We start from the raw sequence: 57671 nt of genomic DNA on the forward strand, positions 1-57671 counted from the left end.
ACACGGGCGCCCGACGAGGCCCTGCGCGCCTGGATGGACCGGCTCGCCGAGTTCGCCATGACCAAGGCCGGGCTGGCCGACGCGATACGAATGGTCACCGGCGCGCCGGGCGGCCCCGCCAAGCCGTCCCCCACACCGGTGGCCCACGCGGCGGAACTCCTGCTCCGCGCCAACGAGGAGGCGGGCACCATCCGGCCCGGCGTCACCGCGGACGACTTCTTCCTCGCCATAGCGGGCCTGTGGCAACTCGCCCCCCACGACGACTGGCAGCCCCGCGCCGCCCGCCTCCTCGACCTGGTCATGGACGGGTTGCGCAGCGGGGCGCCTGGGGCGTGAGGGGCGGCCGGATTCGGGGCGCGGGTGCGAGTGCCCCCGCGTCGCGCCGCTGGACTGCGGACGGGGTGCCGGGGGCTGAGGCGCCTGGATACGAGGCGATGCCAGGTTGCGGGGGCGGCGAGCCCTGCGACCCGAGCGGCAAGGCGCCGTTCCGAGGGCTCCCGGGGCGGACACGCCTCACGGGTGAGGCCCTGCGCGGGCGACGGCCCTGGTAGGGGGCGGGTGCCGGGTGCGTCATTGACGGTCGGCCGTCTGGGTGGCTCGGGTCGGCTGTTCCTGGCGGGGGCGGTCGTTGACGGTCGGCGGTCAGGGTGGTTTGGGTCGACTGTTCCTGGCGGAGCGGGTGCCGGGCGGGTCGTTGACGGTCGGCGGTCAGGGTGGTTCGGGTCGACTGTTCCTGGAGGGGCGGGTGCCGGGTGCGTCGTTGACGGTCGGCCGTCAGGGCGGCGCGTGCCGACTGTCCCTGGCAGGGCGGCCCCGCCGCGTCGCCGACGGCCCTCCGACGCGGCGGCACGTGCCGTGGCCCCCGGCAGTCAGGAGTCGCCGCTTGACGGGTGGTCCGGTAGCAGGTCCGTGTGGCTCCGGCAGGGGGATCATGACGCCCGGAGTCGGCCGCGGCAGGCGATTCGGCGCCGGATCCGCGATGGCCCGGACACCGGAAGGCCCCCGCATGACCCACCCCGACCAGCGCGCGCCCCGAGGGGAGATCCCCTGCATCCGCCCGGCAGGCGGCGGCGAGGCAGCGGTGCGGCCGCCCCGGCGGGGGCCGTGCCGACGCGTCGCCCTCAGGCCGTGGCCTCGTCGAGGAGTTCCAGGACGTGCCGGTAGGGGTGGCCCGTGGCCCGGGTCATGCCCAGCTCGCAGGTGCGGTTGCAGGAGGCGTACGCGTCGTACGTGCCCGCGTTCAGCTCGGCTGCCTGGGCGGCGACGGCGGACGCGGTGATCTCCGGGTGCAGCAGGCCCCGGTCCCCGGCGAACGCGCAGCAGCCCCAGTTGTCGGGGACGGTCACCTCGTCGCTCACCGCCGCGGCCACGGTGCGCAGGGCGGTCTCGATGCCGAGGTGCACCGTGGAGCAGGTGGGATGCAGGGCGAGGCCGGCCAGGCGCCGGGGCTCGGGCAGGGCGGGGAGCAGGTGCTCGGCGGCGAACACGACGCTGTCGACGACGCGCAGCGACGCGAAGCGGGCGCGGTCGGACTCCGGGAGGGCGTCGCGCAGTTGGTCGAGGCCGTGCGTGCAGGACGAGGCGTCGCACACCACCGGCAGCCGGCCGTGCTCGCTCGCCTCCCACAGCGCTTCCAGGGTGCGCTCGGCCATGGTGCGGTACCCGGCGGTGTACCCCTTGGACTGCCAGGGGGTGCCACAGCACAGCCCGTCCAGACCCGGGGGCACGGCGACGGGAACGCCGGCCCGCGCGCACAACCGCAGAAAGGCCGCCGCCGCGCCGGTCGCGCCGCGGGGCCTTCCCCCTCCGCCCTCCTCCGGGGCGAAGAGACTGCCGATGCACGCGGCGAAGAACACCGCGCGGGCTCCGGCCGGGTGGCCGGCTGCGGGGCGGGCGGGGCCGCCCTTGGGGATGTCGTCGGTCCAGGCCGGTACCAGCTCGCCCGCGCCGAGGCGGCGGAGCGCGCCGGTGGCGGTGCGCAGGACGGGGGAGGGGACGGCGTGGGCCGTGTTCAGGGCCACGCGTACGGCCTTCACGGTGGTCCCCCAGTGCCGGGCCACCGCGTTCCCCGCGCGCTGCGCAACCGCACCGTGCCCCTCGGCGCGCAGGCGTTTCATCACCGCCCCGGTGTCGATGGTGACCGGGCACGCGGTGACGCAGAGGCTGTCGGCCGCGCAGCTCTCGACGGCCGCGTAGCCGTAGTCCTCGGACAGCGCGCGCCGCCGCTCCTCGTCCCCCGCCGCCGTGGCCAGCGCGATCTCCCGCCGCAGGGCGATGCGCTGACGCGGTGTCGTGGTGGCGTCCGCGGTGGGGCACACCGGCTCGCAGTAGCCGCACTCGACACACGCGTCGACGGCGGGGTCGACCTGCGGGATGCTCTTGAGGTTGCGCAGGTGCGCGCTCGCGTCGTCGTCCAGGAGTACGCCCGGGTTGAGCACCCCGTGCGGGTCGCACAGCCGCTTCAGCTCGCGCATCACGTCGTACAGCTCGTCGCCGTACTGCCGGCGCACGAACGGCGCCATGGCCCGCCCGGTGCCGTGCTCGGCCTTCAGCGTGCCCCCGGCGTCCAGGACGAGGTCGACCATGGCGTCGGTGAACCGGGCGTAGCGCTCGACCTCGGAGGCGGAGTCGAAGTCCTGGGTCAGCATGAAGTGGAGGTTGCCGTCGCGGGCGTGGCCGAAGATCACCGCGTCCTGGTAGCCGTACCGGTCGAAGAGACCGGTCAGGCCCTCGCAGGTACGCGTCAGCCGGTCCATCGGCACCGCGATGTCCTCCAGCAGCGCGGTGGTGCCGGGACGGCGCGCGCCCGCGACGGCGGTGTACAGGCCCTTCCGCAGGTGCCAGAGCCGGGCCCGCGCGCGCGGGTCGCCGACGAGTTCGGTGCCGGTGACGGCGGGCAGCCGGTCCAGGGCACCCCGCGCGTCCGCCACCCGCTCCGCCAGCAGCTCGGCGTCCTCCTCGGCGAATTCCACCAGGAGGGCCGCGTGCCGCTCCACGCGCAGACCCCGCACCTCGTCGACGGGGTCGGGGGCCTGCTGCGCCACCCGCAGCGACGCCGCGTCGAGGAGCTCGGCGGTCCGGGCCCCGGCCGCCAGCAGTGCGGGCAGGGCGTCGGTGGCCTCGGCGAGCCCGGGCAGCACCAGCAGACCGGTGGCGGTGTGCGGCAGCAGGGGAACGGTGCGGAAGACGGCCTCCCCGACGAAGCCGAGGGTGCCCTCGCTGCCGATCATCAGATGGGCGAGGATGTCGGCCGGTTCGTCGTGGTCCAGGAACGAGTTGAGCCCGTAGCCCATGGTGTTCTTCATCGAGAACAGCCGCTCGACGGTGGCGCGGGACCGGGCCGAGCCGCGCACGCGGTCGCGCAACCGCAGCAGGCCCGCGTGCAGTTCGGGTTCGCGGGCGCGCAGCGCCCGGTCCGCGTCGGGGAGCGCGGTGTCGACCACGGTGCCGGAGGGCAGCACGAACTGCAGGGACTCCATGGTCCGGTAGGCGTTGTCCCGGGTGCCGCAGTTCATGCCGCTGGAGTTGTTGGCGACCAGGCCGCCGATGGTGCAGGCGGACTCGCTGGCCGGGTCGGGTCCGAGCCGGCGTCCGTACCGGGCGAGCCGCGCGTTCACCTGCCGCACGGTCAGCCCCGGCTGCACCCGGATGCGCAGGCCGTCGTCGAGGACCTCGGCGCCGCGCCACGCGCTGCGGACGTCCACCAGGATGCCGTCGCCGCCCGCCTGTCCCGCGAGACTGGTGCCCCCCGAGCGCAGCGTGAGCGGCAGCCCGGCCGCGCGGGCACCGGCCATCAGGGCACCCACCTCGGCCGCCGACACGGCACGCACCACCGCGCGCGGGGTGAACAGGTACGGAGAGGCGTCGTGGGCGGCGGCGATCCTGCGGGGGACGTCGGTCGTGACCCTGGCCGGGTCGTCGACGCACGCGGACAGCAGCTCGGCCAGGTGGTCGGGCCGGTCGACCGCGTGCGCGGTTGCGGAGGAGGCGTCGGAGGGGCTCATGGGTCCTCGGGTGGGTCAGACGATCCGCAGCAGGCGCGGCGGCCGTGCGACGGGTGCGGGCAGGCGCAGCGGCGCCAGGCCGGGGGTGATGCTGCCGAGCAGCGTGGCCCTGGTGGCGCCGGTGGCGGAGGGATGGGTGCCGGGCAGGCCGTGGACCGTGAGGAAGCCCAGGACGGCGAAGGCCAGGGCCTCCTTGGCGTCGGAGGGCAGCCCCAGGTCGTCGCTGCGGCGCACCGGAACGCCGGGCAGCTCTTCGCCGATCATGCGCATGAGCACCGGGTTGCGGGTGCCGCCGCCGGAGGCGACGAGCTGGGTGACCCCGTGCGCGCGGCAGGCGTCCGCCACGGTCACGGCGGTCAGCCGGGTCAGCGTGGCCAGTACGTCGTCGGTGGCGGGCGTGGGTACGGCGTCGAGCGCCCGCAGCAGGTACGGCAGGTGGAAGTGCTCCTTGCCGGTGGTCTTCGGGGCGGCCCGGCGGTAGTAGGGGTCCGCCAGCAGGAAGCGGAGCAGCTCGGGACTGACCTGTCCGGCGGCGGCCCGGCGTCCGTCCGCGTCGTAGGCGGTGCCGTCGCCGGTGAAGTGCCGTACGGCCGCGTCGAGCAGGGCGTTGGCGGGACCGGTGTCGAAGGCCAGCGGCTCGGCGCCGGGCGCGAGGACGGTGACGTTGGCGATGCCGCCGAGGTTCAGGGCCGCCGGGGTGCCGGGAAGGGCCCGCAGCAGCAGGGTGTCGGTCAGGCCGACCAGCGGGGCGCCCTGGCCGCCGGCGGCGACGTCCCTGCTGCGCAGGTCGGAGACGACGGGCAGCCCGGTCTCCTCGGCGATCCAGGCCGGCTGGCCGAGCTGCAGGGTGCCGCGGACGACGCCGTCCTCGACCCAGTGGTGCATGGTCTGGCCGTGCGAGACCACCAGGTCCGCCGCCCCCGCGCACAGCTCCCGCAGGGCACGCGCCGCCGCCGTGGCGAAGGCCTGCCCGATGCCGCTGTCCAGCGCGCAGACGGCCTGCGTGGTCGTGGTTGCCGGCGGCAGGGTCGCGGCGATCAGGCCGCGCAGGTCGTCCGGGTAGGGCACGGAGAGATGTCCGAGGGACCGCAGCAGCAGGGTCTCGCCGTCCAGGGTGAGGTCGGCGGCGGCCGCCTCGATCGCGTCGTACGACGTGCCGGACATCAGCCCGATCACCCGCATGGCCCCTCCTGGACCGTCCCCCGCCCGCCCGGCGGACGGAGTGCTCTGCGACTGGGACATGGTGCGTGCCTCCGGGGGAGCGTGGGTGGGAGGAAGGGGGGGCAGGTGCGGTCTTCGCTCTCCGGCGGGGGGCGACCGTGTCGGCTCGCCCCCCGCCGGGCGGGCGTCAGTCCCGCTGGACGGCTGCCGTGACCCGCCCCTCGTCCGGGCCCGGCGCGCCGTCGACGGGCCGGGCCGCCTCGGGCTCGGGGGCGCGGTGGAACAAGCTCATCAGACCGCCGACGACGAGGGTGACCACCACGCCGATCGGGACCAGCCATTGCGCGGCGATGGCCGTCGGCACGGTGGCGCCGCCCACGGTCACGTCGATCTTCACCTCGCGCACGATGTACGTCATCACCGCGATCGTCACCAGGAACGCCACCACGGAGTCGACCTCATTGGCGCGCCGGACGATCCGGCCGAGCAGGAACGCGCCGAGCAGGGCGCCGTAGGTGTAGCCGGCGATGGTCAGGCCGGTGAGGTAGACGTTCCCGGTGCTGGTGCTGAACGCGCAGGCGAAGACCGCCATCAGGGCCGCCCACACCAGCGTCATCACCCGGGCGAGCTTCAGCAGGGACGCCTCGGAGGGCGTCGTACGGAAGAAGCTGTGGATGATGTCGGCGACGGTCGAGTTCGACATGGAGTTCAGCGCCGAGGACAGCGAGCCCATGGCGGCGCCGAGGATGCCGGCCACGAGCAGGCCGGAGATCACCACGGGCAGCCCGTGCAGGATGAAGTTCGGGTACAGGTTGTCCGAGCTGTTCAGGCCCAGTTCCTTGAAGCTCTTGCCCTCGTTGTACGACCACAGCAGCGCGCCCACGAGAGAGAACGCCGCGAACTGGAAGGTGACGAAGACGCCGGAGGCGATCATGGCCTTCTGGCCGTCGCGCAGGGACCGGGTGGCCAGGATGCGCTGGACGATGAGCTGGTCGGAGCCGTGGCTGGCCATGGCGAAGATCGCGCCGCCGATGATGGCGGTGGGCAGGGCGAACGGGCTCGTCAGGATGTGCGCCAGGTCGAAGTCGGTGTCGAACAGCTTGAACTCGCCCGCGTGCAGGGCCCGCGAGAAGCCGGCGCCGCCGACGTGCCCGGACAGGACCGCGATGGCGAGGATCGCGCCGCCCAGGTAGAGGCCCATCTGGATGGCGTCGGTCCAGATGACCGCCTTGATGCCGCCGAGGTAGGTGTACACGACGGTGATCACGGTGAGCACGATGATGATGAGGCGGTAGCTCGCGTGCACGCCGAACTCGTCGAGCAGCAGCTTGATGGGGATCGCGGAGGCGAACAGCCGGACGCCCTCGGCGAGGAGCCGGGTGAAGACGAAGGTGACCGAGGCCAGCCCCTGGAGCTTCAGCCCGAATCTGGTCCCCAGGTACTGGTAGGCGCTGACGAAGCCGCCCCGCTTGTACAGGGGGATGAGGACGGTGGCGACGACGACGCGGCCGATGACGTAGCCGAGGGCCAGTTCGACGTTGCCGAAGCCCTGTCCGCTGTAGGCGCCGCCGGGCACGCTGATGACGGTGAGCACGCTGGTCTCGGTGGCGACCACGGAGAACGACACCGTCCACCACGGCATGCTGCCCTCGCCGACGAAGTAGTCCTTCGCCGTCTTCTGCCGGCCGGCCAGGCGCAGTCCGATCACGGCGATCGCCACCAGGTAGACGACGATCACCACGAGGTCGAGTTGGCGCACGCTCTCTCCTAAGCAACGGCCGGCGGGGAGACCGGCGGGGTGGGGACAGGGGGGAAGGGGGCCGTCCGCCGGACGCGGACGACATGGGGTTCGTGCGGCCTGCGGGCGTCCAGGGCCAGCAGGCGCGCGCCGTCCAGCGGGTCGCCGAGCGGGGGCCGGAGCCGCAGGGGGCGCGGGAAGCCGGCGAGCGCCGAGCGCAGCGGCCCGAGCAGCGGTTCACCGAGGCCGGTGAGCCCGCCGGTGACGGCGACGTCGAGGCCGTCGCCGCCGATCCGGCGGGCCGCGGCGAGCACGGCCTCGCCGAGCGCGGTGGCGGCGTCCCGGACGATCGCCGAGGCCGCCGGGTCACCCGCGGCGGCCGTGCGCGCGACGTCCGGTGCGAAGGACGCGGCGGTGCGGGCGGGGTTGCCGTCGCGGCCCAGGGCCAGCGGCAGCCGGTCGGGGTCACCGAAGCGCTCGGTGGCGGCGGCCAGCAGCGCGGTGTCCGGGCCGCGTCCGTCGTGGGCGCGCAGCGCGGCCCGCAGCCCGGCGGTGCCGATCCAGGCGCCGCTGCCCTCGTCGCCGAGCCAGGGACCCCAGCCGTCGACGCGGGCGAACGTGCCGTCGTCCCCGATGCCGATGGCCACCGAGCCGGTGCCGATCGCGAGCACGACGCCGGTACGGCCGCCCAGCGCGCCGGCGTGGGCGGTGACCGCGTCGCTGGTGACGGCCACCTCCTCGGCGGACAGGTCGTCCAGGAGCAGGCCGGCCAGGGCGCGGGCCGCGTCCGGTGCGGCAGCGGCACCCGCCGCGCCCACGCAGACGGCCGACGGCCGGACGGACGGCTCCCGCGCCAGGAGGGGCCGGACGGCGGCGAGCACGGCCGCACGGGCCGTCGTCACCCCGTCGTCGGTGGCGAGCCCGGGGGCGCCGGGCACCTCGTGAACGTCTCGGGCGGGGCCGGCGCCGTCCCACAGCACGGCACGGCAGCCGGTCTTGCCCAGGTCCACCGCGACTGCTGCTGTCATGCGGCACGCCTTCGTGTGTCCAGGGGATCCGTCACGTCGAACGGTCACAGGGTGGCCAGGAGGCCAGTGGCCGGCGCGGATCGCGGTGCAGCGAGTATCAGAAGGCGAACCTCCGGATGTCAATAAGTAACCTCATCGGGTGAGGTCCGTAAATTTTTGACGCACCTCGCGGGGCCTGGTTACTGTGGCGCCACCCACAAGGGCGTCCCCCCAGGAGGCAGCGGTCCATGGCCGGCCAGAAACCACCCCGCACCCCGGCCCGGCCGGCGGACGAGTCCCCCGCCGGAACCCTGGCGCGCATCCGGGCGGAACTGCCCGCCATGGCACCGTCGGAACGGCGGGTGGCCGACGTCGTCCTGGCCGATCCCGCGCAGGCGTCTGAGCTGTCCATCAGCGCGCTCGGCCGGCGGGCGGACACCTCGGTGGCCACGGTCATGCGCTTCTGCCGGACGATAGGCATCACCAACTACCCCCAGCTGCGCCTCGCCCTCGCCGCCGCCGCGGCCCGCGAACACGCCCTCGACGGCGAGCGCCCGATGCCGAGCACCGACATCAGCGCCACCGACACGCTGAGCGAGATCGTCGAGAAGATCGTCTACAACGAGGTACGGGCCCTGGAGGACTCCGGGGCCGGGCTGGACGTCGACGTCCTGGGCCGGGCGGTGGACGCCGTGGCGGGAGCGCGGCGGATCGACATCTTCGGCGTCGGCGCCAGCGCCTTCGTCGGCCAGGACCTGCACCAGAAGCTGCACCGCATCGGTCACATGGCGTTCATCTGGACCGACCGGCACGCGGCCCTCACCGCGACGGCCCTGCTCGGACCCGGCGACGTGGCCCTCGCGATATCCCACTCCGGGGAGACCGAGGACACCGTCGAGCCGCTCCAGGCCGCCGCCGCGCGCGGAGCCACCACCATCGCCCTCACCAACGTCCCCCGCTCCGCGCTGGCGCGCAGCGCGGACCTCGTGCTGACGACCTGCGCCCGGGAGACGCCCTTCCGGTCCGGCGCGACCGTCAGCCGTATCGCCCAGCTCGCCGTCGTCGACTGCCTGTTCGTCGGCGTCGCCCAGCGCGGCTTCGACGCCGCGACCGCTGCGCTGCACGAGACGTACGAGGCGGTCCGGCGCAGGACCCCACAGCCGGGACGCCGCGCGCAGACCGGTGACTGAGGACGAGCCGGCACCGAGACCCTGCCGGGGTGCTCCGCAGGAGCGTCAGCGCTCCGACCACCAGCCCGCCGACAGCCTCCGCCCCCGCCTCCGAGCCTTCGGCTCCGACCAGCAGCCCCGCCCCCGAGCCTTCGGCTCACACCCGGAGCCCCCGGCCCCGGCCAAGAACTCGAGTACCGCCCAGGAAAGGAAAAGCGCCGTGGACCTCAGCACTCTCGGCACCGAGACCCGCAACGAGCGGACCGCCGACCTCGACCGCATGCCGGTCGGCGAACTGCTGTCGGTCATGAACGACGAGGACCAGACGGTCGCCCTCGCGGTGCGCGGCGCCCTCCCGGAGATCGGCACCGCCGTCGAGGCGATCACCGCCTCCCTGCGCCGGGGCGGACGGCTGATCTACCTCGGCGCCGGCACCAGCGGCCGCATCGGCCTGCTCGACGCCGTCGAGTGCCCCCCGACCTTCGGCACCGCCCCGGAACAGGTGGTGGGCCTGCTCTCCGGCGGGCCCGGCGCGTTCGTCGTCGCGGTCGAGGGCGCCGAGGACGAACCCGAGCGGGCCGCCGCCGACCTCGACGAGATCGGCGTGAACGAGCGGGACACGGTCGTCGGGCTCGCCGCCAGCGGCCGTACCCCCTACGTCGTCGGCGGCCTGAAGCACGCCGCCGCCAAGGGCGCGACGACGGTGTCGGTCGCCTGCAACCGCGACGCGGTGATCAGCCGCTACGCGGACATCCCCATCGAGGTCCCCACCGGGCCCGAGATCCTCACCGGGTCGACCCGGCTGAAGGGCGGCACCGCCGAGAAGATGGTCTGCAACATGCTCTCGACCGCTTCCATGGTCCGCCTGGGCAAGGTCTACGGGAACCTGATGGTCGACGTCCGGGCCAGCAACGAGAAGCTGCTCGACCGCGCCCGCCGCATGGTCGTCGAGGCGACCGGCGCGGACCCCGACGCCGCCGCCGAGGCGCTGCGGGCGGCCGGCGGCCACGCCAAGACCGCCATCGTCATGCTCCTCGCGCACTGCACCGCCGAGGAGGCCGTCCGGCGCCTGGAGAAGGCCGACGGCGACACGCGGACGGCGGTGGGCCGCCCCTGAACGAAGCGGCCCCGAGGCTTACTTCAAACCTTGACTTAACATCACGGAATTGCTTGGATCCGGAGCGGTCGCGCGCCGCCGGCACCCCAGCGGCGCCGACCACCGACACCCCCGGAGCCCAGGGAGCAGGCGTGAGACGTCATCTCACCGCACTAGCGGCCGTCACGACCATGACCTTGTCCGCGCTGGTCGGCGCGGGCCCCGCCGCGCACGCCGACCGGGCCGCGGGCGGGCCGCCCGGACACGGCCGGATCGTGACCGGCACCTACTCCACCGGCGCCGCGCGGGCCTGGCTGCCGCTGCCGGCGGTCAGGACGGACACCGACCCCGGCGGCCCGGTGGCCGCCACCGTCGTCGCGGACCCGGACGCCGTCCGGCAGCAGTACGCGGGCGTGGGCTTCTCCCTGGACGAGACGAGCGTGTCCAACCTGTGGAAGCTCACCCCCGCCAAGCGCGAGGAGGCCATCCGGCTGCTCGTCGACCCCGTGCACGGCGCGGGCCTGGACCGGTTCCGGCTGACGATCGGCAGCCCCGACCTCATCGAGCACCTGCCGTTCTGGTCGGAGGACGACCTGCCCGCCGGCGTCACCGAGGACTTCGGGCTGAAGCACTTCTCCATCCGGCGGGACATCGACCTGCACATCATCGACACGATCAAGCTCATCCAGCGCTACAACCCCCACGCCACCTTCTTCGCGTCGGCGTGGAGCGCGCCGGCGTGGATGAAGACGAACAACCGGCTCACCGGCCAGGTCGCGCTCAAGCCCGGCAGCAGCACGGAGTACTACCAGGTCGGCAAGTTGCGGGACGACTGCATCGACGTCTTCGCCCGCTACTACGTCAAGTTCGTCCAGGCGTACGCCCGGCACGGCATCCGGGTCGACGCCCTGACCCTGCTGAACGAGCCGGGCATGGACGTCGTCTACCCGGCCATGGACATCAGCGTCGCCCAGCAGCAGAAGCTGGCCCTGGCGATCAAGCGCGAGTTCCGGGCCGCGCGGCTGGACACCGGGCTGTACGTGCACGACTTCAACTTCTGGGACTGGCGCGACCCGGGCAGCACGGCCACCAAGAACTACCACCGCATCTTCGACGACGCCCCCGACGGCTCGGTGACCGGCGAACAGGTCCGCCAGGCGGCCGACGCCATCGCCTTCCACCCCTACTGGGGGGACCCGCGCGTCATGCGCGACGCCTACGAACAGACGGGCAAGCCGGTCCAGCTCACGGAGACGAGCGACCTGTCGCCCTCGACCATCCTCGACGACTTCCGCCTCGACGCCGGGTCCTACATCCTGTGGGCCCAGACGACCGACCAGGACGGCGGGACACTGCACTGGACACCGGCCCGGGACAACGACGTCGACTGGGACCAGGTCGCGGCCACCACCAAGTGGCGGGACCGGCTGGTGACGGTGAACACGGCCACGCGCGACTTCACCGTCCGCGACGAGCTGTACCCGATCGGGCAGTTCGCCAAGTACCTCTCGCCCGGCGACGTACGCCTCGAATCCAGCGACGCCGAGCACGGCATCGGCAACGTGGTCTACCGCACGAGGAACGGCAGCTTCGTCGCCGTCCTCGGCAACAGCACCCACACCGACAGCAAGGTCCGGATCTCCGTCGCCGGCCAGACGTTCGTGGTGACGGTCCCGGCGGACTCCTTCGCCACCTACCGCTGGCGGAGCGGCCCCGGCCACTGACATCCCGCCGAGGAGAACTCCCCGGCGGTCGCGTCGCGCGGACCGCTCCACGGTCGCGGTACCGGGTCGTCGCGTACACCGATTTACTGGAGGGTGATGGCGGTCTTGCGCCATGCCTTCGGGCCGCCGCGAGCAGGGGAGTGTCGGAACACATGGATGGGACGCCGGGCGGCCCGTGGCCGGGGACCGGACTGGACCCGCTGGCCGGGCGGGTGTTGGAGTACCTGGTGACCGTGCCGTCGGCGGACACCGTCCAGGTGGCGGCGGCGGTGGGCGAGCCCGGGCCGGCGGCGGAGGAGGCCCTGCGGCGGCTGGAGGACGCCTCGTTGGCGCTGCGCGTCGACGGTGTGACGGCGCGGTGGGCGGCCGGCCCCCCGCGCGCGTCGCTCGGCGTGCTGCTGGCCCGCCGCCGGGCCGAACTGGCGCGCGCCGAGGCCCTGGTGGAGCGGCTGCACGCGACGTACGAGGAGGTGTCCGCGCCACGCGCCGCGCATCTGGTGGAGGCGCTGGAGCGCGAGGAGGAGGTGTCGGCCCGCTACGGCCAGCTCCTGAAGGGGACGACGACCGAGGTGCTGCACCTGGCCAAGCCTCCGTACGTGACCGGACAGCACGGTTCCGCCAGGGACATGGGCGTGGCGGACGGGGTGCGGATGCGGTCGGTGTACGAGACGGAGGGTTTCACCGACGCGGTCTCGCTGGAGACGGCGCTGCGCGGGACGGCGGGGGGCGGGCAGTTGCGGCTCGCCTCCCGGCTCCCGGTGAAGCTGGTGGTGTTCGACCGGGCGGCCGCGCTGTTGCCGGTGCGCGGGGACCGGCCGGCGGCGGGCTCCCTGGTGGTGCACTCGCCGGCGCTGGTGGAGGCGCTGGTGGCGCTGTTCGAGAGCGTGTGGGAACGGGCCGAGCCGGTGTCCCTGGCGACCCGGCGCGAGGGTCCGCTGCCGCCGGTGCCCGCACCCTTGCCGGAGGACCCGGCGCCCCAGAGCGACCCGCAGGCGGTACGGCCGGACCGGCGGACCCGCGAGATCCTGCATCTGATGGCCACCGGGATGAAGGACGACACGATCGCCCGCGTGCTGAAGGTGAGCCGGCGCACGGTGCAGAAGCACGTCAGCGAGGCCGGGGCCCTGCTGGGCGCCCGCACCCGGTTCCAGATCGCGCTGCTGGCGGCGGAGCGGGGATGGCTGGCGGAGCGGCCCTGACCGGGTGCCGACGGCGCCTTCGTGTCCGCGGCGGTGCCGGTGGCGTACCCCCGACGGGATACGCCACCGGCGACCGGGTGGCTCAGCCGTGGCAGGTCACGGCCGCGCCCTGAGCGCGAAGCTCCTTTCGGTGACGCGGTCGCCGTGCACCATGGCCCGCCGGGCCAGTGGCGCGTAGCCGTCCGCCGTCGCGCGCAGGCTGTGCAGCCCGGGCCCGGCCGTGAACAGCGTGTACAGGCCGTCGCCGACGGCCGGGTCCTCGGGCGTGGCCACCGTACGCGCGACAGCGTCCGGTGCCGAGGCGTCCGTCACCGTGGCGCCCACGACGCCGTGGCCGGTGCCGGCGTCCTTGACGGTGCCGGTGGCCAGCCCGCCCGGTACCGGCCGCAGCGTCCGGCCCTCCACGGTCACGTCGTCGACCTCCCAGAAGTAGGCCCAGTTCGCGACGAAGTGGAAGCGCAGCCGCACGGACGGCTGCCCGGCGTACTGCCGCAGCGGGACGCGCACGGTGACGTGGTCGGCCTGGCCGCCCGCCTTGGGGCCGCCCCACACGTTCTGCCAGGTGGTGCCGTCGTCGGTGCTGGCCTCCACGGTCATGTGCTGCTGGCTGAGGTTGGTGATGTAGCCGGTCCGGAACGTGAGGGCGGCCGACTGGGCGTCCGACAGGTCGTAGGCGGGGCTGATCAGCGAGGTGTCCTGGTGCGGTCCGAACGGCCCGCTGTCGCTCTCGATGACGGCGAAGGCGCCGCTGCCGCCCGTGGCGTTGCCCCGCTGGTTGGGGTCGTCGAACTGCCAGCCGTTGTCGCTGCCCGCGGCCTTCGTCACCGTCCAGCCCTGCGGTGCGGCCGTGGTGGAGTCGAAGCCCTCGGCGTGCTCGGTGCGGCGGAGGTCGTAGCCGACGGCGGTGGCCGCGTCGGGATCGGCGGTCAGTGCCGCGTCCACCGTCACGGGCCTGCCGCCCAGCTTCACCTCGCGGCTGAGCGCCTCGTACCCGGGCAGGGCGGCGGTGATGTCGAGGGTGTAGCCGTCCTCCTTCGGCAGGGAGATGTCGTAGTCACCGGTCACCGGGTCGGTCCAGACCGGTGCCTCAGGGGAACCCTCGACGGCGATCCTGGCGTACAGCGGCCAGCCGTGCCCGGAGCCGTCCCGGACGGTGCCGCGCACATGGGTGCGGGGCAGGGCCTTCAGACCGAAGTCGCGGGTCACGGTCGTACCGTCCGCGATGTCCACGGTGAGCGGGGCCGGGGACGCGTAGCCGAACGCCGTGACGGTGAGTCCGCCGACCTCGCCGGCGGGCAGGTTCAGCCTGTACGTGCCGTCCGCGCCCGTCGTGGCCACGTCGAGCCCGGAGCCGACGGTGGCGCCGGCGACGGGACCGCCGGTCTTCGCGTCCGTCACCGTGCCGGTGAGGGTGCCGCTCGGACCGCTGCGGAAGGCGGCCAGGCCGGACGGGGTGCCGAGGCCCGTGGGGCCGTCGTAGCCGGGTCCCGCGGCGCACAGGTACGCGGCGGCGCAGGTGCCGTTGGACCCGGAGGTGATGTCGTTCAGCCCCGGGCCGCCGGTGGCGTACGGGTAGGCGTTGGGATAGGTGCCCGGGCGGGGCGGGCCCGCCAGCGCGTAGGTGGCCGCGATCACCGGGGTGGCCGCGCTGGTGCCGCCGTAGCGCTGCCAGCCGGTGCCCTGGGAACCGAACGTCGAGTAGACGGCAACGTTGTCAGCGACCGCCGAGACATCGGCGACACTGCGCCCCGAGCAGCCGGTGTCCTTCTGGAACTCCGGTTTGGTCTGGTACGACGCACAGCCCGAGCCCGGGCCGTAGAAGCCCCGCTTCCACACGGTCTCGTCCCAGCCGCGCGGGCTGTCTGGGTCGGCGGTCAGATTCGTGCCGCCGACCGCCGTCACGGTGGGCAGGGTGGCCGGGAACGCGACGCCGTAGCCGTTGTCACCGCTCGCCGCGACGATCGCGACACCGGGGTGGTCGTAGGAGGACCCGTACATCTGCTGGTCCGAGGCGAAGTCACCCGCGCGGCCGTAGGAGTTGGAGACGTACTTGGCGCCCAGCCCCACGGCCTTGTCGACACCGGCCGCGAGCCGGTCCAGGCCGTCGTTGTCCGTCTCCACGAGCAGGATGTGCGCCCGGGGCGCGACGGCGGAGACCATGTCGAGGTCGAGGGCGATCTCGCCGGCCCACGTGTCGCTCGTCGTGGGGTAGTCCGTGCCGCCGCGCTGGTCGACCTTCTTGAAGCAGCCGTTGTCCGTGGTGCACGGCGGCAGACCGTACTGGGCGCGGTAGACCGCCAGGTCCGCCTCGGCGTTGGGGTTGTCGTAGGCGTCGACGATGGCGATGGTCTGTCCGGCGCCGCCGTCGGCCGGGAGGCTGTAGGCGCTCTGCAGGTCCTGCGGGCCGAGCCCCGGCGGCGTCTGTGCCGCGGCCAGCCGGAGCAGCGGGGGCTCGTCGGAGCGCATGGCGTAGCAGGACGCGTGCCCCTTGGCGGGTGTGCCGCACACGGGGGTCAGGTCGGTGCCGCCGGCCTGGTCGGCGGCGGACGCGGGCGGGGTGACGCCCAGGAGGACGAGGGTGGTGAGTCCCACGGCGGCGAGGCCGTGCCGGACAGCCCGGGAGACGGATATTCGGTCTCCGCGAAGCGAGGATGACGTCACTTCGTACCTAACGTGAACGGGCCCCCGGTCGAGGGCCGACTTCCGGACAATTAGCGGGAGCCGAATGACGAACTGTCAATACGTCTTGTGTTAACGGCGGATGACCCCAGCTCGCAGCCGGTTCTCACTTGCGCAGGAGCACGAAATGCCCTCGCCTCGCCGCTTGTCCGGCGGCCGTCCAGAAGTCCAGAATCCGTTCGGAACGAGTTCGGAGTCCGCGGAACGGCCGAGAATTCGAGGAATGGAAGGGAATTCCGGTCAGCTTTCCCGCCTGCGGTAGTCACGGGGTGACACTCCCGTGACCCGCTTGAAGGCGACGCTCAGGGCGCTCTCGGATCCGTAGCCCACGGACCGGGCGATGGCGGCCATCGTCTCGGTGCCGTCCCGCAGCCGCCGGGACGCGAGCTCGATGCGCCATCGCGTCAGGTATTCGAGCGGTCCCTGACCGACCGTGTCCTTGAAGCGTGCGGCGAGGGTCGACCGGGAGACCGCGCCGACGCGCGCAAGATCGGCCACCGTCCAGGAACGCGCCGGAGCCTCGTGCATGGCGCGCAGGGCCGCGGCCACCGCGGGATCGGCAAGACCGGCCAGCCACCCGGAGACCGCCCGGGGCTCGCGGGCGAGGTGGAGGCGCAGCACATGGATCAGCATGACGACGGCGAGGTGTTCCGCCATCAGCGTCGCGGCCGGCGGTCTGTGCAGCAGCTCGCGGTCGATCGCGGCAAGCGCCCACTCCACGGCCTCCGCCTGGGGGGTTCCGGCGGGCACATGGATGACCGGCGGCAGAGTGTCGAGCAGCAGCTCGTGCGCCCGGGCGCCGAAGGAGAAGCGACCGCCGATGAGGAGCACATCGTCGCCGTGCCCGACTCGTGCGGCACCGCCTTCGGCCCGGGCGAAGACGGGTCCCGCACTGATCGGAGCCGCCTCCGGGCCGCTGCTGAGCGTGAAGGGGCGCGGGCGGGTGAGGAGGTAGCAGTCACCGGCCGCCAGGGCGATCGCCTCGTCGACGCCGTCGACCTCGAGCACACAGCCCCCGCGTCGTACGGCGTTGAACTTCACTCCGGACGGCGCGTCGAACCGCACGGCCCACTGCCCGCCCGCCACGAGACTCGTGGACAGGTGGCCGCGGGTCTCCAACAGGGCCAGCACATCCTCCAGCGGATCCATCGGCAGCACCTCCCTCGGACGATGGCTGAAGTAGAGCGGACGCTCGATCATAGGACGTCCAGCGCCGCAGCCCTAAGGTCGGGATCGTGACAGCGATCCCGCTCCGGAAAGGCACCCTGTGAACGCCGAGCCCCTTCTGACCACCCCCTTCGACTCCGCCGCCACCGCTGCCGAGGTGATCGACGGCGTGGATCTCACCGGCCGCCGCGCCCTGGTCACCGGCGGCGCCTCCGGCATCGGCACCGAGACCGTCCGCGCCCTGGCCACCGCCGGCGCGGAGGTCACGATCGCCACCCGTCGGCCGGCGGCGGCGGAACCGCTCATCCGCGAACTCTCCGCCGTTCCCGGTGCCGGCCCGGTGCGGGCCGCGGCACTGGACCTGTCGGATCTGGCGTCGGTGGACTCCTTCGCACGGACATGGGGAGGGCCGCTCGACATCCTCGTCGCCAACGCCGGGATCATGGCCCTGCCCACCCGAACCGTCACCGCTCGCGGCTGGGAGATGCAGCTCGCCACCAACTTCCTCGGGCACTTCGCCCTGGCCACCGCGCTGCACGCCCCGCTGCGCGACGCGGGCACCGCCCGCGTCGTGGTCGTCAGTTCCGGCGCACACCGCACCGCGCCCTTCGACTTCGACGACCCCCACTTCACGCACCGCCCGTACGACCCCTGGGCGGCCTACGGGCAGTCCAAGTCCGCCGAGGTCCTGTTCACCGTGGCCGCCCGCCGCTGGGCGGACGACGGGATCACGGCCAACGCGCTCAACCCGGGCTACATCCTCACCGCCCTCCAGCGTCATCTCGACGACGACACCATGCGCGGGTTCGGAGTGATGGACGACGAGGGAAACCTCACCCCGCTCCCGCACTACAAGACTCCCGCCCAGGGAGCCGCGACCTCCGTGCTGTTGGCCGCGTCACCGCTGCTGAAGGGTGTGACCGGCCGGTACTTCGAGGACAACCAGGAGGCCCGGGTCGTCCACGGCGACGAGGACCAGCCCGGTGGCGTGGCCGCCCACGCCCTCGACCCGCGTGCGGCGGACCGGCTCTGGGAGTACGCGGCCGCCGCCATCCGCTGAGCCTGCGCGCCCTGGGGGGTGTAGACGGTTGGGCGGGGCGGTGTGGGCATGTTCGCGCCGATGAAGAAGCCGGGGTGCGGGGGCTGGTTGGAGGCGGTGTTCGGAACGGTCGACGGCACCGGCGCGGCCGTCGGCCGTCTGTCGGCCTTCGATGTTCGGCCATGGTGGGAATCGTGACTTTGCCGTCGCTCGAGCCGGGGGCGCCGGGTCCGGGGGCGGTGGCAGGGCTGTGTCAGCCTGCTGCCCCGACCCGCGGTGTCACGCGAGGTCTGTGAGCGTCGGCTCACGCGAGAGGCGGTCGGCTCAGGCGAGAGACAGGAACAGCTTCTCCAGCCGTGCTCTCATCTGTTCCCGGTCCCCGGCGTTGGCCGGTTCGGAGTCGCTGAGGCAGTGCTGCAGGCCCGGCCGGAGGAACCGCCGCCTGGACGGCCGGTGGCTACGACACGCACCGGCCCGAGGCCGCCACGAAGGCGACCTGGAGCATGGAACGCCAGGTCCGGTTCACCGCCGGTACGGTCGTGCTGCTGGGCCTCCTGCTCGGCCTGGCCGTCCATCCGGCCTTCCAGCTCCTGTCCGCCGGCATCGCGGGCGGCCTGGTCTTCTCCGCTGTCACCGACACCTGCGGAATGGCGGTCATGCTGGCCAGGCTTCCCCACAACCGCCCCCGCCGGGCCGACCTGGACGCCACACTCGCCCGACTGCGCGGCACCGCCGAGTCGTGAGCCGCGGGGCCGGGTCCGCGCTGCCCGGCCACCCGTGCGGGCGCACCTGCCGTGGCCGGCCCGATGACGCATCGCACCGGGTGTTCGCGCCCGGCACCTGCCGGTGGCCAGGCACCTTCCGGCGGACGGCGGCGTGCCGATCGGGTCGCCCCTGTGGATGATCGTACGGAGAGGAGGCCGGATGCCGGTATGCCTCATATGATCTGCATGTCTGACATGTACCGGCCTCGTTCGTCACCGCAAGGGAGACACCTGTGATGCGCTCGATCATGACGGGGACGGCCGCCGGCCTGCTGGGTGCCGCCGCGCTGTGCCTCGGGGCCCCGGCCCCTTCGTTCGCCGGTACGGACGCCGCCGCCCGGTCGTCGGTCGCGTACTGCGGTGCGGACAATGCCTCCGGGCTGGCGGTCTGGGCCGATCCGGCCGAGTCCTGCGCCGCCGCCCTGGAGGTCGCGAGCGCCTACACCAAGGCCGCGTCCAGCAGGACGGGCGCGCCCGCCACGATCCGGGTCGGCGCGACCACCTGGACGTGCCAGGAGCGTCAGGGCGACCCGAACCCGTACCAGGAGTGCGTCGACGCGAGCGACAGTGGCCGCCGGGTCGTTCTCTCGTCCTGACGCCGTTCCCCGTCCCGCCGTGGCGGATGTCCCGAACCTGCTGTTCAATGCATGGATCGAGTGATGCCGACTCATGGCGTGGGGAGAGACTCATGACGACGACGGGACCCGGTGCCGAGGGCGAGAAGGAGATCCTCGGACGCATCACGGAAATGATCAGCCAGGAGAAGGACCTGCGGGACCGCCTGGCGGACCACAGCATCGACCAGCCGACCGAGCAGGAACGCCTGGCGCGGCTGGAGACCGAACTCGACCAGTGCTGGGACCTGCTCCGGCAGCGCCGGGCCCGCGTCGCCGCGGGGCAGGACCCCGGGGAGGCCCAGGTGCGCCCGGCGTCGCAGGTGGAGGGTTACCTGTCCTGACGGCCGGCAGGTGACGGCGCCCGCCGACGTGCTGTCGCCGCCCGTGCGGTGCGTTCGTCCTCCCCTGTCCCCGCCCCCTGTCGCCCCCCGTGGAATGAACGCCCCGGCTGCCGCTGTTGCCCCGGCAGTGTCGGCTCCGGCACGAAACCCCGGCGCGAGGTGGAGATGAGCACGGATGAGCATGGCGTTCGCACCCGACGACCTTTCGGGCCAGACCGCCTGTTCCGGCTCCCGCTCGCCACTGCGCGACTTCCTGCGGACCGAGACCGGTAGCGCCGCCGTCCTGGTGACGGCGGCGCTCGTCGCGCTGGTGTGGGCCAACACGGCTCCGGCGGGCTACGCGTCGTTCTGGGAGACGCACCTGTCCGTGGGGATCGGCAGCCACGGCCTGTCGCTGCCGCTGCGGGAGTGGATCAACAGCGGACTGATGGCGCTGTTCTTCTTCGTCGTCGGGCTGGAGGCGCGCCGCGAGTTCGACATGGGCGAGCTGCGCGACCGCCGCCGTCTGGCGCTGCCGCTGGCCGCCGGGATCAGCGGCATGGTCGTACCGGTCGCCCTCTTCCTCGTGCTCAACGCGGGGCACCCGTCCGCGCACGGCTGGGGTGCGGCGATGTCCACCGACACCGCCTTCGCCCTCGGCATGCTCGCCGTCGTCGGGCACCGGTTGCCGAGCGGGCTGCGGATCTTCATCCTGACGATCACCGTGGTCGACGACTTCGTGGCCCTGGGCGTCATCGCGGTCGCCTACAGCGAGCACGTCGACGTACCGGCGCTGCTCGTCGCGGTCGCGGTGTTCGGCGTCATCCTGCTCGTCCGCGCGCTCGGGGTGCGCCGGGGCCTGGTCTACGCGCTGCTGGCGCTCGTCGCGTGGGTCGCGCTGCTGGAGTCGGGCGTCGATCCCGTGGTCATCGGCCTCGCCATGGGCCTGCTCACCTACGCCTATCCGGCGGCACGCGCCGACCTCGAACACGCCACGGGCCTGTTCCGGATGTTCCGCGAGCAGCCGACGCCCGAACTGGCACGTTCGGTGCAGGCCGGCCTCGCCTCCGCGATCTCGCCGAACGACCGGCTCCAGGGCCTGTACCACCCCTGGACCAGCTATCTCGTCGTCCCGCTGTTCGCCCTGGCCAACACCGGTATCCCGCTCGACGCCGACCAGCTCGCGCGGGCGTTCACCTCGCCGGTCACGCTCGGCATCCTGCTCGCGTTCGTCGTCGGCAAGCCGCTGGGCATCGTCGGGGCGTCCGCGCTGGCACACGGGCTCACCCGGGGGCGGGTCCGGCCGCCGGTCGGCTGGGGAGCCGTCGCGGCGGGCGGCGCCATGGCCGGGACGGGCTTCACCGTCTCCCTGCTCATCGCGACCCTCGCCTTCCAGGGGACACAGCTCGCGGACGCCAAGATCGGCATCCTGAGCGCGCTGGTCGGCTCCTTCCTGACCAGCCGGCTCATCACCGCGGTCCTCGCGGCGCTGCCGCGCCGGCTGCGGCAGCGGGCGCTGCTCGGCGACGCCGAGACGCTCGTCGACCTGGCGGTGCCGGTCGATCCCGACCGCGACCACGTGCGGGGGCCCCGGCACGCGCCGGTGACCGTCGTGGAGTACGGCGACTACGAGTGCCCGTACTGCGGACAGGCCGAGCCGGTCGTCCGGGAGCTGCTCGGCGACTTCGGCGACGTGCGGTACGTGTGGCGTCACCTCCCCCTGACGGACGTGCACGTGCACGCCCAGCTCGCGGCCGAGGCGGCGGAGGCCGCGGCCGCGCAGGGCCGCTACTGGGACATGCACGACGTGCTGATGAGCCACCAGGGCGAGCTGCGCCTCGACCACCTGCGCAAGTACGCCGACGCCCTCGGTCTGGACACCCAGCGCTTCGACCGGGACCTGCGGTCCCACCGGGGCGCGGCGCGGATCGCCGAGGACGTGGAGTCGGCGGACCTCAGTCAGGTGGCGGGCACGCCGACGTTCTTCGTGAACGGGCGCCGGCACCACGGGGCGTACGACATCGGCAGCCTGTCGGCGGCCGTGCGGGCCGCCCGGGAGAGGGCGGCGATCGGGGCCCGCGGAGGGCGGTGAGGGCCGGGAATGCATCGCGGGCGGACGGTGTTGAGAGAACCGTCTGACATGTTCGAGTCAATCGGCTCGGGCGGTTGGCGGAAGGAGTCCCTCATGGCACGCAGCACCACACGCCCGGTCGTCAAGCTGAAGTCGACGGCCGGCACCGGAGTCACCTACGTGACCCGGAAGAACCGTCTGAACGACCCCGACCGGCTGGTCCTGCGCAAGTACGACCGACCGTCACTGACGGCACAACCGTTCGACCTCCCGGGAGGAGACCGCGATGAAGGTACGCAAGTCCCTGCGTTCGTTGAAGGCCAAGCCGGGCGCGCAGGTGGTGCGCCGGCGGGGCACGACCTTCGTGATCAACAAGAAGGACCCCCGCTTCAAGGCCCGCCAGGGCTGACGCCCCGCACCCCACGGCCCGGCACCGCACACGCGGTGCCGGGCCGTTCCCGTTCCCGGCGCCGCGAGGCGGAACCCGGCGGTAGCCTGGCGATCATGGGGGAGTGGCGGATGCGGCCGGCGTCGGAGGCGGACGTCGAGACGGTGGCCGGGTTGCGGGCCGTGGTGCTGCGGGCGGATCTGGAGCGGCTCGGGCGGTACGACGAGCGGCGGGTGCGGCAGCGACTGCGGGACGGGTTCGTTCCCGCGCACACCTGGGTGATCGAGGTGGGTGGCGCCTTCGCCGGCTGCGTGGCGCTGCGGCCGGCCGAGGACGCCCACTGGCTGGAGCACTTCTACCTGGCGCCGCACCTCCAGGGCAACGGCATCGGCGCGGCCGTACTGCGGGGGCTGCTGGAGCGGTGCGACCGCGACGGCGTCCCGGTCCGGCTGAACGTGCTGCGGGGCAGCCCGGCCCGGCGCCTGTACGAGCGGCACGGATTCACCCTCGAAACCGAGGACCCCGTGGACGTCTTCATGGTGCGCGAGCCGGCGCCGGCCGCACGTGGCAGGTGATCAGCCGCCGGTGTGACACCGAGGCGGGCGGACGGCGGTGGACGTCGGACCGGGCCGCGACCGTCCGCGCCATCCCCGCCCGCGGCTCGGCGGGCGCCCCCACCTCGGCCTCCGTGCCGAGCCGTGGCGCGCGCCGACGGCGTGTCCGACGGCGGACGGAGCTGGGAGACCGACTGGACCATGGACGTCCGCCGGACCGGGGAGTCTTTCGTGTGACCGGGGCACCGGCCGTGTCGGCCGACGGGTGACGTCCAGTTCACACGGCCGTTGTGACGGCGTCGGTTCGCGGGGCGGTGGTCGTCACCTACGGCAGGTGAAGTGGGCCACCGTTGCCGAACCGTCGGACCATTCGTGAGGTGGAGCGCATGCGTCAGATCCGCGTCCCGGGTGCCGAGCGGCGCCCCGCTCGTGTCCGGGCAGGACTCGCGACCGCCGTGGTGCTCGCCCTGACCGCCTCGGCCCTGCTGTCGGGTACGGCGCGGGCGGCCGGCGAGCACACCACGGCGACCGAGCAGTGGACGACGCGGATCCTCGCCCCCGGAGTCACGGCCCGCACGGGCGCCGTCCGGCACCCCGGTGTGGCGCACGCGTGGACGGTCACCGTGCAGGCGCCGGCCAAGACCCGGTGGACCGCCGACGATCCGGACGCGCCCGTGACCTGGGCCGAGGTCTCCACCCGCGCCTGGGCCGACGACACGGCGCGGAAGCTGACCGAGGCGGGCCTGCGGCCACGGGTGGAGAGCGTGCAGTGGCCCGACTACGCCGACACACCCCACGGGGTGCTGGGACACCGGGTCCGGGTCGGCCGGTTCGCCACCCAGGCGGAGGCGGCGACGGCCGCGTCGGCGGTCACCGCGGCCGGCTTCCGTACGACTCTGTCCTGGACCGGGTACGACGTCCAGGAGCCGGCCGACCAGGAGAACATCCACGTCGCGGTGGTCGACCCGAAGACCTTCGACGGAACGGTCGAAGCCACGCACGACGGCGATGTGGCACAGCGGGAGACCACCTCGGCCGTGGCGCGGAAGCTGAACTCGCTCGTCGGGGTCAACGGTGGCTTCTTCGTGCTGTCACCGGGCGACGGCGTGCCGGGCACCATGTCCGGGATCGGCGCCTACGCGGGCGAGTTGGAGTCGATGGCGGCCGGCTCCCGTTCCGCCCTGCTCATCGAGGACGGCGGCCACAGCGTACGGATCGCGGACCTGACGAGCACCGTCACCGCCCGCGCGGGCAAGGCCACGTACCGGATCCAGGGCGTCAACCGGGTGCCCGGCACGGTCCGGGACTGCGGCCGGCCCGGCAGCACGCCCAGCGAGCTGCCCTGGCAGGACGTGACCTGCCGGCTGGCCGACGACATGGTCCGGTTCACCGGCGCCTTCCAGGCCGACCTGCCGACTGGACCCGGGGTGCAGGTCGTGCTGAACGCCTCCGGCCGGGTCCTCTCCGTCGGCGCGCGGGGCGGTCGCGTCCCCGAGGGCGGGCACGTGCTGCAGGGCATCGGCCGGGCCGCCGACTGGCTGACGGCGCACGCCGAGCCGTACGGCCGTATCGGGGTCGGCGAGGTCGTCCGCACGACCGACGGCCGGCGCGTCGCAGTCGGCGCCGGCGACTCCGTCGTCAGCGCGGCCCCGACGCTGGTGAAGGACGGCCGTATCGACATCGACGCCGCCGCCGAGGGTGTGGTCGACCCCGAGTACACCTCCTTCGGATACGCGTGGGCCAACGTCCGTCAGCCCCGCACCCTCGCGGGCGTCGACAAGCGGGGCCGGCTGATCCTCGCCACGGTGGACGGGCGGCTGAAGAACGGCAGCGAAGGGTTCACCCTCTACGAGGCCGCCGCCTTCATGAAGTCGCTCGGCGCCGTCCAGGCGATGAACCTCGACGGCGGCGGCTCCACCGCGATGGCCGTGGACGGCACGCTGGTCAGCAACCCCTCCGACGCCTCCGGCGAACGCCCGGTCGGGGACACCGTCCAGGTCCTGCCGGCGGCGCACTGACCGCGTGCGGTGTCCTCCGGAACGGCGGCTGTCTCGCCGTAGCGGGTGTGTCAGGCGGGTGTGTCAGCGCGGGATCGCCCAGCCCGGCGTCCACGTCCCGGTGGCGTCGTGGCCGGCCGTGGTGGTGGCGAGGTGGGCGCGGAGGGTGGCCAGCGCCGGGTGGGGGTTGTCGCGGTGCCAGAGGAGCGCGTGCGGGTAGACGGGCGTCGGGTCGGTCACCGGGATGCGGCGCAGGCCGAGGCCGGCGGGCCAGACGATGGGGGCACCTCCCAGCGGTAGCTGGGGGATTGTGTGCTCACCCATGAAGGTGGCCAGGGCCGGGGTGTCCGCGATGGTGTCGAGGAGCGCGTCGGAGCCGAAGTTGGGGCCGGTCGCCTCGATGGTGAGGCCGAACTCGGCGACGAGGTCGTCGTAGTAGGCGGCCCACTCGGTACCGGGGACGATGCCGGGCATCCAGATCCGGTGCCCGGCGAGCCGAGCGAGCGTGACCGACCGGGCGCCCGCCAGCGCGTGCCCGGGGCCGGTGAGGAGCTGGAGCGGCTCGTCGAGCACCCGGACGGACTCGACGTCCTCGGGAAGGGGCCGGCCGGGCGCGGCGACGGCGCGGAAGGACGCGTCGATGGTGCCCGAGCGGATGGCGGCGACGGCCGTCTCGATGTCGAAGAGCATCACCACGTCGAGGTCGATCCCGGGGTGCGCGCGGTGGAAGCCGCGCATCAGGCCCGTCGCCGCGCCGCGCGAGGCGATCACGTCGACGCGCAGCGGACGGCGGCCGGTACGTACGGACGCGACCGCGCGCTCGGCGACGCGCAGCAGCTCGCGCGCGTGGGGCAGGAACGCCTGCCCGTCGATGGTGAGCTCGGCGCCGCGCGGGGTGCGGGTGAACAGCCGTACGCCGAGGGTGCGCTCCAGCGCGGCGATGCGCTTGGAGACGGCCTGCTGGGTGACCGCGAGCTCGGCGGCGGCCTCCTGGAACCGCCCCGCGTCGGCGGCGGTGACGAAGGTCCGGACGGTGTCGAGGTCCATGCCGACACCCTAGTGGTACAACCAGTGGTTGTGGCTGACGGCTCCGTGGTTGTTTGATCCCTGCTCCTGGTCCCCGCTTTGATGCTTCCGGTCGCGGATCGGTTGTGCGGAGGGGATGCGAGGGGTGTCGGAGATGAGGAACGGGCACCGGCTCGACCGTCTGCTCGGACGCCCGCTGGGGCGGCGGTTCGGATGGCTGTGGGCAGCGTACGGAACCAGCGCGCTCGGCACATGGCTCGCCTTCGGCGCGTTCCCGCTGATCGCCGTCCGGGTGCTGCACGCCGGGCCGGCCGAGGTCGCCGCGCTCTCCTCCGTGGGCGCGGCGGTGGGCGCGGCCGTGGCGGTGCCGCTCGGCCCGTGGGTGGAGTTCCGCCGCAAACGGCCCGTGCTGATCGCGATGGACCTGGTGCGGTGCGCGGCGCTGCTGACGATCCCCGCCGCGTTCGCGCTCGGCGCGCTCACCTTCCTCCAGCTCCTGCTGGTCTCGGTCGTCGTCGCGGCGGCCGACATCACCTTCCGCGCCGCCTCCGGCGCGTACCTGAAGACACTGCTGCCGGCCGAGGACCTGCTCGTCGCGGGCGCCCGGTTCGAGTCCACGACCTGGACGACCACGATCATCGGACCGCCGCTGGGCGGCGCGGCGACCGGGCTCCTCGGCCCGGTGGCGACCGTGGTGGCCGACGCGGTCAGCTACCTCCTCTCGGCCCTAGGCATCCGCGCCATGGGCGGCCACGAGCCGCCGCCCGAGCGCCGGCAGACCGCGCGCATGCGGGCCGGGGACCTGCTCGACGGCTGGCGGTACATCCTCGCCGACGCGACGCTGCGCCCGCTGTTCTTCAACACGGCCCTGTTCAACGGCCTGGTCATGGCCACCGACCCGCTGCTGGCCGTCCTGATGCTCGGCCGGCTCGGCTTCACGCCGTGGCAGTACGGCCTCGCCTTCGCCGCGCCCTCGATCGGCGGGCTGATCGGCTCACGACTGGCCCGCCCGCTCGCCACCCGGTTCGGGCAGCACCGCGTCCTGGTCGTGTCCGGGACGCTGCGCGCCCTGTGGTCCGTCGGCCTGGCGTTCACCGGGCCGGGCACCGGCGGGCTGCTGCTGGTGATGGGCGTCGAACTCGGCCTCATCTTCTCCTGCGGGGTCTTCAACCCCGTCTACGCCACCTACCGCCTCCAGCGCACCGCGGCCGACCGGGTCGCCCGCACGTTGACCGCCTGGACGGTGACGACCAAGGCGTCGACCGCGCTGCTGACGGCCGTCTGGGGCGTACTCGGCGGCCTGCTCGGCCCGCGTCCGGCCATCGGCCTGGCTGGTGCGTTCCTGCTGGCGACCCCGCTGCTGCTTCCGCGCCGCGCGGGCGCGCCTGTCCCCGAGCCGGCGCCAGCACCGAGCCGTACCTGAGGGACGGCGACGGCTGTCAACCGCGACCGGGCCGCGCCGCTCACGGGGTTTGCGTCCTCGGCGGCCCGCGTCCGGCCATCGGCCTGGCTGGTGCGTTCCTGCTGGCGACCCCGCTGCTGCTTCCGCGCCGCGCGGCAGCGCCTGTCCCCGAGCCGGCCCCGGCACCGAGCCGCACCTGAGGGACGGCGACGGCTGTCAACCGCGACCGGGCCGCGCCGCTCACGGGGATTGCGTCCTCGGCGGCCCGCGTCCGGCCATCGGCCTGGCCGGTGCGTTCCTGCCGGCGACCCCGCTGCTGCTTCCGCGCCGCGCGGGCGCGCCTGTCCCCGAGCCGGCGCCAGCACCGAGCCGTACCTGAGGGACGGCGACGGCTGTCACCGCGACCGAGCGGTTCGGCGGCCTGCTCGGCCGGCGTCCGGCCATCGGCCTGGCCGGCGTGCTCCTGCCGGCGACCCCGCTGCTGCTTCCCCGCCGCGCGGCAACCCCGGCACCGAGCCGCGCCGCTCGCGAGAACCGCGTCCTCGGCACCCGGCGGACCGGCTCCGCGTCATCGCGCTCGACGTGACCAGCCCCGACGGCAACACCGCCGCGTCCGAGGCGGCCGGCTCCACCGATGTCCTGGTCACCAGCGTGGGCGTCCCCGGCCCGCGTACGGGAGGTCTTCGAGACCACCACCTTCGGCGTGAGGGCGACGACGCGGGCGGTGCCGCCCCAGTTCCGCGAGCGCGGTTCCGGCGTAGTGGTCAACGTGACCTCCAGCGTGGCGCTGGGCCCCATGCCGCTCTCGGCCGTCCACGAGGCGAGCGAGATGGCCGTCGAGGGGTTCACCGTCTCCCTCGCCCTCGACCTCGCGCCGAGCCGGGCACGGACGGGGCGTCCACCCCCTGCCCGAGCGGCACCTGGCCGTCAGTGCTCCTCGGTGCAGCAGCCGTGCCGGGGCGCCGGGCCCGCGGTGACGGTCCCAAGGCGGCAGAAGCAGGACGCCTCGACCGGTACGTCCGCCAGTGCCGCGGCGATCTTGAGCTGCTGGGCCACGATCCGTGCCTCCCCCTCCTTGCCGAGCCGCACCAGGCACTCGTGGAGACCGTGCAACGCCCAGACGTTCCCCGGGTGTTGCAGCGGCCGGGGGAGCGTGTCGTCGAGTCCGAGATCGGCGCGGTAGACGGCCTCCGCCTCCGCGACCAGGCCCTGTTCGAGGAGCAGGGCGCCGTAGGCGTGCCGGGTGGGCTGCATCCAGCCCCACGGCTCGTCGTACGGCAGGCCGTCGTCCAGCTCGATCGACCGGCGCAGCGCCGCGAACGCCGCCTCGTACCTTCCCTCGCGGTAGTGCAGCTCGCCGTCCAGCATCTGCGCGGCGATGGCCAGGATGTCCGTACAGGTGTTGTTGAACAGCATCCGTGTCTCCGGCACCCGGGCGACCGCCTCCTGGAACAGCGCGCGTTCCGCGCCGGCCTCGTCGGTCCGGCCCGTGGCCGCGAGGGCGACCCCGCGCCCGTACCGCAGCATCGCCGTCGTGACGCGGTACAGCCGGGCGTCGGCGGGCAGCGGCAGGCGCAGGATGTCGTCCCAGCGGCCGAAGCGGATGAGCACGTGCACCCGCATCGCGAGGAAGCCCTCCAGCCAGTCCGCCATGGGAGGGCTCTCCACGCGCAGCAGTTCCTCGGGCACGGCGGCCTCCAGCCGGTCCGCCGTCTCGATCGCGTCCTGGAAACGGCCGAGGAACATCGCACCGTAGATCTTGAAGTGGAGGTTGTGGCACCGGTACAGGGTGTAGAAGTTCATCGCGCCCGCCCTGGCGCGGAACTTCTCGTCGGCCGTGATCGCCTCGGTGTTGTCGGAGATCACCCGGCGGTAGTCGCCGCAGAGCACTTCCAGGTGGGACGGCATGTGCCGGAGATGGCCCGCGTCCGGCACCAGACCGCGCAGCCGGTCGCCCGCCGGCAGGGCGGCCTCGGGCGTCGGGGACATCTCCATCAGGTGGACGTACAGGTGGAGCAGGCCCGGGTGCCGTGCCCCGGCCCGGCTGGCGAGGGCCCTCTCCAGGACCGCCTTGGCCTCGGTGGTGCGCGCGCCGGGAGCCGCACTGCCCGTGCGGATGTCCCACAGCCGCCAGGGCGTGAGGTTCATCAGGGCGTCGGCGTACAGGGTGGCCACGTCGAGGTCGCCGTCGGCCAGTCGGTGGGCGGCCCGCATGCTGTCGGCGTAGGCGGCGTTCCACACGGAACGGTCCTCGGCGTCCGGGGCCTGCGACCGTGGATAGCGGGCGGCCAGCGCGCCGATGAGGGCCCGCTCGACCGGGGTGGCGCCGGCCGCCTTCGCGTGGGCGCGCCGTACGGCGGCGTGCGCCCGCTCCACCGTCCGCTCCAGGTCCTGTTCGTCGAAGAACTCCCAGGGCTTGTTGTAGTTGGGGCCGAGCGCGTAGGCCAGGCCCCAGTCGGCCATGGCACAGCCGGGGTCCGCCGCGGCGGCGGCCTCGAAACAGCGGACGGCCTCCTCGTGGTTGAAGGCGTACGTCCAGTTCAGCCCGCGGTCGAACCAGGTCTGCGCTTCGTCGGACGACGTGGTCACGCGCCGGCTGTGGCTGCCGAGGTCGTAGTAGTCCATGCCCGCGCTCCCTCGTTCAGCCGATCCACTTCACCCGGTTCCTGAGCCAGAACGGCCGCCGGCCCCGCACGGTCGGGAACCGGCGCAGGTCCCGGCGGTACTGGCGGGTGGCCGGCGGCTGCCGCCACACGGGCGGGGAGTCCCGTTCCGTGGCCCGGTGGTCGATGTGCCATGGTGCGTCGTCGTGGTGGTACGACCTGCCGGTCGCGTCGTTCTTCTCGATGGTCGTGACGAGGGCGTGGGCCACGCCGTACCCCGCCGAGTAACTCGCCTCGCGCAGCCGCCGCAGGGCAGCGCGCTCGGGGAAGTCGGGGAGTTCGACGAGGTCGCCGTTCGTCCGCGCGCCGCCGGCGCTGTCACCGGTGGCGCTCTCGCCCTCATTCTCCCCCCGGGGCTCCTCTTCCTCCCCCTGGCCGTCCTCCTCGCCGGCCGTTTCCCACCTCCACGCCCACCGATCCGGCGGATCGATGCGCAGCTGGACCTCCTCGTGCCGCCCGGCGGACCGGTACTCCAGGATCAGCAGGCGCCAGTCCGCCGGTGCCGCGTCGACCGCGGCCGCGGCGACCCGTTCGTGCAGCCGCTCCGCCTCCTCGGCGGTGAGAGGCCGCTCGTACCGCCGCAGCCGGTCCCGCTGCCGGCGGCCGGGGCCCCGGAGGCGTGGTCCGAAGCTGGTGCTGTAGCCCGTCTCGATCAGCAGTCTGACGAGGAACCTCCAGCCGTGGACGCTGTTGTAGTAGAAGATCCGGATCAGCCCGAAGTCGAAGTCGAAGGTGACGTCGGCGTCGGTGCGGCGGTAGGTGACGGGCGTGTGGTCGCCGAGCCAGGCGCCGAGGGAGTTCTCCGGCCCCAGCGCGGAGGCGGCCAGCAGTTGCAGCAGGCTCTCGGCCACCAGTACGGCGAAGAACCAGGCGGCGCACACCGCCACGGTCACCGGCCAGGCGAGCCCCGACGGGACCAGACCGGAGAAGTAGCCGTGCACATGGTCCGGCACCCAGGTCACGGCGGTCTCGGCGACGTCCGGCAGGGTGCTCGCGTATCCGGCGAGGGCCACCAGCACGGCCTTGTCCAGCAGGTGGCGCAGTACGCCGGTAACGCTGAACGTGAAGCCCCAGTCGGGGCGGAACCCGGCCATGCTCCTGGCGCACAGCGCGACGAACGAGAGCACCTGGCCGACCGCGGCGAGCAGGGCGATCCCACCGTCGAAACCGGGCGGCTCCGGGAACCGGCTGGAGACCAGGAAGCCGGAGAAGCCGAACAGGAGCGCCTGGACGATCCAGATCACCACGATCAGCAGACGCCCGGCGAACGCGACCGCGGGGGAGCGGGGCACGGCCCCGGACGGCGGCGGACGCAGAACCGGCCGGTTCCACAGGGCCAGCATGCTGGTCAGGACGGCGATGGCCAGGGAGAGGCCGGTCCTCGTCCGCCCGGAGACGTCGGCGAAGGCCGAGAAGGGGTACAGGCCGATCAGAGCGAGCAGGCAGAGCACCTGCACCGTACGTCGGACCCTTCCCCCGGTGGACACCGGAACAGAGTAGAAGAGCCGTGCGTCACAAGGGAGTTGGCGGTGTCACCCGGCTTACGTTCTCCTCAACCGGGCGGTCGGCGGGCAGCGGGACGGATGCCTGGCCGGGCCTCGCTCCGCCGGGATGCTCGACGTTCCTCCGGGCCCGCTCAGGCTGCTCCACGAGAGCGCGCGAAAAAAATCGGGCGGCGATGTCGAGAACCCGTCATCGGCTCCGTCCCAGGGGTGAACGCGGCCACAATGGGTCGCACGAGCACCGAGGAGAACCACGATGGCCAAGTACCTGCTGCTCAAGCACTACCGCGGCGCCCCGGCAGCGGTCAACGACGTCCCCATGGACCAGTGGGCGCCGGAGGAGATCTCGGCGCACATCCAGTACATGCGGGACTTCGCGGACCGGCTGGAGAAGACCGGCGAGTTCGTCGACGGCCAGGCGCTCGCCCCCGAGGGGACGTGGGTCCGGTACGACGGTGAAGGGCGCCCGCCGGTCACCGACGGCCCCTTCGCCGAGACGAAGGACCTCATCGCCGGCTGGATGGTGATCGACGTCGACAGCCATGAGCGCGCCGTCGAGCTGGCCGGGGAGCTGTCGGCCGCCCCGGGCGCGGGCGGCAGGCCGATCCACGAGTGGCTGGAGCTGCGTCCGTTCCTGACCGCGACGCCCGACGTCACCGAGTGCCATTGATGAACGAGGCCCTGCTGAGGAGCCTCACGCCGAGCGTGCTCGCCCTCCTCGTCCGCCGCGGAGCAGACTTCGCGGCGGCCGAGGACGCCGTCCAGGACGCGCTGGTCGAGGCGGTCCGCGTCTGGCCGGCCGACCCGCCGCGGGACCCGAAGGGCTGGCTGGTCACCGTGGCCTGGCGCAAGTTCCTCGACCAGACCCGGGCGGACACCGCGTGCCGCCGGCGCGAGGACCGTCTCGACGAGGAACCGGCCCCCGGGCCCACGCCCGCGGCGGACGACACGCTCCAGCTCTACTTCCTGTGCGCCCACCCGTCGCTGACGCCGTCGTCCGCGGTCGCGCTCACGCTGCGCGCCGTCGGCGGGCTCACCACCCGGCAGATCGCCCAGGCCTACCTGGTGCCCGAGGCGACCATGGCGCTGGGGGTGCCCCCTCTGGGGGAGCATCAGCCGGGCCAAGCGCACCGTCTCCGGCGTGCGCTTCGACCAGCCGGGCGACGTCGCCACCGTGCTGCGCGTCCTCTACCTGGTCTTCAACGAGGGGTACTCCGGCGACGTCGACCTGGCCGCCGAGGCCATCCGGCTCACCCGGCAGCTCGCGGCCCAGGTCGACCACCCCGAGGTGGCGGGGCTGCTCTCCCTGATGCTGCTCCACCACGCCCGGCGCGCCGGGCGGACCGCGCCCGACGGCAGCCTGGTCCCGCTCGCCGAGCAGGACCGCGGGCGATGGGACACGCGCCTGATCGCCGAGGGTGTCGCGATCCTCCAGGCCGCCCTCGCCCGTGACCGGCTCGGCGAGTTCCAGGCGCAGGCCGCCATCGCCGCCCTCCACGCCGACGCGCCCACCGCCGAGGAGACCGACTGGGTGCAGATCGTGGAGTGGTACGACGAACTCCTGCGCCTGACCGACAACCCGGTCGTCCGGCTCAACCGCGCCGTGGCCGTCGGCGAGGCCGACGGCCCGCGCGCCGGCCTCGCGGCACTCGCCGAGCTGGACGACTCACTGCCCCGCCACACCGCCGTAGCGGCCTACCTGCACGAACGCGACGGTGACCTGGCGACGGCGGCGCGGCTGTACGCCGAGGCGGCCCACCGGGCCCTCAACCTCGCCGAACGCGACCACCTCACACGCCAGGCCGCCCGGCTCAACACCGGCCGGCGCCGCTGAGGGGTCGCGCCCGCCCAAAGGCCGGGTCGCTACTGGATGCACCAGCGGTGCGGGTGCCCCGGATCCTCGGGGCAGGCGAAGACGTTGAGTTCGCCCCAGCGGCCCACGACGACCTCGGTGGGGGTGGCGGAGCGGCGGCCGGACCGGTCCTCCAGCGGTCGCCAGCTACGGCTGCCGCCGTCCCACTCCGAGCTGTCGATGGTCAGGAGCAGGTTCATCGGGGTGGTGCAGGTCAGGCAGTCCATGGGGTACGGGTCGGTGGCGTGCCAGGAGGCGAAGCCGCCGACGCGCCAGCCGGGCGGGATGGACAGGTCGTACTGGTAGAGCGGTGACTCGGCCCTGTTGTCGTCCCCTGCCTGCTCGGCTTCGGCCTTGAGGGCGTCCTCCCAGGCGTCGATCCGGGCGCACAGCTCCTCGGGGAGGAGGTCGGCGTACGGATGGGTGACCACCTGCTCCGGGTGCAGCACACAGGGTTCGGGCAGGAACCCGTCGGCCCCGATGACCGGCGGCTGCGGCGGCGCGGTCAGCACCCGGCCGACCTCCCACGACCGACGCCAGCGCAGGTGCAGCTCCAGGCCGTAGCCGCTGGGGCCGTGCGCGGTGAAGGGACACCAGAACACCTGGAGCAGATCGCAGTCGTCCGGCCCCGCCGGAAGATCGGGGACATCACGCCGGTGGAGCTGCGCCAGGCCGATCATGGGCAGCGGGCCCGTCTCCGCGCCCCCGGGCAGCCGGTGCTTCCGGTGCAGCTCGACGAGCAGCTCCCGTTCCTCGTCCGTGGGGCCCGGGGCGTGTGCACGGGCCCATGCGGCAGCCAGGACCTGCCGCCGCCGGTGGATGTCCGCCGGTCGCCGGCCGCACGCGCTGCCATGGGTCTCGCCGCACACCGGCCAGGGCTCGTCCGCCGGCCACAGCAGGGGGCCGCCCACGGAACTGGCCGTCGGTTCGGGTCTGCCCGGCCGAGGATGCAGCCGTGTCGTCGTGCCCCGGTAGGCGGCCAGTTCCGGGAAGAGCGCCTCGGCATCGAGCGGGCGCGGCGGCGTGGTCCTCGGCATGGACGCGACCCTAGACGCAGGACGACACCGGCCGTCGAGCACCCCGGCACGCGGCGGCACCGGGAGGAGACGGCCGCCCGTACGGCTGGTGCCGCGGCCGTACTCGGGGATCGGCCGCGGCACCAGCCACCCAGGGCACTCCCGCGCACGGCACGAATGCCCCGCGTCGGCATGCGTATGCGGAGCCGAACGGGTGAAACGGCAGAAGACTGGGGGTCGGTGTTGGGGGGTCAGTCGACCGGCTTTCGTAGCCGCTAGCCGGACGGCCGGTGCCGAGGCCCCTGGGGTGGGGCGAGGGGGCACCGGCCGTGGCCTGGCAGCCGGGACGTCGTACCGTGGAGTGCCGCGTCTCAGGCGCCGCACGTTCCCGCCGACGGGAAACGGCACCCGAAAACCGGTCGCCCTCCCGGTCCGTCCCGGTCCCCCGCTCACGGATACCGGCCGGCGATGCGAACGACGCCGATCAGCACCCGCGAGGGTGTCACCACGCGGCCACTGATCACCGCATCCGCAGGCCAGCGACCCCGCGTGACCGAGCATGCAGCACGCAACCAGTCGATATCTACGGCGAATCTTTTACATCAATACCGCGTGGCATTAATTAAACTGAGCCGCAGTCAACGCCAGCCCCGGGGGACAAGCCACCAGTGAACCGCCAAGCATTGAAAAAGCTCCTCAAAGACCGCCGCGCGCTCATATCCCCCGAAACGCACGGACTCACCCGCCCCACGGGCAGAGGGCGCCGTGCCCCCGGTCTCTCGCAGGGTCAGGTGGACGAACTCCTCGGCTACTCCGACCGCACCTACCAGCGCCTGGAATCCGGCAACTACCACCACCCCCCGGTCGACCTCCTCCGGGACGTCGCGCGCCTGTACGGGATGAACGAGCAGGAATGGATCAGCCTCTGCCGGTACGCCCGCGGCGAGGACCCGCCCGGCCCCCTCTACGACACCTCCGGCCACGCCCTGCCCGCCGCCTGGGCCGACGCCGTCGCCGGCATCACGCACCCCGCGTACGTCACGGACGCCTCCTGGAACCTCGTCACCTGCAACGACCGCTTCCACGCCCTGTTCGACAGCGGCAGGGCGCCGGCCAACACCATGCGCTGGATGCTCCTGGACGGGCGTGACCAACTCATCGACTGGGCCACGGCGTGGGCGCCGCTGGTGATGCCCCAGTTGCAGGCCGCGCTCGCGCAGCGCTCCGACGACAAGGTCCTGAGGCAGATCGAGGCGGAGGTCCTCGCCGACCCTCTCGCCCAGCCCCTGTACGAGAAGGGCGGGGCCTCCATCCACCCCGACGGCGACGAGCGTCCGATCCGTCACGCGGTCGAGGGGCCGGGGTGGGTGACGATGTGTGTGGCGCAGCCGCTCGCGGCGCCCGGGTCCCGGTGCATGATCCTCGTTTTCCGGCCGGGCCCGCGACGGACCGGGAGCCGACCGCGTATGTTGAAAGCCCAGGAGAACGGCATGAACGCCTGAATTTGCCCGTCTTTGGTGCGCGGCCAGACAGTATTTCGAGGACGGCGACGGAAACAAATCGGCCAATTTTGCCGTACCTTGACTTAATCAGGTCGCAGCGCCTTCAGGGGGGAACCCATGCCTGCTCATATCGCCCGCCCCACCACCGTCCTCGCCGCGCACAAAATCACCACAGCGGAGATAGCCGACGACATTCGCGCCCACCACCCCCACCATCCCCGCCTCGGTGCGATCCTCCGCGTCCTCGGCAACTGCGGCGTGGAGACGCGGTATTTCACCCAGCCCCTGGACTCACCCACCGTCAACGGCACCGCGGACGTGGGCGACCGCGCCGCCCGCGCCTTCGCGGACGGCCTCGCCATGGCCGAACAGGCCGCCCGCGCCACCCTCGACCGGCACCGGCTCCAGCCGGGCGACATCACCGGCGTCATCACCACCCACGCCACCGGCTGGGCCGTCCCGAACCTCGACGTCCACCTGGTCGAACGGCTCGGGCTACGGCCCACCGTCCGCCGTACCGCCCTGACGACCACCGCCTGCGCCGGGGGAGCCCACGCCCTGGTCCGAGCCGTCGAACAGGCCCTCCTCCACCCCGGATCCCGGATCCTCGTCGTCGCCGCCGAAGTGCTGTCCACCGCCTACAACCACGTCGACGCCAAGATCGAGCACATGATCTACAAGGCGCTGTTCGGCGACAGCGCGGCCGCCACCGTCGTCTCCAGCGACCCCCTCGGCCCCGGCCTCGCCGTGGACGCCGACGGGCTGTTCGAGTACGTCCTCCCGGACAGCCTCACCATGTACGCCGGCCGCATCGACAGCACCGGCCTGCACTTCGACAGCACCAAACAGGCGGCCGGCGGCGCCAGACACGTCATGCCCGCCGTCACCGACTGGCTCGCCGGCCGCTCCGTCGACGTGCCCGTCATCCACCCCGGTTCAAAACCCATCATCCTCGACACGGCCGACGCCCTCGGCCTCACCGAGACCGACGCCCGCCACTCCCTCGACACCCTCTCCGAAGAAGGCAACCTCGGTGGCGTATCGGTTCTCCGGGTCCTCGAACGCACCCATGGCGGGCCCCCGGCGGACGGCGCGAGCGCGCTGGTGGTCGCCTACGGCCCGGGATTCTCCGTCTCCGCCGTCCGCGGCACCTGGCGGGACTAGCCCGATGACGAGGCAGCGGCCGGGGCCCCGCCGCGCGGGCCCCGGCCGTTGAGGGAGGACGGGCGCTAGCGGCGCAGTGCCGCCAGGTTGCGGTATCCGATGGCCGCGTGTTCCAGGGACTGGCCCGGGTTGGCCGCGCTCGGGGCGTTGTCCTGCTCGACCATCGGGTTGTGGTAATTGCGGTGGCCCACGCGGGAGAAGAACGTCGTGTAGTCGATGACCCCGGTGCCGAACGGAACCATGTCGTACCCCATGCCGTTCGTCGTGTTCACGACGCCGTCCTTGGCGTGGAAGAGCGGGTACCGCTTGTCGTGGCAGGTGACCAGGCCCGCCGGGTCGAAGATGTTCGTGCGCGTGGAGCCGTCGTGGGCGGTGTAGGTGCGGAACTTGTACTGGGCGACGTGCGCCCAGAAGACGTCCATCTCCAGCCAGACCAGCTTCGGGTCGGTGACGGACAGGAAGTACTCCAGCTTGCGGATGCCGGAGCTGCGCGTCGGCCTGCCCTGGTCGTCCAGCGGGCCGCCGTCCAGCAGGAAGTCGTACGCGGCGTCGTGGTTGTGCGTGTACAGCTTCAAGCCGGCGCGGCGGGCGATCTCGCCGAGGGCGTTCCACTTGTCGGCGGCCACGTCCCAGTCCGCCTTGTACCGGCTGTTGGTGGGGTCGGCGCCGGTGCCCATGTGCGCCATGCCCAGGATGTTCGCGATCTCCAGATGCTTCCTGAACGTGTCCAGATCGCCGCTCGTCAGCGGCCAGGAACCCGGGATGAAGCCGTGGTTGCCCTGCGCGCGCAGACCGTTGTCGTCGAGCCAGCGGCGCAGCAGCTTCGCGCCCTGAACGGACTCCAGACTCGCCCCGCCGGGCGCGTTCGCGTGCTGGCCGTAACCGGCGAACTCGACCTGGCGGTAACCGAAGCGGGCGAGCTGCTCGAAGACGGCGCGGAAGCCGGACGGCAGCGAGGTGGACAGCGGGTCCCGCCCGATGGCGTCGCGGACGGTGTAGAGGATGATGCCGCGCTTGTCCGCGGGCACCAGGGACCGGCCCTCGCCGCCGGCCGCGGCCCGAGGCGCGGCCTGGACGGGAGCGGCGCCGAGGACGGGGGCGGCGATCGCACCGGCCGCGACGGCGGTGCAGGTGCTCAGGAAGCGGCGGCGCCCGATACCGAGGCTGCGGCGCAGGTCTTCGTCGGTGTGCTGGCTGATGTTCACGGGTGCCTCTCTCTGGACGGGTCGTCGGTGGTGAGACCGGCGAGGTGCAGCAGGAGCGGTTTCACGTCGGTGGCCGCGATGCGGTCGCCGACGGCGCGGGGGGTGGAGCACAACAGGAGCGGACCGTCGTCGTCGCTCGCTGGGAGGCGGCCGTGGCTGCCCCGGATCGGTGAGGGGTCGAGGGGGACGACCGCCATGCGGTAGCGCAGCCCCAGCTTCTTGCGGGCCAGCGCCGTCGCCGCCCTGACCTTCACATACGGGTCCTCGGGATCCATGAACAGCTCGACCGGGTCGTAGCCGGGCTTGCGGTGGATCTCCACGAGGGGTGCGAAGTCGGGGGCGCGGGCGTCGTCCAGCCAGTAGTAGTACGTGAACCAGGCGTCCGGTTCCGCGACGGCGACGAGTTCGCCGGAGCGCGGATGGTCCAGGTGGTGGGCCTTCTTGCCCTGGTCGTCCAGGAGTTGCTCGATCCCGGGCAGGCCGTCGAGGGCGGCACGGGTGGCCGCCAGGTCCTCGGGCCGGCGGACGTACACGTGGGCGATCTGGTGGTCGGCCACCGCGAAGGCGCGGGAGGCCATCGGGTCCAGGTACTCCATCCCGTCCTGGGTGTGGACCTCCAGCAGGCCGGCGCGGCGCAGGGCGCGGTTGATGTCGACGGGCCGGCTGACCGGGGTGATGCCGTACTCGGACAGCACCACGACGGTACGGCCCTCCGCGCGGGCGTCGTCCAGCAGCGGGGCCAGGGCCGCGTCGAGGTCGGCGGCGGCCTTCAGGGAGCGCGGGTCGTCCGGGCCGTGGCGCTGCAGGTCGTAGTCGAGGTGCGGCAGGTAACACAGGGTCAGGTCGGGCTGCCGGGTGCGCAGGACGTGCCGGGTGGCGTCGATGATCCACTGGCTGGAGACCAGGTCGGCGCCCGGACCCCAGAAGCGGAACAGCGGGAACGTGCCGAACCTGTCGGTGAGTTCGTCGTGCAGGGCCGGTGGCCGGGTGTAGCAGTCGGGTTCCTTGCGGCCGTCGGCGTAGTAGACGGGGCGCGGGGTGACGGTGATGTCGGTGTCGGCGCCCATGGCGTACCACCAGCAGATGTTGGCGACCGTGTAGCCGGGGTGGGCGCGGCGGGCGGCGTCCCACAGCTTGTCCCCGGAGACCAGGCCGTTGTGCTGGCGCCACAGCAGGACCTCGCCGAGCTCCCGGAAGTACCAGCCGTTGCCGACGATGCCGTGCTCGGCGGGGAGCGTGCCGGTGAGGAAGGTGGACTGGGCGGCACAGGTGACCGCGGGCAGCACGGTGCCGAGGTGCGCCCGGGAGCCCGCGGTGGCGAGGGCCTCCAGATGGGGCATGTGGGCGAGGAGACGGGGGGTGAGGCCGACCACGTCGAGGACGAGGAGCGGGGTGGGGTTCCGCTCGGTCATGGCAGCTCCTTCAGGCCCAGGTCGGTCAACAGGTCGCGGGCGAGGGTGAGTTCGGCGGCGATGCCGTCGGCGAGCCGGTCCCGGCCGCGCGGGCGCAGGCCGGGCGGGAGCGCCTGCCAGGTGTACGTCTCGACCTCCAGGTGCCGGGTGAGCGGGCGCGGCCCGCCGACGAGCCGGGCCAGGGCCGTGCGGAGCACGGGGAGCGTGCTGGTCAGCGGCGCGGTGGGGGACGCGTGCAGCGGGACGTGGAAGTGGGCGCGCCAGGGTGCGTCCGCCGGCAGCGGGCCGCCGGCCAGGGCCTCGGGCAGGTCGTCGGTGCCGCGCACCCCGGCGTCGGTGAGCGCGCGGGTCTGGTGCAGGAAGCGCGGCTCCGCGAAGCCGGCCAGGGCGGTACGCACCTCGGGCCGGCCGGGGTGCTCGGCGTGCAGCGCGGCCGACAGTTGTGCCTTCACCACCGGCACCGGGGACGCGGCCAGGGTGTCCAGTGCGGTCGCCGGGTCCTCGAACGAGGTCGCGAGGTGACAGGTGTCGACGCAGACGCCGACGCGGGGATGGCCGACGGAGCCGAGCGGTGCCAGGGCGTCCGCCGTGGTCTCCACTACGCAGCCCGGCTCGGGTTCCAGACCGACGCGGACCGAGCGGCCGGTCAGCTCCGCCAGCGAGTCCAGACGCTGCCCGAGGGTGCGCAGCGCCGCCCGGCCCGCTTCGGCGCGGTCGGGGGTCCAGGTGGTGCGCCAGCCCAGCGGCAGGGTGGAGACGCTGCCCTCGGTGACGTCGTCGGGCAGCAGCGCGGCCAGGATCCGGGCGAGCGCGGTGGTGTACTCCAGGCGCTCGCGGTCCGCCCAGTCGGGCTTGTACACCCGGTACTTGACCTCGTCGGCGCCGAAGCCCTCGTACGGGAACCCGTTGAGGGTGACGACCTCCAGCCCGCGCCGGTCGAGTTCCCGGCGCAGGGCGCGCAGCGCGGCCGGGTCGGTGTCCACCGCGCGGGCCGCGTCGTGGGCCAGCCACAGGCCGATGCCGAGCCGGTCGCGGCCGAGCCGGCGCCGGACGGGCTCGCAGTGGCCGCGCAGCTGGGCGAGGACGCCGTCGAGGGTCTCGGCGGGGTGGACGTTGGTGCAGTAGGCGAGGTGGACGGTCGTGCCGTCCGGGTGGCGGAAGCGCATCGCTCACTCCCCGCCGCGCAGCAGGGAGTTGCCCTCGTGGGTGGCCTCGGGCGGCACGACCTCCAGCTCCAGCCGGCCGCTCATGCCGTAGAACGCGACCGGGTTGCGCCACAGCACCCGGTCGACCTCGTCCTCGGTGAAGCCCTCGGCCAGCATCAGGTCGGCCACCCGGCGGGTCTTCAACGGGTCGCTGCGCCCCCAGTCGGCGGCCGAGTTCACCAGCACCTTCTCGGGGCCGTAGGCGCGCAGGATCGCCACCATCCGCCGCTCGTCCATCTTGGTGTCGGGGTAGACGGAGAAGCCGAGCCAGCAGCCGCTGTCCTTGGCCTCCCGCACGGTCGTCTCGTTGAGGTGGTCGACCAGGACCCGGTCGACGGGCAGGGCGGACTCGCGGACGACGTCGAGCGTGCGGCGCAGACCGGCGAGCTTGTCGCGGTGCGGGGTGTGCACGAGCGCGGGCAGGCCGTGGTCCGCGGCGAGCTGGAGCTGCGCGGCGAGGGCCTTGTCCTCGGCCGGGGTCATCGCGTCGTACCCGATCTCGCCCACCGCCACGACCTGGTCCTTGACGAGGTAGCGCGGCAGCTCGTCCAGGACGGGGGCGCAGCGCGGGTCGTTGGCCTCCTTCGGGTTGAGGGCGAGCGTGCAGTGGTGGGCGATGCCGTACTGGGCGGCCCGGAACGGCTCCCAGCCCAGGAGCGAGTCGAAGTAGTCGAGGAAGGAGGCGGGGGAGGTGCGGGGCTGGCCCAGCCAGAACGACGGCTCGACCACCGCGCGGACCCCCGCGTCGCGCATGGCCTCGTAGTCGTCGGTGGTCCGGGACGTCATGTGGATGTGCGGGTCGAACAGGCGCATCAGGAGGCCTCCTTGCCGGACTCCGCGGTCGCGAGGGCGAGCACGCGGTACAGGCCGCTGGGGACGGGGCGGCCGGCGGCGGTGCGCTCGGCCGCGAAGTCGTCGAGCATCCGGGCGAGTTCCGCGTCGCCGCGGGCCCGGTCGGCCAGCCCGGCCACCGCCTCGACGGGGACGCCGGTGAACAGGCACTTCAGTACGGCCTGCCGCCAGCCGTGGGCGTCGAGATGGCGGGCCGCGTAGGGGCCCACGGCGGCGGCGAGCAGCCGGGTGTCGTTCATGCGCAGGGCGTCCTCGACGAGGGGGAGCGCGTCGGGGCCGGGCACGAGGTGGGGCAGGGCGAGCAGGACGGCCCGGCGTTCGGCGGCGGTGCCCTGCCGGTAGACGCGGGTGACGGCGGCGAGGTCGGCGCGGGCCGTGTGCAGGATCAGGACACGGACGGCGTCGGCGTGCAGGCTGCCGCAGCGCCGGCCGGCCTCGGCCAGCCGCAGCTCCCACGCGGAGATCGGGCCGTGGCCGCCCGGGTGGGCGGCGGCCTCGGCCAGCGCTCCTTGCAGCCAGGCGCGCGCGGGCGGGTCGAGGTGCGCGTCGAGATGGTCGCGCAGCGCGTCGGGCGTGGGCGCCGCGGCGGCGGTCGAACGGGTCACGGAGTACTCCCTTCGGGCACGGTGCCGCTCCCTGCGGGCACGGCGGCCGGGGTACGGGCGGTCGCTCGGCGGAGGAACGGCAGGGAGGTGGCGGCGTGGTGGGGGCCGGCGTGGGAGTGGCGGGGCAGCTCCACGACCGTCAGGCCCCGGTAACCGGTGGCGGCGAGCGCCGCGAGCACGGGCGGGAAGTCGATCTCGCCCTCGCCGAACGGGAGGTGGTCGTGCACGCCTCGTCGCATGTCCTCGATCTGCACGTGCCGCAGCCAGGGCGCGGCGGCGCGTACGCAGTCGGCGGGCGGCAACGGCTCCAGGCACTGGCAGTGGCCGATGTCGAGGGTGAGGCCGAGCGCGGGCGGATCGCCGAGGAGGGTGCGCAGGTGGTGGAAGTCGGCGAGGGTAGCGAGGAGGTGACCGGGTTCGGGCTCGACGGCGAGGGGGACGCCGGCGGACTCGGCGGCGTCGAGGACGGGGGAGAGGGAGTCGGCGAGCCGCTGCCACGCCGGCGCCGGGCCGGGATCGGTCGGCGGAACGATTCCGCTGAAGCAGTGCACGGCCGTGGCACCGAGGTCGGCGCCCACCCGCACCGCCCGCAGCAGCAGGTCCACCCGCCGGGCGCGGGCCTCGGGGTCCGGGTCGAGCAGCGACGGGCCGTGTTTGCGGCGCGGATCGAGGACATAGCGGGCGCCGGTCTCCACGGCCACGTCGAGCCCCAGCCCGGCCAGGCGCCGGGCCACCCGCCGGGTACGGACGGCGAGGTCCGGTGCGAGCGGGTCGAGATGCATGTGGTCGAGAGTCAGCCCGACACCGTCGTACCCGAGGTCGGTGAGCAGGGCGAGGGCGTCGTCCAGCCGCAGGTCGGCGAGACCGTTGGTGCCGTAGCCGAAGCGCGGGGAATTCACGCGGGGCTCCCTTCCGTGACCGGCGTTCTCATGCGACACGTCCCTTCCTGGCCGACCGGGCCGGGGGCCGCGGTGAGGATGGCGGTGGTTTCGGCCGCGGGCGCGTCGCTGGCCGGTGCCGTGACCAGGCCGGTGGTGCGGGGCCGGGCGTGGGCGGTGGGCGTGTTGCGGGTCGAGCGGGTGGTTGGTGGGCCGGCGGGGGCGGTGCCATGGGTTCGGGCGCGGGTGTCTGTGACCGTGTTGGCGGTCGGCGGGCCGAGTGCTGTCGTGGCCGGGGTTGCCGTGCGGGTCCGGGCGCGGAGGGCGGGGGTTTTTCCGACCGCGCGGGCGGTCGGCGGGCCGGGAGTTGCGGTGACCGGGGTGGTGACGGCGGTGTCGCGCTGGCGGGTGTGGGCCGGGTTCATGTGACGCTCACCCTTCTCGCGGGGTTTTTCCGACCGCGCGGGCGGTCGGTGGGCCGGGAGTTGCGGTGACCGGGGTGGTGACGGCGGTGTCGCGCTGGCGGGTGTGGGCCGGGTTCATGTGACGCTCACCCTTCTCGCCGCGCGGGCGGTCGTGCTCGGGGCAGTGACGGCGTTGTCGCGCTGGCGGGTGTGGGCCGGGCTCATGTGACGCTCACCCTTCTCGCCGCGCGGGCGGCCAGTGGGCCGAGGGCCGCCGTGATCAGGGCGGTCGCGCCGGCTCCGGCGCGGGCGGCGAGGGCGGCCTGGAGGGGGATCGTGGCGCGGATGCCGGCGCCGACCGCCCGCTGGGTGAGCGGGGGTGACGGGTTGAGGGAGGCGTGGAGGTAGGGGCGGGCCGTGGTCGTGGCGTAGCCGAGGGCGAGCGCGGTGGTGAGCGGGCGGTCGGGCAGCAGCCGGGTCACCGCACCGGTGGCGGCCAGCGCGGCGAGCGGGGCGAGCGGGGAGCCGCCGCGGGTCTCCTGGCGCGAGACGGCCGTGACCGCGAGCGTGTGGGTGCCGAGCAGGGCCGCGGACGGCAGGGCCGGCCGGACGCGTCCGGCACCGGCGGCGGCGCCGAGCAGCAGGTCCAGGGCGCGCGCGGCGGCCATCGCGGCCGGGCCCGCCGGGGTCCGTTTGAGCAGGAGGTCGTACGACCACACGGTGGCCGCGAGCGGGGTGGCGACCGACAGCGCCGGGCGCCCCGCGCGGGCGGCCAGGGCGAGCCCGGCGGCCGTGAGGGCGCAGGCCGCGGTGAGGGCGGCGGCGGGCCGGATCCTGCCGGAGGGCAAGGGCCGGTGCGGACGCTCCACGGCGTCCTCGGCACGGTCGGCCCAGTCGTTCAGCGCCATCCCGGCCTCGTACAGGCACAGCGACGAACCGATGGCGAGCAGGCTCCCGCGACCCGGCCGCGCGGCCACGGCCGCGGCTCCGGCGAGCACGTCCCCGGGAACGGTGAACAGGGCGGGCAACCGTAGCAGTTCGGCCCACGCCCGCAACCGGCCACCGGTCCGCGACCGGCCGGGGGAGCGCGCCACGCGACCGCGCGGCCCGCTGGGTGTCGGCCTGCCGGGCTCGTGCGGGACGTGGCCGTGCGGCGCGCTCGGTGTGGGCTCGTCGGGTTCGTGCGGTGTGCGACCCCGAGGTTCGCCTCCTGTCGCCCCGTCGGGCCCGTTCGGTGCCGGGGTGCCGTTCCGGGCGGCGGGGCCGGGGGCGGGGCGGCGGGTCACTCGGGCTCTCCCAGTTCGTGGGCGAAGTGCAGGAGCGTGGCGTACTGCTCGGCCAGGGCCGCCGGAGCCGTGCCCATCGGGTCCTTGAAGTAGAAGGACAGGGCGGTGAGCGGGCCGGTGTGGCCGGTCTCGTGGGCGCGGGCCGTCAGCCGGGCCAGGTCCAGGACCAGCGGTGCCGCCAGGGCCGAGTCGCAGCCCTGCCAGATGGTCTGCAGGACCATGCGGGTGCCGAGGAAGCCGTCGAAGGCGATGTGGTCCCAGGCGGTCTTCCAGTCGCCGAGCGCCGGTACGTCGTCGATGTGGACCTCGCCCTCGGGGACCGTGCCGAGGGTGTCGGCGAGGACGCGCTCCTTGCCGGCGTTCTTCGCCGCCGCGGCGGCCGGGTCGGCCAGCGCGGCACCGTCGCCGCCGCCGAGGAGGTTGGTCCCGGACCAGGCCCGCACGGCGAGCGCCCGCTGGGCGAACATCGGCCCGAGGGCGGAACGCAGCAGCGTCTGCCCGGTCTTGCCGTCGCGGCCGGCGTACGGCAGCCCGCTGGAGGTGGCGAGGCCGGCGAGCGCGGGGTGGTGCAGCCCGGTCGAGGGGGTGAAGTTGACGTACGGGCAGCCGGCGCGCAGGGCGGCCGCCGCGTAGAGGGAGCTGGGTGGCAGGGCGGTACCGGTCGCGGCGGGTTCGGTGGAGGCGACGTTCACCACCACCGCGCGGGCCAGACCGTGCCGTCGGACGAAGTCGCGCAGGTCCTCGGCGAAGGCGGTGATCAGGTCGTCGGCGGTGCGGGTGTCGCCGGGAAGGGGGCCGCCGGTTCTGATCTCCCGGTCCGCGGCGGCGAGTTCGGCGGCGACGGCCGTGGGGAGGCCGGCCGGGAGGACCCCGCCGGCGGCGAGTTGTTCGGCGCGCTTGGGCAGGGGGCAGTCCGTGGTGTCGTGGCCGCCGAAGACGAGGGACGACAGCGCGGGCAGGCCGCTGCCGGCGAACGCCGGGCCCTCGGTGACCAGGCCCGTCGGCGGGTGCAGGCCCGCGGTCAGCGCGGCGCAGCCCGCGACCACGGTGGTGGCGACGGAGCCGCGGGCCCCGATCAGCCAGACGCCGACACGCGGGGAACGGGCGGGGGGCGCGGACATGGGCAGCCTCCTTGTCGAGCGCGGACACCGGGAGCGGTGGGGGATGACGCCGTACGTGGGGGGTTCGGGCGTGCGGAGGTGGTGACGGCGGGCGGGAGTCCGGCGTCTCCCGCCCGCCGCCGTTCAGTGGCCCTTGACGGGCAGTTCCTTGATCCGGACGTCGCGGAAGGACACCTCGTCACCGGCTCCGTGGTTCTGGATGCCGATGTGTCCGTCGGTGAGGCTCCGGGCCGGATCGGTGTTGGTGAAATCGTTGATCTTCACGCCGTTGAGCCAGATCCGAAGGCGTTCGCCCTCGACCCGGATCTCGTACGTGTTCCACTCCCCCGGCGGGTTCAGCGCACGGTCGCGCTTCTTCAGGTCGGCGGACCGGAAGCCGTAGACGGACCCAGTGGTCTTCTCCGGGACGTCGGTGGCGTCGATCTGGATCTCGTAGCCGTTGTCCACGGCCGACCACGGGTCGTCCGAGGGCGGGAAGCCCACGAACACGCCCGAGTTGTCGTCACCGGCCGTCTTCCAGTCGAGCTTCAGGGAGTACGACCCGAAGCTCCGGTCGGCGTACCAGAGCAGGCCCATCCCGCCGGACGAGGTGAGCGTGCCGTCGTCGGACAGGGTGAAGGAGCCGGGGCCCGCCTGTCGCCAGCCGTCGAGGGAGTCACCGTCGAACAGGCTGGTGTATCCGCTCTCCGGCCGGCAGTCGGCCTGTGCGGAGCCGATCGCGTACCGGATCCCGCCCAGCAGATGCCGGCGGAAGTCCGGGTCCGCGTACGACTCCTTGGTGTGGCCGCCGCCGGTGTAGAAGGCCCGGCCGCCCTGGTACTCCTGGCACCAGGCGATCGGATGGTCGCCGTTCATGGTGCCGCCGGTGTACGACGACTCGTCGAGCGAGGCGAGGACGTGGGCCCTGTCCCGGGGGTTGGAGCGGTAGTTGTACCACTCGTCGGTCCGGTTCCAGGTCCGTCCCAGCCCCGAGGTGGCCGGGTGGGCGCGGTCCTCGACCCGCACGGTGGCCGGCTGGATCGCCGGGTGCGACTGGAAGTAGGCGCCGGCGAGGCCGCCGTAGAACGCCCAGTCGTACTCGGTGTCGGCCGCCGCGTGGATGCCGACGTAGCCGCCGCCGCGGTGGACGTAGTCCTCGAACGCCGCCTGCTGGGCGCCGTCCAGGACGTCCCCGGTGGTCGACAGGAACACCACGGCGTCGTAGCGCCGCAGGGTGGACGGGGTGAACGCGCCCGCGTCCTCGGTGGCGTCGACCGTGAAGCCGCCGCTCTCGCCGAGCTGCCGCACCGCGGCGACGCCCTCGGGGATCGAGTCGTGCCGGAAGCCGGCCGTCTTGGAGAAGACCAGCACCCGCTTGCCGTCGTCCGCGTCGTGCGACGCGGCCGGTGCCGAGGCGCAGCCGAGGAGCAGCGCGGCCGTCGCGACGGCGGTCACTGTGCGCATGTCCCGCTCCTCTCAGCCCGTGGTGAAGGTGAAGTCGTCGACGTCGAACAGGGCTCCGCTGCCGCCCTTGAACACCAGGTAGAGCGTGGTGGTGCCGCGCGGGGCGCGGGACAGGTCGGCCTGGACGTCCTGGAAGGTCTCCCAGCCGCCGGTCACCGGCACGGTCGCCTTGCCGAGCAGGGTGCCGCTCGCCGAGCCGGCCCGGACCTCAAGGGTGCCGCCCGCGCCGCCGGAGGCGATGCGCGCGGTGATCTTCTTGGCGTTGTCCAGGACGTACGGCGTGAAGGAGATCCAGTCTCCGTCGTCGATGTCGCCGACGACCTTGCCGCCGTGTGCCGTCTCCTTGGCGATCACCGAGACGCCGGAGCTGTTGCCGAAGTGCTCGGCCTGGCGGTGGCGGGGCTGCAGCACGCTCTGGTCGTGCGAGGTGAGCGCGGCCTGGCCGCCGCCTCCGTTGTCGGTGTACTCGGCGTTCAGTACGCCGAAGATGTTGGCGTCCTCGTCATGGCCGCCGTCGGCGCTGGTCTGGATGGTGCCGGTGCAGCCGGTGGCCGAGGTGAGCGGGTGGCCGTGGGTGTCGTGGCCGAGGACGAAGGTGACCTTGACCTTGGCGCAGTCGATCCGGCGGCCGTCCTCGGGGTCGGTCACCTTCACGGTGAAGGGGACCGCGTCACCGAAGCTGAACAGCTGCCCGTCCTTGGGGAGCTGGAGCACCACCGTGGGCGCGGTGTTGCCGACGACGACCTGCACGCTGGCGCTGCCGGTGCGGCCCGAGGGGTCCTTCGCGGTCACGGTCGCCGTGTAGGTGCCGTTCTTGCGGTAGGTGTGCGCGGGGTTCGCGTCGGTCGACCGCGTCCCGTCGCCGAAGTCCCAGCTGTAGGTGAGCGCGTCGCCGTCCTGGTCGCTCGTGCCCTCCGAGGAGAACTGGACCTTCAGCGGCGCCTGGCCGGAGGTGCGGCTCGCCGCGGCCTGGGCGACGGGCGAGTGGCCGTCGGTGGCGTTCTCGATGCGGTACAGCGCCGAGTTCTCGTCACCGCCGAACCAGGAGACGCCGTAGTCGAGGACGTACAGCGCGCCGTCGGGCCCGAACGCCATGTCCATCACCTGGGTGCCGGTCCAGGGCACGTCGTTGATGGACTGGACGGTGCCGTCCGCGTCGCTGGTGATGCGCTTGATCCAGCGGCGGCCGAACTCACCGGCGAAGAAGTCGCCGTCGTAGGCCTCGGGGAACTTGACCGGCGAGTCGAGCGCGGGGTCGTAGTGGTAGACCGGGCCGCCCATCGGGGACTCGGAGCCGTCGCCGAACTCGGGCACGGAGGGGCCGTTGTACGGGATCCAGGCGGGCTGGGCCGGCGGCAGGTCGGTCAGGCCGGTGTTGTGCGGGGAGGTGTTCTTCGGGGCGGAGCAGTCGAAGGAGGCGCCGGAGGCCTTGGTCGCGAAGTCGTAGTCGACGTAGGCGTCGTTGGCGCCGGTGCAGTACGGCCAGCCGAAGTTGCCGGGCTTGGTCACCCGGGCGAACTCGACCTGGCCGGCCGGGCCGCGGTTCGGGTCGGCGGCGCCGGCGTCGGGGCCGTAGTCGCCGACGTAGAGGATGCCGGTCGCCTTGTCGACGCTGAACCGGAACGGGTTGCGGAAGCCCATCGCGTAGATCTCGGGCCGGGTCTTGTCCGTGCCGGGCGGGAAGAGGTTGCCGTCGGGGATCGCGTACGACCCGTCGGCGTTCACCTTGATGCGCAGGATCTTGCCGCGCAGGTCGTTGGTGTTGCCGGACGTGCGCTGGGCGTCGAAGCCGGGGTTGCGGTCCGCGCGCTCGTCGATCGGGGTGTAGCCGTCCGACTGGAAGGGGTTGGTGTCGTCACCCGTCGACAGGTAGAGGTTGCCGGCCGCGTCGAAGTCGATGTCACCGCCGACGTGGCAGCACAGGCCGCGGGTGGTGGGGACGTCGAGGATCTTCTTCTCGCTGGCCGTGTCCAGGGTGCCGTCGGTGTTGAGCACGAAGCGGGAGAGGCGGTTGACCCCGTCGAAGGGGGCGAAGTCGGCGGCGGTGCCGGTCTCGGGCGCGTCGCCCGCCGGGGTGTTCAGCGGGGGCGCGTAGTAGAGGTAGATGAACCGGTTCGTCGCGAAGTCGGGGTCGACGCCGACGCCTTGCAGGCCCTCCTCGTCGTGGGAGTACACGGCGAGCTTGCCGGCGATCTTGGTGTTGCCGGCCGCGTCCGTCAGACGCAGCTCGCCGTCGCGGGAGGTGTGCAGGACCGAGCGGTCCGGGAGGACGGCGAGCGACATGGGCTCCCCGGTCTCCGCCTCGCCCTTGGCGAGGGTGACCTGCTGGAAGTCCCCGGCCGCCGCGGCCGGGTCCTGGTCGGCGACGGCTGCGCCGGCCTGGGGGGAGGTGAGGGTGAGGGTGGCGCCGGCGAGGAGGGCGCCGCCGAACAGGGCGAGCGCCTTGCGCAGGCGTGATCTGTGGGTTCCCTTGCGGGTGGTGCGGTCGTTCCCGTGCACGAAAGGCCTCCAGAGTGGGGCTGGTTGTACGGGGCGGGTGGGTACGCCGGGACGCGCCGTCGTCCCGGAGTGGTGAACCAACCGACGGGAAGGGTCAGTTGGAGAACGCCGCGTCGAACGAGGCCGACGGCGGCTCGAAGTCGTAGGTCTTCAGGCGGGCCAGTGCCTCGGGTGCGCCCTGGAGCCGGTCCATGCCGGCGTCCTCCCACTCCACGGAGACGGGTCCCCGGTAGTCGATGGAGCGCAGCATCCGGAAGACGTCCTCCCAGGGCACGTCACCGTGTCCGGCGGAGACGAAGTCCCAGCCGCGGCGCGGGTCCCCCCAGGGCAGGTGGGAGCCGAGGCGCCCGTTGCGGCCGTCGAGCCGCCTGCGGGCCTCCTTGCAGTCCACGTGGTAGATCCGGTCGCGGAAGTCCCACAGGAAGCCGACCGGGTCGAGGTCCTGCCACACGAAGTGGGAGGGGTCGAAGTTCAGGCCGAAGGCGGGGCGGTGGCCGACCGCCTCCAGGGCCCGGTGGGTGGTCCAGTAGTCGTAGGCGATCTCGCTGGGGTGGACCTCGTGCGCGAACCGTACGCCCTCGGCGTCGAACACGTCGAGGATCGGGTTCCAGCGGTCGGCGAAGTCCTCGTAGCCGCGCTCGATCATCGACTCCGGCGCGGGCGGGAACATGGCGACCAGGTGCCAGATCGCCGAGCCGGTGAAGCCGATGACGGTGTCGACGCCGAAGGCCGCCGCGGCACGGGCGGTGTCCTTCATCCGGTCGGCCGCGCGCCGCCGTACGCCCTCCGGGTCGCCGTCGGCCCACACCGCGTCCGGCAGGATGGCCCGGTGCCGCTCGTCGATGATGGCGTCGCAGACCGCCTGGCCGACGAGATGGTTGGAGATCGCCCAGCACTTCAGGCCGTAGGAGTCGAGGAGCTGGTGCCGGGACTTCACATAGCCGGGGTCGGCGAGGGCCTTGTCGACCTCGAAGTGATCGCCCCAGCAGGCGAGTTCGAGGCCGTCGTAGCCGAAGTCGCGGGCGAGCCGGCAGACCTCGGCCAGGGGCAGGTCGGCCCACTGGCCGGTGAACAGCGTGAACGGACGCGGCATGAGGGGCGGCCTCCTTCAGCCCGCGACGGGCGTGTAGACGGAGTTCTTCTCGGCGCTCTCCTCCACTGCCGCCAGGACGCGCTGCACCTGGAGGCCGTCGGCGAAGGAGGGGGCGGGGCGGGTGCCCGCGGCGATGGCATGGACCAGGTCACGGGCCTGGTGGACGAAGGTGTGCTCGTAGCCGAGACCGTGGCCCGGCGGCCACCAGGCGTCCAGGTACGGGTGCTCCGGCTCGGTGACGAGGATGCGGCGGAAGCCCGCCTCGGCGCCGGGTTCGGTGGCGTCGTGGAACCACAGCTCGTTCAGCCGCTCCAGGTCGAAGGCGAGCGAGCCGCGCTCCCCGTTGAGTTCGATGCGCAGGGCGTTCTTGCGGCCGGTGGCGTACCGGGTGGCCTCGAAGGAGGCGAGGGCGCCGGAGGCGAAGCGGCCGGTGAACACGGCGGCGTCGTCGACGGTGACCGTGCCGGTGCTGACGCCGGTGGCGGACCCGGCCGCCAGGCCGCGGCTCGGGCCGCCGGGCAGCGGACGCTCCCGGACGAAGGTCTCGGTGAGCGCCGACACCCCGGCCAGCGGCTCGCCCGCCAGGTACTGGGCGAGGTCCACGATGTGCGCGCCCAGATCCCCGAGCGCGCCGGAACCGGCGTGCTCCCTGCGTAGTCGCCAGGTCAGCGGGAAGGCGGGGTCGGCCAGCCAGTCCTGGAGGTACGTCACCCGGACGTGACGCAGCCCTCCGAGCCGCCCGTCGGCGATCATCCGGTGGGCGAACGCGGTCGCGGGCACCCGGCGGTAGTTGAAGCCGACCATCGCCACCTGCCCCCGCCCGTACGCCTCTTCGGCCGCGCGCGTCATGGACTCGGCCTCGGCGACCGTGTTCGCGAGGGGCTTCTCGCACAACACGTGCTTGCCGGCGGCGAGCGCGGCGACGGCGATCTCGGCATGGCTGTCACCAGGGGTGCAGATGTCCACGAGGTCGATGTCGTCCCGGGCGATCAGCGCACGCCAGTCGGTCTCCACGGCGGCCCAGCCGTGCCGTTCCGCCGCCGCCCGGGCGGCGGCGCCGTCCCGCCCGCAGAGCACGGCGAGCACCGGCCGGCGGGGCAGGTCGAAGACGTGGCCCACGGTACGCCAGCCCTGGGAGTGGGCGGCGCCCATGAAGGCGTAGCCGACCATGCCGACGCGCAGCGGTGGTCTCCCGGCTCCGGGTGCCGCGTCCGGTGCCGTCCCCGGTGCCGCGTCCGGTGCGGCTCCGGGTGCCGTCTCCGGTGCGGCCTCGGGGCCGGCTGACTGCTGCGGCTGTTCCATGCGCTCGTCCTCCTCGTCGTCGGGGCGCGTTCGTCGTGGCGCGGTGGGGGGTGCGGGCGGGCCGGATCAACGGAAGCCGGTGGGCATGTACCGGTCGACGTTGGTCTTGTCGACCACGGCCGAGTAGAGGGTGATGGACGCCGGGATCTCGAACTCGGCGAGACCGCCGATGCCCTTGGCCTGGCCGAGGGCGCGGGCCAGGTCGATGGCGGAGGCCGCCATGGTCGGCGGGTACAGGACGGTCGCCTTGAGCACGCCGTCGTCCTGCTTGATGGCCTGGAAGGCGGAGAGGGCGCCCGCGCCGCCGACCATCAGGAAGTCGTCCCGCCCGGCCTGCTGGATGGCGCGCAGCGCGCCCACGCCCTGGTCGTCGTCGTGGTTCCACAGGGCGTCGAACTTCCGCTGCGCTTGAAGCAGTTGGGCCATCTTGGCCTGGCCGGACTCGACGGTGAACTCGGCGGCCTGCCGGGCCACCTTCTTGATGTTCGGGTAGTTCTTCAAGGCGTCGTCGAAGCCCTGGGTGCGCTGTTTGGTCAGCTCCAGGTTGTCCAGGCCGGCGAGTTCGACGACCCGGGCGTCCGGCTTGTCCTTGAGCTTCTCGCCGATGTAGTGCCCGGCGTTGAGGCCCATGCCGTAGTTGTCGCCGCCGATCCAGCAGCGGTAGGCCTGCGCCGAGTCGAAGATGCGGTCCAGGTTGACGACCGGGATTCCGGCGCGCATCGCCTTGAGGCCGACCTGGGTGAGGGCCTTGCCGTCGGCGGGCAGCACGACCAGGACGTCGACCTTCTTGTTGATCAGGGTCTCGATCTGGCCGATCTGCTGCGCCGTGTCGTTGGAGCCCTCGGTGATCTCCAGGGTGACGTCGGAGTACTTCTTCGCCCGGTTCTTGGCGTTGTCGTTGATGGCGTTCAGCCAGCCGTGGTCGGCCTGGGGTCCGGCGAAGCCGATGGTGACGTGCTTGCCGGGCTTGTCGTCGGCGGCCGGCTGCTCGTTCACGGCCGTCTTCTCGTCCTTCGTCTCGTTGCTCGTGCAACCTGCGAGGAAGGCACCGGCGGAGACGGCGGCGGTCCCGAAGAGCAGTCCTCTGCGGCTCGTCAGCTGTGACATGGTGGTGAACCCTTTCCTCAGGTCGTGCTCGCGGTACGGCGCTGGACCAGGACGGCGGCGACGATGATCGCGCCCTTGGCGATCTGCTGGACGTCGCTCTGGAGGTTGTTCAGGGCGAAGATGTTCGTGATCGTCGTGAAGATCAGCACGCCGAGCACGGAGCCGGTGACGGTGCCGCGGCCCCCGCTGAGCAGGGTGCCGCCGATGATGGCGGCCGCGATGGCGTCGAGTTCGTAGAGGTTGCCGTTGGTGTTCTGGCCGGAGCCGGAGAGCACGATCAGCAGGAAGGCGGCGATGCCGCAGCACAGCCCGGACAGCAGGTAGAGGTAGAGCCGCTGGCGGCGGACGTCGATGCCGGCGAGGCGGGCGGCCTCGGCGTTGCCGCCGACGGCGACCGTGCGCCTGCCGAAGGTGGTGCGGTTGAGCAGCAGCCAGCCGAGGACCGTCACCAACGCGAACACCAGGACCAGCGGCGGGATGCCGAGCACATAGGAGTCGCGCTCACCGAGGTTCAGGATGCCGTCGACGGTCACGATCTGCGTCTTGCCGTCGGTGATCTGCAGGGCCAGTCCGCGCGCCGACGCCAGCATGGCGAGGGTGGCGATGAAGGGGACCATCCCGCCGTACGCGACGAGCAGGCCGTTGACGAGCCCGCAGCCGAGGCCGACGAGCACCGCCGTGAAGAGGATCCCGGCGAAACCGTACTCCTGCGTGGCGACCGTGGTCGCCCACACGGAGGCGAGGGCGACGATGGCACCGACGGACAGGTCGATGCCCCCGGAGGTGATGACGAAGGTCATGCCGACGGTGACCACGCCGATCACGGACGCCTGGGTCAGGACCAGTTGGAGGTTGCGGGTGTCGAGGAACTCGTCGGGCTTGGTGACGCCGCCGATGACGACCAGCGCGGCGAGCACCCCGAGCAGGGAGAGGGTTCGGAGGTCGGCGCGGGCCGGCAGGCCGCGCCAGACGGGGAGCCGGGCCGGCGGTGTCGGGCCGGCGGTGTCCCGGGGCGGGGAGACGTGCTGCGTCATGACGCCGGGCTTCCTTCCATGACGAGGTCGAGGACTCGGTGTTCATCCAGCTCGTGGGCGGACGCCGTGTGCACGACGCGGCCCTCGCGGAGCACCAGCACACGGTCGGCGAGGCCCAGCACCTCGGGCACCTCGCTGGAGACCAGCAGGACGGCGAGGCCCTCGTCCGCCAGCCGGCGCACCACCGCGTACAGTTCGGCGCGGGCGCCGACGTCGACGCCGCGGGTGGGCTCGTCCAGCAGCAGCACCCGGCAGCCGCGCAGCAGCCAGCGGGCGAGCACGGCCTTCTGCTGGTTGCCGCCGGACAGGGTGCGCACGGGCACGTCCGGGTTGTCGGGCCGCAGCGACAGCTCCCGGGTCGCGGCCCGTGCGGCGCCGCGCTCGCCGCGCCGGTCGATCCAGCCGCCCCGGGAGAAGCGGGACAGGGAGGACACCGACACGTTCCGGGTGACGGACTCCAGCATCAGCAGGGCCTGCGCCTTGCGCTCCTCGGGCGCGAGCCCTATCCCGGCGCGCACGGCGGCACGGACGCTACCGGTGCGCAACCGGCGGCCGGCGACGACGACTTCGCCCGCGGTGGGCCGGCGTGCCCCGTAGACGGTCTCCAGGATCTCCGAGCGCCCCGAGCCGACCAGTCCGGCGAGCCCCACGATCTCACCCGGGCGCAGATCGAGGTCGAGCGGCGCGAACTCTCCGTCCCGCGCGAGGCCCCGCACCTGGAGGACGGGCTCCGCCTCCGGCGTCCGGGCGGGCCGCTCGGGGAAGACGTACTCCACGTTGCGGCCCGTCATCAGGGCGACGACGTCCCGGGTCGGGGTGGTCTTCGCGGGCAGTCCGCCGGCGACGGCCCGGCCGTCCTTGAGCACGGTCACCCGGTCGCCGATGCGCCGGATCTCCTCCAGCCGGTGCGAGATGTAGACGATGGCGACCCCTTCGGCGGTGAGATCGCCGACGATCCGGAAGAGGTTGTCCACCTCGTCGGGGTCGAGCGCGGCCGACGGCTCGTCCATCACGATGAGCCGTACGTCGTGGGAGAGGGCCCGTGCCATCGACACGATCTGCTGCTGCGCCGCCGACAACTCCCCGACGGAACGGGCCGGATCGATCTCGGGATGCCCGAGCCGCTTCAGCAGTGCCGCCGTCTCGGTGCGGGCGGCCTTCCCGCGCACGACGAACCCGGCGGCCGTCGGCTCGTGGCCGAGGTGGACGTTCTCCGCCACCGACAGGTGCTCCACCAGGTCGAGTTCCTGGTAGATGGTGGCGATGCCCAGGCGCATGGCGGCGATCGGGGAGCGCAGGGTGACCGGCTCGCCGCGCCAGCGGATGCTGCCGCCGTCCGGCTGGTGGGCACCGGCCAGCACCTTGATGAGCGTGGACTTCCCGGCGCCGTTCTGGCCGAGCAGACAGTGCACCTCCCCGGCCAGGACGTCGAGGTCGACGCCGTCCAGAGCGCGGACTCCGGGGAACGACTTGGTGATTCCGGACATGCTGAGCAGCGGTGGTTCTGGTGCCATGTGAGTCCCCTCGGCGGGCGTGCGGACCGGTGTCAGGGCGTAGCGGGGCGAGCGCCCTGCGGCCAGGGAGCGGAGTTACACGAGTAAGTGGACGTGGTACGGGAAAGGTCGCTGACGCGGACGGGGTGCGTGGGCGGGCGGAACGGTGGTCGCTTGCACGGCGGAACGGTGTTGCCTTGCGCGGCGGAACGGTGCTGGTGTGCGCGGGCGGAAGGGTGGTCGCTCGCGCGGGCGGTGCGTCTACGCGGGTGAGAAGAGGTGGTCGCTGATCAGCCGGGCGGCGCCGATGACACCGGCGCTCGGCCCCAGCTCCCCGAGGACGATGGGCAGGTTGCCGGTGGCCAGCGGCAGTGACTGGCGGTAGACCTGGGTGCGGATCGCGGCGAGCAGGGTGTGACCGAGGCCGGTCACCCCGCCGCCGATCACCACCAGGCCCGGGTTGAAGAAGGACACGAGCCCGGCGATGACCTGGCCCACCCGGGTGCCGCCCTCACGGATCAGTTCGAGCGCGGTCGCGTCACCCGCGGCGGCAGCGGCGGCGACGTCCACGGCGGTGAGAGTGCCGTTCGCCTCCAGCCGGGCCGCGAGTTCGGCGGACAGGCCCTGCCCGGCCGCCTGCGTCGCGTCCCGGGCCAGGGCCGCGCCGCTGAAGTGGGCTTCCAGGCAGCCCCGGTTGCCGCAGGCGCAGGGCCGGCCGTCGGGCACCGCCTGGATGTGGCCGATGTCGCCGGCGCTTCCGGTGGTGCCCCGGTGCACCCGGCCGCCCGCGACGATGCCGCAGCCGATCCCGGTGCCGATCTTGACGCAGAGGAAGTCGGCCGTGGTACGGGCGACTCCCGCGTGCTGCTCTCCCATCGCCATGAGGTTCACGTCGTTGTCGACCATGACCGGGCAGCCGAGTTCCTGACTGAGCGCCTCCCGGACGGGGAAGCCGTCCCAGCCCGGCATGATCGGCGGGGCGACCGGTACGCCCTCGGGGAAGCGGACCGGTCCGGGGACGCCGATGCCGGCGCCGTCGAAGCCCTCGGCGAGTCCCGCGGCCTTCAACTTCCCGGCCAGGTCCAGGACTTGCTCGAAGACCGCGACCGGCCCCTCGCGCACGTCCATCGGCTGGTTGAGATGGCCGAGGATCTCCAGTTCCGGGGTGGTGACGGCGACGTCGACCGAGGTCGCGCCGATGTCGACACCGAGGAACCTGAGGTCCGGGTTGAGGCGGACGTTGTGGGAGCGCCGGCCGCCGCGCGAGGCGGCGAGTCCGTCGGCCACCACCAGGCCCGTCTCCAGCAGCCGGTCCACCTCCACGGCCAGCTTGGACCGGGACAGGTCGACCTGGTCACCCAGCTGGGCCCGGGAGTTGGGGCCACCGTCACGCAGCAGCTTCAGCAGGCGGGCCTGGTGCGCGTTAGCCGGTCGAGCCGTCATGCGTCTCACGTGCCCCTCCCCGCCATTTTCGGCCACCAGTGTCGGGCTTTCGACAGGGAACGTAGCAGTGGCTGCCCACCCTGGGAAGAAGTCGTGCACGGATTCCTGTGAACTTCTTCCACTGAGAGGACAAAGATCGGGGGTGGCCTTGCGACGGCCCGGCGCGCCGCCCCACCATCCGACAGGCCGACGACCCTTCGCCCCACCTGGTAAGGAAGCACGCCATGACCACTCCGAACGCCTTTCCCCTGGAGCCCACCCCCATCCATGTGTCCGACGAGGTCCTCGACGACCTGCGTGCCCGTCTCGCCTCGACCCGTCCGCCGCTGGACGAGGGGAACGAGGACTGGTCCTACGGCGTCCCGGACAGCCGTCTGCGGGAGCTGGTCGCCCACTGGCGGGACGGCTACGACTGGCGCAAGGCCGAGGCCGCCATCAACACCTACGAGCAGTACCAGGTGAGCGTCA

Annotated in this window: 44 protein-coding genes and 4 pseudogenes (2 of these 48 only partly in view); 22 read left to right on the forward strand and 26 right to left on the reverse strand. The window is 73.3% G+C overall.

Going from position 1 to position 57671, the window contains the following annotated elements; translation table 11 throughout:
* Nucleotides 1-336 carry the 3' portion of a TetR/AcrR family transcriptional regulator gene (locus tag OO52_RS37120; protein WP_030652671.1) on the forward strand. 243 nt of this gene lie to the left of the window's left edge, so 336 of the gene's 579 nt are visible here — the last part of the coding sequence; the start codon falls outside the window, past its left edge; its stop codon occupies nt 334-336.
* 785 nt (nt 337-1121) lie between these two features.
* On the opposite strand, the gene OO52_RS37125 is transcribed toward OO52_RS37120, so the two are convergent.
* The 4 genes from OO52_RS37125 to OO52_RS37140 form a co-directional block, all read right to left on the reverse strand.
* The gene (locus tag OO52_RS37125) at nt 1122-4004 is read right to left on the reverse strand and encodes an FAD-binding and (Fe-S)-binding domain-containing protein (protein WP_030652674.1); all 2883 of its coding nucleotides are present in this window, start codon (nt 4002-4004) and stop codon (nt 1122-1124) included.
* A gap of 15 nt (nt 4005-4019) precedes the next feature.
* Entirely contained in the window at nt 4020-5186 is a 1167-nt protein-coding gene (locus tag OO52_RS37130) for an anhydro-N-acetylmuramic acid kinase (RefSeq protein ID WP_030652678.1), read from the reverse strand.
* Nucleotides 5187-5352: 166 nt separating this feature from the next.
* A complete protein-coding gene (locus tag OO52_RS37135) occupies nt 5353-6924 on the reverse strand; it encodes a sodium:solute symporter (RefSeq protein WP_030652683.1) in 1572 nt (523 codons plus the stop codon).
* A gap of 8 nt (nt 6925-6932) precedes the next feature.
* Nucleotides 6933-7931 (reverse strand): N-acetylglucosamine kinase, encoded by a 999-nt coding sequence (locus OO52_RS37140; RefSeq protein ID WP_030652686.1) that lies wholly within the window; start codon nt 7929-7931, stop codon nt 6933-6935.
* Nucleotides 7932-8158: 227 nt separating this feature from the next.
* On the opposite strand from OO52_RS37140, the gene OO52_RS37145 reads away from it, so the two are divergent.
* The 4 genes from OO52_RS37145 to OO52_RS37160 all read left to right on the forward strand — a co-directional run bounded on the left by OO52_RS37145 (nt 8159) and on the right by OO52_RS37160 (nt 13098).
* Nucleotides 8159-9100 carry a MurR/RpiR family transcriptional regulator gene (locus OO52_RS37145; RefSeq protein WP_030652689.1) on the forward strand — a complete coding sequence of 314 codons (942 nt, stop codon included), beginning with the start codon at nt 8159-8161 and terminating at the stop codon, nt 9098-9100.
* Nucleotides 9101-9299: 199 nt separating this feature from the next.
* Nucleotides 9300-10196, forward strand: a complete 897-nt coding sequence (gene murQ / locus OO52_RS37150) for an N-acetylmuramic acid 6-phosphate etherase (RefSeq protein WP_030652691.1) — start codon at nt 9300-9302, stop codon at nt 10194-10196.
* Nucleotides 10197-10327: 131 nt separating this feature from the next.
* A complete protein-coding gene (locus OO52_RS37155) occupies nt 10328-11899 on the forward strand; it encodes a glycoside hydrolase family 30 protein (protein WP_234339867.1) in 1572 nt (523 codons plus the stop codon).
* Nucleotides 11900-12051: 152 nt separating this feature from the next.
* A complete protein-coding gene (locus tag OO52_RS37160; protein ID WP_030652695.1) occupies nt 12052-13098 on the forward strand; it encodes a helix-turn-helix transcriptional regulator in 1047 nt (348 codons plus the stop codon).
* A gap of 96 nt (nt 13099-13194) precedes the next feature.
* Here OO52_RS37160 and OO52_RS37165 read toward each other — a convergent pair whose 3' ends face one another.
* Nucleotides 13195-15690 (reverse strand): carboxypeptidase regulatory-like domain-containing protein, encoded by a 2496-nt coding sequence (locus OO52_RS37165; RefSeq protein WP_030652697.1) that lies wholly within the window; start codon nt 15688-15690, stop codon nt 13195-13197.
* A 327-nt stretch (nt 15691-16017) separates the two neighbouring features.
* Nucleotides 16018-16926: an AraC family transcriptional regulator gene (locus OO52_RS37170; RefSeq protein ID WP_030652699.1), complete on the reverse strand. Its 909-nt coding sequence runs from the start codon at nt 16924-16926 to the stop codon at nt 16018-16020.
* Nucleotides 16927-17044: 118 nt separating this feature from the next.
* Between OO52_RS37170 and OO52_RS37175 the strand changes: the two genes are divergently transcribed.
* The 10 genes and pseudogenes from OO52_RS37175 (at nt 17045) to OO52_RS37210 (ending at nt 24715) form a co-directional block, all read left to right on the forward strand.
* Complete coding sequence (locus tag OO52_RS37175) at nt 17045-18004, forward strand: SDR family NAD(P)-dependent oxidoreductase (RefSeq protein ID WP_030652701.1); 960 nt, start codon at nt 17045-17047, stop codon at nt 18002-18004.
* Between the two features lie 48 nt (nt 18005-18052).
* Nucleotides 18053-18181 carry a hypothetical protein gene (locus OO52_RS54070; RefSeq protein WP_267885029.1) on the forward strand — a complete coding sequence of 43 codons (129 nt, stop codon included), beginning with the start codon at nt 18053-18055 and terminating at the stop codon, nt 18179-18181.
* A 227-nt stretch (nt 18182-18408) separates the two neighbouring features.
* Nucleotides 18409-18726, forward strand: a pseudogene (locus OO52_RS37180) (YgaP-like transmembrane domain); the annotation flags it as partial.
* Between the two features lie 257 nt (nt 18727-18983).
* Nucleotides 18984-19343 carry a hypothetical protein gene (locus OO52_RS37185; RefSeq protein WP_231406222.1) on the forward strand — a complete coding sequence of 120 codons (360 nt, stop codon included), beginning with the start codon at nt 18984-18986 and terminating at the stop codon, nt 19341-19343.
* Between the two features lie 92 nt (nt 19344-19435).
* A complete protein-coding gene (locus tag OO52_RS37190) occupies nt 19436-19705 on the forward strand; it encodes a DUF2630 family protein (RefSeq protein WP_030652705.1) in 270 nt (89 codons plus the stop codon).
* A gap of 175 nt (nt 19706-19880) precedes the next feature.
* Nucleotides 19881-21776, forward strand: coding sequence for a Na+/H+ antiporter NhaA (nhaA, locus tag OO52_RS37195; RefSeq protein ID WP_030652707.1), 1896 nt, complete (start codon nt 19881-19883; stop codon nt 21774-21776).
* Between the two features lie 93 nt (nt 21777-21869).
* Nucleotides 21870-21992, forward strand: a pseudogene (gene rpmG / locus OO52_RS51780) (50S ribosomal protein L33); the annotation flags it as partial.
* Nucleotides 21993-22041: 49 nt separating this feature from the next.
* Nucleotides 22042-22164 (forward strand): type B 50S ribosomal protein L36, encoded by a 123-nt coding sequence (gene ykgO / locus OO52_RS37200; protein WP_030658456.1) that lies wholly within the window; start codon nt 22042-22044, stop codon nt 22162-22164.
* A 95-nt stretch (nt 22165-22259) separates the two neighbouring features.
* Entirely contained in the window at nt 22260-22718 is a 459-nt protein-coding gene (locus OO52_RS37205; protein WP_030658458.1) for a GNAT family N-acetyltransferase, read from the forward strand.
* A 365-nt stretch (nt 22719-23083) separates the two neighbouring features.
* Nucleotides 23084-24715, forward strand: a complete 1632-nt coding sequence (locus tag OO52_RS37210) for a phosphodiester glycosidase family protein (protein ID WP_030658460.1) — start codon at nt 23084-23086, stop codon at nt 24713-24715.
* A gap of 63 nt (nt 24716-24778) precedes the next feature.
* On the opposite strand, the gene OO52_RS37215 is transcribed toward OO52_RS37210, so the two are convergent.
* Complete coding sequence (locus OO52_RS37215) at nt 24779-25741, reverse strand: LysR family transcriptional regulator (RefSeq protein ID WP_030658462.1); 963 nt, start codon at nt 25739-25741, stop codon at nt 24779-24781.
* 133 nt (nt 25742-25874) lie between these two features.
* On the opposite strand from OO52_RS37215, the gene OO52_RS37220 reads away from it, so the two are divergent.
* Both OO52_RS37220 and OO52_RS53250 read left to right on the forward strand, forming a co-directional pair.
* Nucleotides 25875-27143 carry an MFS transporter gene (locus OO52_RS37220; protein WP_030658465.1) on the forward strand — a complete coding sequence of 423 codons (1269 nt, stop codon included), beginning with the start codon at nt 25875-25877 and terminating at the stop codon, nt 27141-27143.
* Between the two features lie 613 nt (nt 27144-27756).
* Nucleotides 27757-27951 (forward strand): annotated as a pseudogene (locus OO52_RS53250) (SDR family NAD(P)-dependent oxidoreductase); the annotation flags it as partial.
* A gap of 98 nt (nt 27952-28049) precedes the next feature.
* Here OO52_RS53250 and OO52_RS37225 read toward each other — a convergent pair.
* Nucleotides 28050-29747, reverse strand: coding sequence for a hypothetical protein (locus OO52_RS37225; RefSeq protein ID WP_030658467.1), 1698 nt, complete (start codon nt 29745-29747; stop codon nt 28050-28052).
* Nucleotides 29748-29763: 16 nt separating this feature from the next.
* Entirely contained in the window at nt 29764-31272 is a 1509-nt protein-coding gene (locus OO52_RS37230) for a hypothetical protein (RefSeq protein ID WP_030658469.1), read from the reverse strand.
* A gap of 271 nt (nt 31273-31543) precedes the next feature.
* Between OO52_RS37230 and OO52_RS37235 the strand changes: the two genes are divergently transcribed.
* Nucleotides 31544-31957 carry a YciI family protein gene (locus tag OO52_RS37235; protein ID WP_030658471.1) on the forward strand — a complete coding sequence of 138 codons (414 nt, stop codon included), beginning with the start codon at nt 31544-31546 and terminating at the stop codon, nt 31955-31957.
* A pseudogene (locus OO52_RS37240) lies at nt 31957-33121 on the forward strand (RNA polymerase sigma factor). The gene OO52_RS37235 and the pseudogene OO52_RS37240 overlap by 1 nt, the downstream one beginning before the upstream one ends.
* A gap of 29 nt (nt 33122-33150) precedes the next feature.
* On the opposite strand, the gene OO52_RS37245 reads toward OO52_RS37240, so the two are convergent.
* A complete protein-coding gene (locus tag OO52_RS37245) occupies nt 33151-34176 on the reverse strand; it encodes a hypothetical protein (protein ID WP_030658473.1) in 1026 nt (341 codons plus the stop codon).
* A gap of 647 nt (nt 34177-34823) precedes the next feature.
* Here OO52_RS37245 and OO52_RS37250 point away from each other — a divergent pair.
* Both OO52_RS37250 and OO52_RS37255 read left to right on the forward strand, forming a co-directional pair.
* Nucleotides 34824-35657, forward strand: a complete 834-nt coding sequence (locus OO52_RS37250; protein ID WP_030658475.1) for a helix-turn-helix domain-containing protein — start codon at nt 34824-34826, stop codon at nt 35655-35657.
* A 117-nt stretch (nt 35658-35774) separates the two neighbouring features.
* The gene (locus OO52_RS37255; RefSeq protein ID WP_030658478.1) at nt 35775-36821 is read left to right on the forward strand and encodes a polyketide synthase; all 1047 of its coding nucleotides are present in this window, start codon (nt 35775-35777) and stop codon (nt 36819-36821) included.
* Between the two features lie 65 nt (nt 36822-36886).
* Here OO52_RS37255 and OO52_RS37260 read toward each other — a convergent pair whose 3' ends face one another.
* The 16 genes from OO52_RS37260 to OO52_RS37340 form a co-directional block, all read right to left on the reverse strand.
* Nucleotides 36887-38026, reverse strand: coding sequence for a sugar phosphate isomerase/epimerase family protein (locus OO52_RS37260; RefSeq protein WP_030658480.1), 1140 nt, complete (start codon nt 38024-38026; stop codon nt 36887-36889).
* Nucleotides 38023-39438, reverse strand: a complete 1416-nt coding sequence (locus OO52_RS37265) for a nucleotide pyrophosphatase/phosphodiesterase family protein (RefSeq protein ID WP_030658482.1) — start codon at nt 39436-39438, stop codon at nt 38023-38025. The genes OO52_RS37260 and OO52_RS37265 overlap by 4 nt, the downstream gene beginning before the upstream one ends.
* Complete coding sequence (eboE, locus tag OO52_RS37270; protein ID WP_030658484.1) at nt 39435-40604, reverse strand: metabolite traffic protein EboE; 1170 nt, start codon at nt 40602-40604, stop codon at nt 39435-39437. Before eboE ends, OO52_RS37265 begins: the two co-directional genes overlap by 4 nt.
* Before the next feature lie 3 nt (nt 40605-40607).
* Nucleotides 40608-41456, reverse strand: a complete 849-nt coding sequence (locus tag OO52_RS37275) for a TatD family hydrolase (protein WP_030658486.1) — start codon at nt 41454-41456, stop codon at nt 40608-40610.
* Nucleotides 41456-42100: an EboA domain-containing protein gene (locus tag OO52_RS37280; RefSeq protein WP_030658495.1), complete on the reverse strand. Its 645-nt coding sequence runs from the start codon at nt 42098-42100 to the stop codon at nt 41456-41458. Before OO52_RS37280 ends, OO52_RS37275 begins: the two co-directional genes overlap by 1 nt.
* Nucleotides 42097-42999 carry a sugar phosphate isomerase/epimerase family protein gene (locus OO52_RS37285; protein WP_030658497.1) on the reverse strand — a complete coding sequence of 301 codons (903 nt, stop codon included), beginning with the start codon at nt 42997-42999 and terminating at the stop codon, nt 42097-42099. The genes OO52_RS37280 and OO52_RS37285 overlap by 4 nt, the downstream gene beginning before the upstream one ends.
* Nucleotides 43000-43603: 604 nt before the next feature.
* Nucleotides 43604-44476 (reverse strand): SCO3242 family prenyltransferase, encoded by an 873-nt coding sequence (locus OO52_RS37295; protein WP_030658616.1) that lies wholly within the window; start codon nt 44474-44476, stop codon nt 43604-43606.
* Nucleotides 44477-44664: 188 nt separating this feature from the next.
* Nucleotides 44665-45789: an inositol-3-phosphate synthase gene (locus OO52_RS37300; RefSeq protein WP_030658614.1), complete on the reverse strand. Its 1125-nt coding sequence runs from the start codon at nt 45787-45789 to the stop codon at nt 44665-44667.
* A gap of 123 nt (nt 45790-45912) precedes the next feature.
* The gene (locus OO52_RS37305; RefSeq protein ID WP_030658612.1) at nt 45913-47232 is read right to left on the reverse strand and encodes a ThuA domain-containing protein; all 1320 of its coding nucleotides are present in this window, start codon (nt 47230-47232) and stop codon (nt 45913-45915) included.
* 12 nt (nt 47233-47244) lie between these two features.
* Nucleotides 47245-49731 (reverse strand): PQQ-dependent sugar dehydrogenase, encoded by a 2487-nt coding sequence (locus tag OO52_RS37310; RefSeq protein ID WP_030658610.1) that lies wholly within the window; start codon nt 49729-49731, stop codon nt 47245-47247.
* A gap of 94 nt (nt 49732-49825) precedes the next feature.
* Nucleotides 49826-50824 carry a sugar phosphate isomerase/epimerase family protein gene (locus OO52_RS37315; protein WP_030658608.1) on the reverse strand — a complete coding sequence of 333 codons (999 nt, stop codon included), beginning with the start codon at nt 50822-50824 and terminating at the stop codon, nt 49826-49828.
* A 15-nt stretch (nt 50825-50839) separates the two neighbouring features.
* Nucleotides 50840-52126 carry a Gfo/Idh/MocA family protein gene (locus OO52_RS37320; protein WP_030658605.1) on the reverse strand — a complete coding sequence of 429 codons (1287 nt, stop codon included), beginning with the start codon at nt 52124-52126 and terminating at the stop codon, nt 50840-50842.
* A 66-nt stretch (nt 52127-52192) separates the two neighbouring features.
* Nucleotides 52193-53233 (reverse strand): substrate-binding domain-containing protein, encoded by a 1041-nt coding sequence (locus OO52_RS37325; protein ID WP_030658601.1) that lies wholly within the window; start codon nt 53231-53233, stop codon nt 52193-52195.
* A 17-nt stretch (nt 53234-53250) separates the two neighbouring features.
* A complete protein-coding gene (locus OO52_RS37330) occupies nt 53251-54267 on the reverse strand; it encodes an ABC transporter permease (RefSeq protein WP_030658600.1) in 1017 nt (338 codons plus the stop codon).
* Nucleotides 54264-55781, reverse strand: coding sequence for a sugar ABC transporter ATP-binding protein (locus OO52_RS37335; protein WP_030658599.1), 1518 nt, complete (start codon nt 55779-55781; stop codon nt 54264-54266). Before OO52_RS37335 ends, OO52_RS37330 begins: the two co-directional genes overlap by 4 nt.
* A gap of 240 nt (nt 55782-56021) precedes the next feature.
* Nucleotides 56022-57203, reverse strand: a complete 1182-nt coding sequence (locus tag OO52_RS37340) for an ROK family transcriptional regulator (protein WP_030658598.1) — start codon at nt 57201-57203, stop codon at nt 56022-56024.
* A 224-nt stretch (nt 57204-57427) separates the two neighbouring features.
* Between OO52_RS37340 and OO52_RS37345 the strand changes: the two genes are divergently transcribed.
* Nucleotides 57428-57671, forward strand: the 5' end (the start) of a protein-coding gene (locus OO52_RS37345) for an epoxide hydrolase family protein (protein ID WP_030658595.1). Its footprint extends 992 nt past the window's final position; only the first 244 of its 1236 coding nucleotides appear in the window; it begins with the start codon at nt 57428-57430; the stop codon falls past the right edge of the window.

The organism is Streptomyces flaveolus (genome assembly GCF_000716535.1).
Lineage (GTDB): Bacteria > Actinomycetota > Actinomycetes > Streptomycetales > Streptomycetaceae > Streptomyces > Streptomyces flaveolus_A.

Coding starts and splice junctions, on each gene's coding strand:
- OO52_RS37125 (WP_030652674.1), bottom strand. CDS start 4,004: ATGAGCCCCTCCGACGCCTCCTCCGCAACCGCGCACGCGGTCGACCGG.
- OO52_RS37130 (WP_030652678.1), bottom strand. CDS start 5,186: ATGCGGGTGATCGGGCTGATGTCCGGCACGTCGTACGACGCGATCGAG.
- OO52_RS37140 (WP_030652686.1), bottom strand. CDS start 7,931: ATGACAGCAGCAGTCGCGGTGGACCTGGGCAAGACCGGCTGCCGTGCC.
- OO52_RS37145 (WP_030652689.1), top strand. CDS start 8,159: ATGGCCGGCCAGAAACCACCCCGCACCCCGGCCCGGCCGGCGGACGAG.
- OO52_RS37160 (WP_030652695.1), top strand. CDS start 12,052: ATGGATGGGACGCCGGGCGGCCCGTGGCCGGGGACCGGACTGGACCCG.
- OO52_RS37170 (WP_030652699.1), bottom strand. CDS start 16,926: ATGGATCCGCTGGAGGATGTGCTGGCCCTGTTGGAGACCCGCGGCCAC.
- OO52_RS54070 (WP_267885029.1), top strand. CDS start 18,053: ATGTTCGCGCCGATGAAGAAGCCGGGGTGCGGGGGCTGGTTGGAGGCG.
- OO52_RS37185 (WP_231406222.1), top strand. CDS start 18,984: ATGCGCTCGATCATGACGGGGACGGCCGCCGGCCTGCTGGGTGCCGCC.
- OO52_RS37190 (WP_030652705.1), top strand. CDS start 19,436: ATGACGACGACGGGACCCGGTGCCGAGGGCGAGAAGGAGATCCTCGGA.
- nhaA (WP_030652707.1), top strand. CDS start 19,881: ATGAGCATGGCGTTCGCACCCGACGACCTTTCGGGCCAGACCGCCTGT.
- ykgO (WP_030658456.1), top strand. CDS start 22,042: ATGAAGGTACGCAAGTCCCTGCGTTCGTTGAAGGCCAAGCCGGGCGCG.
- OO52_RS37205 (WP_030658458.1), top strand. CDS start 22,260: ATGGGGGAGTGGCGGATGCGGCCGGCGTCGGAGGCGGACGTCGAGACG.
- OO52_RS37210 (WP_030658460.1), top strand. CDS start 23,084: ATGCGTCAGATCCGCGTCCCGGGTGCCGAGCGGCGCCCCGCTCGTGTC.
- OO52_RS37215 (WP_030658462.1), bottom strand. CDS start 25,741: ATGGACCTCGACACCGTCCGGACCTTCGTCACCGCCGCCGACGCGGGG.
- OO52_RS37220 (WP_030658465.1), top strand. CDS start 25,875: ATGAGGAACGGGCACCGGCTCGACCGTCTGCTCGGACGCCCGCTGGGG.
- OO52_RS37225 (WP_030658467.1), bottom strand. CDS start 29,747: ATGGACTACTACGACCTCGGCAGCCACAGCCGGCGCGTGACCACGTCG.
- OO52_RS37235 (WP_030658471.1), top strand. CDS start 31,544: ATGGCCAAGTACCTGCTGCTCAAGCACTACCGCGGCGCCCCGGCAGCG.
- OO52_RS37245 (WP_030658473.1), bottom strand. CDS start 34,176: ATGCCGAGGACCACGCCGCCGCGCCCGCTCGATGCCGAGGCGCTCTTC.
- OO52_RS37255 (WP_030658478.1), top strand. CDS start 35,775: ATGCCTGCTCATATCGCCCGCCCCACCACCGTCCTCGCCGCGCACAAA.
- OO52_RS37265 (WP_030658482.1), bottom strand. CDS start 39,438: ATGACCGAGCGGAACCCCACCCCGCTCCTCGTCCTCGACGTGGTCGGC.
- eboE (WP_030658484.1), bottom strand. CDS start 40,604: ATGCGCTTCCGCCACCCGGACGGCACGACCGTCCACCTCGCCTACTGC.
- OO52_RS37275 (WP_030658486.1), bottom strand. CDS start 41,456: ATGCGCCTGTTCGACCCGCACATCCACATGACGTCCCGGACCACCGAC.
- OO52_RS37300 (WP_030658614.1), bottom strand. CDS start 45,789: ATGTCCGCGCCCCCCGCCCGTTCCCCGCGTGTCGGCGTCTGGCTGATC.
- OO52_RS37305 (WP_030658612.1), bottom strand. CDS start 47,232: ATGCGCACAGTGACCGCCGTCGCGACGGCCGCGCTGCTCCTCGGCTGC.
- OO52_RS37315 (WP_030658608.1), bottom strand. CDS start 50,824: ATGCCGCGTCCGTTCACGCTGTTCACCGGCCAGTGGGCCGACCTGCCC.
- OO52_RS37320 (WP_030658605.1), bottom strand. CDS start 52,126: ATGGAACAGCCGCAGCAGTCAGCCGGCCCCGAGGCCGCACCGGAGACG.
- OO52_RS37325 (WP_030658601.1), bottom strand. CDS start 53,233: ATGTCACAGCTGACGAGCCGCAGAGGACTGCTCTTCGGGACCGCCGCC.
- OO52_RS37330 (WP_030658600.1), bottom strand. CDS start 54,267: ATGACGCAGCACGTCTCCCCGCCCCGGGACACCGCCGGCCCGACACCG.
- OO52_RS37335 (WP_030658599.1), bottom strand. CDS start 55,781: ATGGCACCAGAACCACCGCTGCTCAGCATGTCCGGAATCACCAAGTCG.
- OO52_RS37340 (WP_030658598.1), bottom strand. CDS start 57,203: ATGACGGCTCGACCGGCTAACGCGCACCAGGCCCGCCTGCTGAAGCTG.